Below are 57,336 nucleotides of genomic sequence, written 5' to 3' on the forward strand. Positions count from 1 at the left end.
TTGGCCCTGCAGAGGGTGCTGCCAGCCGCCTGAACATGACGCAGGCATTAAACTCTTTGGGTACCACTGTTGCCCCGATTATTGGCGGTTACCTTATTTTTGGAGCCGTTAACGAAAGCAGTGCCGGTGCCGACTCTGTTAAGTTGCCTTACCTTGGCCTGGCAGCTACCTTGCTGGTTATTGCCCTCCTGATTAAAATGGCCAAGTTGCCAAGCATCCAAAACGAAGACGAAATTAAGCCGGATGCAGGCGCACTACGCTACCGCCATCTTGTGTTGGGTATTGTTTGTATTTTTGCCTACGTAGGTGGCGAGGTTGCCATCGGTAGCACCCTGATTAACTTTTTTAGGTTGCCTGAAATTGCCGGTCTGGATGAAACAGAAGCGGGTCACTTTCTGGCTTTTTACTGGGGCGGAGCCATGGTAGGGCGTTTCTTTGGAGCTGTTGCTCTATCCAACATGCGTAATGCTGGCATGAAATACCTGATTATTGCTGGTATTGCTGCTATGGTTTTCGTATTGATGTACGCTGTTTACAGCCTCGACGAAGCCTTGATCACACTTGGGTTGATCGCGCTGAACTTTGCCGTTCTAATGATCGGTCGTTTTATCCCGAGCAGAACACTGGGTGTTTTTGCTACAACAGTTGTGGTGTTGCTGCTTATCACAAGCTTTGCGACAGGCTCTATTGCCATGTGGGCGGTAATTGCCATTGGCTTATTTAACTCCATTATGTTCCCTACTATTTTCACGCTGGCAATTAAAGACCTGGGCGTGCACACATCTCAGGGTTCCTCCCTATTGGTTATGGCTATTGTAGGGGGTGCTATCATACCACCATTGCAAGGTGCCATCGCTGATGCTACAGGTAACCTGCAGCTGTCTTTCCTGGTGCCAATGGTATGCTATCTGTATATTATGTACTATGGCTTTATAGGGTCCAAAGTAAAAGAATCGGCTGTTTAAAACGGCTGTTTCATACTTTCAAAAGGCCAGTCTGTTTGCACAGACTGGCCTTTTTTTATGCCCGAGGCAATTTATACTTTTGGGCAAGTCCGTTTCTGCTTCAGGATATTTTCATAACTTGAGCCCCGTGGGTTAACTCTTACAACTACCACACAATGCAGCCGCGCCACCCTAAAGCGTTTATTCCGAACAGAATGAAACACTACCTACCATGTATGCTTTTGGTGTTTTCACTGCTACGCACCCTACCAGCCATTGCGCAGCAAAGTGTGCAGCGGCCTGCGCAACGGCCAAAGATCGGGTTGGTGCTAAGTGGCGGTGGGGCAAAAGGAATGGCGCATATCGGTTTCCTGAAAGTGATGGAGGAAGCTGGTATCCGGCCGGATTTTATTACCGGCACAAGTATGGGCAGCCTAGTTGGTGCCCTCTACGCGCTTGGTTATACCCCTGATCAGATTGAGAAAATTGCCCTAGGCCAGGACTGGGAAATGGTATTGAGTAACCAAGTGCAGCTTAGCCAGATTGCCATTGAGGAAAAGGCGTACTACGGGCGCTACATGCTGGAGCTCCCCGTCAACAAGCTCAAGATCAGCTTCCCCAGCGGTTTAATTGAAGGCCAGGCACTGAACAACCTGCTAATCCGCTTATCGCGCGGGGCACACGGCATTCAGGATTTCAATAAACTGCCAACACCTTTCGCCTGCGTAGCCACCAACCTCAGCACAGGCAAGAAAGTAGTACTCCGTAGCGGTTTCCTTCCCGAGGCCTTGCGCGCAAGTATGGCCATCCCTACTGTTTTTACGCCGGTAAAGCTGGATAGCAGCATGCTCGTGGATGGCGGCTTGGTGCAGAACTTTCCGGTGCAGGAAGCGCTTGATATGGGCGCTGATTTTATAATTGGCGTAAATGTAGGCGGCGGCCTGGAACCGGAGCAAAACCTTAAGTCCATGCTGGATGTGCTGGTGCAGGCCACGTTTTTTACTAGTGCCTCTAACTCGGAAGCAGAGAAAAAGAAAACCGACCTTCTGGTGGATGTGCTGCCAGCGCTGCAAGGCTATACTACCGGCAGCTTTTCAGAGACGAAGCAGATCATTGAGATTGGGGAAGAGGTTGCCCGCCAGTATGAGGACAGCTTAAGAACATTGGCCCACTACTTCCGATCCTTTAAAGAGCCCATGCACCGGCCAGCCTATCATAATCTCCAGGATTCCGTTAAGATCGGCCAAGTTATTATTAGCGGTACTAGCTCGTTGCCGGAGCGCATCATCCGGAGGCGCTTGCGAGTCGATGAAAACGCTAGTACAACTATCAGCCGCATCGAGGACCACATCGAGATTCTTTATGGCACTGGCCACTTCAACAAAATATCGTATGCCCTTTTGCCCACCGGTAATAGTAGCTATCACCTGCAGCTAAATGTAGAGGAGGCCTCCGAGGCAGCCCTCAAAACGGCTATTTACTACGATTCTGAGAACCGGGCCGGTGCCACCATTAACTACACGCACCGTAACTTTTTGTGGGAAGGCTCCCGGTTTGTGGCCGAAGTGGATTTAGGTCAGAACATCCGGAGCGACATTAATTACCTGAAGTATACGGGCTATAGAAACCAGGTAGCGATGAAGCTGGCAAGCCAATACTATAAAAACGATTTCTCCCTGTTTGATGACCACGGAAATAAGATAGCTATACTACAGCAGAACACAAACATTGGCCTGTTAGGCTGGCAAACCACTACCAATAACACCTGGACGCTGGGCCAACAGTTAAAGTATAAATCCGGCCGCTTGTACCCGCAGGTGGCAGGCCAAATCACCCTAGACTCTGTTGACATTGACATAAACTGGCTGGAGCAGCTGAAAACGCGCAATTGGCAAATCGCCACTTTCTTTAAGCTCAACACCCTAAATCGTCAGGTTTACCCCACCCGCGGCTGGAAAGCCGAGGCAGCAGGCGCCTTTGTATTTGGCAATAACTTTTCTGTACGCGCGCAGGAGGACCATCCGGAACTTGAGAGTATGTTTGGGAAGGCCACTTATGATCCATACCTCAAAATAGCGTTAGGGGCAGACGGTGTAGTGCCTCTGCGGCCAAATCTGGGCCTGATGCTACGGCAAGGCCTGCTGCTTTATACTAGCAACGACTTGCCCGTTGGCGAAGAAACCATGCTCGGAGGCTACACTACGCCTTTGCATAACATGATATCTTACCGCGCGGCCGAGCCTTTTGCCTACTCCACCGACAACCTCTTTTATGCTGGGCTGGGCCTGCAAATGGAGCTGCGCAAAAAGCTATACGCACAAGCTACAACCACCTTGATTAATACCAGCTTGCTACACGGTTCCAGAAACTTGAGGGGGAAATCCACACGCATTGGGTACGGCACCACGTTTGGTTACCTTACCCCCTTTGGGCCGGTTACCCTTGGCGCTGCCTACGAACACGGCTCCGGATTGCGCGGCTTTCTTAGCCTTGGCTTCCGGGTGCCGTGGTGAGAATGAGCACATAAAATTTATACCCCTCCGGACAATTGTCCTTTCAGGCACGCAAAGAACTGTCTTACCTTTGTGGCATGCAAGATTATCTTTTCTCTGACTACAGGGCTAGGTTAGTTACCTACATCGCCAACCATCAGGAACAACTGCAACAGCAGTATATGCTGCAACTGGCAGAGGCCGGGCAGCAGCATGTATTGTTACACCAGGATGCCCGCACCCAACAAGTATACCTTGTTGCCTCTGGGTTGGTAAAAGTAACCCGCACCACATCATCGGGGCAGGCTTTTACGCTTGGCGTGTTTGACAGGGGCCAACCCTTAGGCGAGTTGGAAGTAATGATGGGCATCCCGAATTTCTGCACTGTACAGGCACTCACGCACTGCACGCTTTATTGTATACCTGCAAAGGCTTTCTTGCAGATGCTGGCACAGGAACCTGCATTTAACATCCTTATGCATCAGGCCACCGCATCCATGCTGCTTAATACAACACACAAGGCCTCCATACTTGGTACTAACCGCTTGCTTTACACTTTGCTTATTGTGCTGCGCGAGTTATCCATGCTAAACGAACTAAAGCTATCAAAAAGCCTGCTTGCCGAGTTTCTGGGCACTTCTGTTCGTAACCTGAACCGCCTGCTGGCCCAGCTCGAAGCCGAAAAAATCCTGCAGCTACGTAATGCATCCATTGGGCAAATAAACTTGCCTCTTCTAATTAAACGCATCCAGATTTATGAAACCACTATACACTAAGCAGCCATTCCCGGTAGAGGGCTGGGAACGGGAAGAGCATTTCCATTTTTTCAGGAACTTCACACAACCGTTTTTTAACATAAGCACCGAAATCGATATTACTGCACTTTACAAGTATTGCAAGCGCGAGAAGCTGTCGGTTTTTCTGGCCTACCTGCATACGACCACAGCCGCGGCACGAGCCACCGAAAACTTCCTGCTCCGCCTGGATGGGGAAGGAATTTCGAAGTATGATGCCGTAGACATTTCGAGCACTATACTTAAACCGAATAATACGATCTCTTTCGTGCACCTGCCCCACCACCCGGATTTGCATACTTTCTGCGCCAGCGCCGCCGAGGTGATTACCAAGGCCAAAGCGAACCCAAAACTGCTGTACGGCTATAACGGTCCGGATCTTTTACACAGTACCACCTTGCCCTGGTTTAAACTTAACAGCATGGAGCACGCCTATACCGTAAATCCGCAAGACTCAGTGCCGAAATTAGCTTTTGGCAAAATTGAGAAGCATCAGCATAAGGTAATGCTTCCCATTAACATTAGCCTTCACCATGCCCTGGCCGATGGCTACCACGTGCACCTGTTCCTCGAAAACTATAAGGCCCTGCTAAATGAGTTGCCGAAAGAGCATCTTAACTAAAAAAATCTGGCAAATAAATGCCACCCGCATCTTTATCGGTATACTTCCGGCCTGAATCTTTAATAAGGTTCAGGCTTTTTTATTGACTAAGCTTAACTCGCTCACTAAGCACATGGCACAACTCATCTGCCATTTTCTTAACATTCCCTCAATTAATTTGCCATTTATACTAAAAGATATTGTTTTTATTTATTATTTATCAATATATTAGACACTTAATTATAACGTATGCATTAAAACTTATACCTTATTAACATTTTCATTATGGCAAAAGCATTTTCCCGCATCCCCATGTTGCTCCTGCTGCTGGTCGTGGCAGCCACCTTTATAATTCCGTCTGTGCCGCAGGCCGCCGAAGCTACCGAGATCAATGCAGCCGACACAGCCTGGATGCTTACAGCCACTGCCCTTGTATTAATCATGACACCCGGGTTGGCTTTCTTTTATGGCGGAATGGTGCGGAAGAAGAACGTGCTGTCTACCATGCTGCAGAGCTTTATTTGCATGGCAATCGTTACTGTGCTTTGGGTAGTATGTGGCTTTAGCCTGGCTTTTGGAGAGTCCATTGGGGGCGTAATTGGTAACCCGCTAACCTTTTTTATGATGGATGGAGTGATAGACGGAGTGCCCTGGCCTGCCGCGCCAACTATCCCGCTGCTGCTCTTTGCCATGTTCCAGCTTAAGTTTGCCATTATCACACCCGCCCTGATCACCGGCGCTTTTGCCGAGCGAATTCGGTTCATTTCCTACGTTTTGTTTATCGTGCTTTTTGTAATCTGCATTTATACGCCGCTGGCGCACGCTACCTGGCACCCCGATGGATTGCTGTTTAACCTGGGGGTACTGGATTTTGCAGGTGGCACGGTGGTACATATGTCGGCGGGGTGGGCGGCGCTGGCCTCTGCCCTTTACCTAAAGCGCCGGTATGAGGTTAGCCATGCGCCTGCCCATACTTCCTATGTGCTACTTGGCACTGGCCTGCTGTGGTTTGGCTGGTTTGGGTTTAATGCAGGTTCGGCCATGGGGGCAAGCTCGCTGGCGGTGGTTGCACTGGCCACCACCACCACTGCATCGGCCTCTGCGGCACTTGCCTGGATCTTTTTTGACGCCCTCCGCGGACGTAAGCCATCTGCCATGGGTACTTGCATAGGCGCGGTGGTAGGCTTAGTAGCAATTACACCGGCTGCCGGTTTCGTTACTATCCCTCACTCGCTAGCTATTGGTGTGTTGGCGGCAATCGTCAGCAACCTGGTGGTGGAGTGGCGTACACGCTCCAGCGTAGATGATACCCTGGATGTTTTCCCTTGCCATGGTGTAGGCGGTATGGTTGGTATGCTGCTAACCGGAGTATTTGCCAGCCAGGCAGTAAACCCGGCCATCGAATTGGGCAACGGGCTAATCTTTGGCGAGTATAAGCTCTTCTTGGTGCACCTGGCAACGCTGGTCGGCGTTTCGTTATTTGCCTTCGGCGGATCATGGATATTACTGCGCATCACCGACCTGGTTACCCCGCTACGTGTATCCCGCGAGGAGGAGCAACTTGGCCTTGACCTAAGCCAGCATGACGAACGGCTAGACCACCCTGAGCTCGAGCAGCAGCAACATAAAGGCCAAATGATATTCTCTTAAAGTCTCATAGTTTCCGTTTATAGTCTGATGAACCCCACAGCTAGCTTCTTCTCCGGAGGCTGCTCGTGGGGTTTGTCTTTATTTTTATACTTTTATAGCTGGTAAGGCTATAAAAACCTGCCAGCTAACTATGGACTATACCACGCAGGCAAATATACAGCAGCTTTTCCCCCAGTTCGAGGAACCACTGCTGCAGGAACTTATTCAGGAGAGCACGATTAGGGGCTTTAACGAGGGAGAGCAAATTATCCGGACTGGACAATACATGCGTTCTTCCCTCCTGTTATTAAGCGGGCTCATGAAGATTTACCGCGAAGACGAGGAAGGCAATGAGTTTATGATGTATTACCTGGAGCCCGGCAATGCCTGCGCCATGTCTATGATGTGCACCGCCCGCAATGAGAAAAGCCAAGTTATGGCCAAAGCTGTGCAGGCCGCAGAAGCCATACTTGTGCCACAGCACCTCACCGAGCAATGGCTTGGCAAATATAAAAGCTGGCACAACTTCGTGATTGGGTCTTACCGCCAGCGCTTCGAGGAGCTGCTGCTTACATTGGATAGCATTGCCTTTAAAGCCATGGATGAGCGGCTGGTGTTTTACCTGCGTCGCCACCTCCAGAATCAAGGCTCGGAAGTGCGCCTTTCGCACCAGCAAATCGCTGATGACTTAAACAGCTCCCGAGAAGTTATCTCGCGCCTGCTTAAAAAACTGGAGCAGCGCCAGGCCCTTACCTTACACCGCAGCCACCTCGAGATCCTGAACCTGGATGCACTGTAATTCCCTCGGAAAACCATACTTGCTTGTGTGACTGATGTCACTTACATCGCGCAGCAGAAGCCATACTTTTGCATCGGATTAAACAAACAACTATGGAAATACTTGGATACCTGGCTGCCATACTCATCGGGTTATCACTCGGCTTAACGGGTAGCGGCGGCTCTATACTTACCGTGCCTATTCTAGTGTACCTGATGCGTTTCAGCCCGGTCATCTCCACGGCATACTCACTTTTTGTGGTAGGGCTTACCAGCATGGTGGGAAGCTTTAAGTTTTACCGAAAGGGGCTTGTAAACTTTAAAACTGCCTTCGTTTTTGGAGCACCATCCCTGCTGGCTGTGCTTCTTACCCGTCGCTTCGTGGTGCCTGCCATCCCGGAGCATATCATCACGCTGTTTGGGTTGCATATTACCAAAGGCATCCTTTTGATGGTAATTTTTGCGATTTTGATGGTGTTTGCCTCCTTCAGCATGATTCGCAAAAGTAAGTACAGCCCTGCACAAGAAGATAACGGCTCCCAGGACATTAAATACATTCCTGTGCTGCTTCAAGGCGTTGCGGTAGGGTTTGTTTCCGGCTTAGTGGGTGCTGGCGGCGGTTTCCTTATTATTCCGGCACTGGTACTATTTACCGGCCTGGATATGAAAATGGCAGTAGGCACATCGCTTTTCATAATTGCGGCAAACTCCCTGCTGGGCTTCGTAGGCGACATTTTCACTTACGATATCAATTGGGGATTCTTAATCACCTTTTCTGCCTTATCAGTTTTCGGTATCTTTATCGGCTCAGCCCTCTCTACCCGCATTCAGGGGGAAAAGCTTAAAACCGGTTTCGGCTGGTTTGTGCTGGCTATGGGTGTTTACATACTTATCAGGGAAATATTTCTGCAGTAAAACCACCGGTGACAAAGGTCACTGTAGCATGTGGTATTTATGCTGATATTTGTACTGTTGAACAAAATTACGCAAGACTATGATAGTTGAACAAATCTATACAGGTTGCCTGGCACAGGGCGCCTACTACATCGAAAGCAAAGGCGAAGCTGTTATCATCGATCCGCTACGCGAGATAAAGCCATACTTAGAGAAAGCTAAGCGCAGTGATGCTAAGATAAAATATGTGCTGGAGACGCATTTTCACGCTGATTTTGTATCCGGGCACTTGGATTTGGCAAAGGCCACCGGCGCCGAAATCGTTTTTGGCCCTAACGCGAAGCCTTCTTTTGATGCGCATATAGCCACAGATGGCCAGGAACTGCATGTAGGCGATGTCACGATAAAAGTGTTGCATACTCCAGGCCATACCATGGAGTCCACTACGTATCTTTTAAAAGATGAGCAAGGGAAAGACTACGCCATATTTACCGGCGATACACTGTTTATTGGTGACGTTGGCCGCCCGGACCTGGCTGTAAAGTCCGACATGACAGAAGAGCAACTTGCCGAGCACCTATTCGAATCCCTACGAAACAAAATCATGACGCTTGCTGATGATATCATTGTATATCCGGCACACGGCGCAGGCTCGGCTTGCGGCAAAAACATGAGCAAGGAAACCAGCGATACGCTAGGCAACCAGAAGCAAAACAACTACGCGCTTCGGGCTGATATGTCGAAAGAAGAGTTTGTGAAGGAAGTGACAGAGGGCTTGCTGCCACCGCCAGGCTATTTCCCGTTTAATGTGCAGATGAACAAGCAAGGCTACGAAAGCATAGACAACGTGATGCGCCAGGGACTGCAGGCACTTTCGCCGGACGCTTTTGAGGCAGCCGCCAACGAAACCACTGTTCTGATGCTTGATACCCGCAAACCCCAGGATTTTGCCAGTAGCTTTATTCCTAATGCGATCAACATAGGCATTGATGGAGGTTTCGCCCCATGGGTGGGCGCTCTTATCCCTGATATTAAACAACCAATTTTGTTCATAGCTGATGAAGGACGCGAGGAGGAAGTGGTAACGCGTTTGGCGCGTGTAGGATTTGATAACGCTATTGGTTACCTGAAAGGTGGCATCAGTGCCTGGAAAGCTGCAGGTAAGGAGATAGACACAATTACTTCTATTTCGGCTACAGAATTATCCCAGCGCTTTAAGCAAGATGAGGACATCACGATCGTGGATGTGCGCAAGCCAGGTGAATTTCAGGCCGAACACCTGGAAACAGCCTCTTCCAAGCCACTTGACTTCCTGAATGAGCACTTGGCAGAGCTGCCGAAGGATAAGACCATGCATATCCACTGCGCAGGTGGGTATCGCTCCATGATCGCCGCTTCAATCCTCAAGGCCCGTGGCTTCGATAACGTAGTAGATGTGCAGGGTGGCTACAAGGCTATCTCAGAAACAGACATGCCACGCACTAATTTTGTTTGCCCAAGCACACTTTAGTAAGTATACACATTGCTAAGTAAACCTGTAACTGCCTTCACGAATTGTGGAGGCAGTTACGGGTTTTGTGCTTACAAGTGCTTAGCCTTTCTTTCTGGAATCGCTTTGCTCCTGTACTTTATCCAGGGTTTTACGCTTATCTGTTTTGAGTTGCTTAAAGTAGCTAGGCGTTAAACCCGTTACTTTTTTAAACTGGTTAGATAGGTGCGCCACGCTACTATAACCCAGTTCAAAAGCTATTTCTTTCAGGCTGAGCTCATTATAAACAAGCAGTTCCTTTACACGCTCAATGCGCTGCAAAATCAGATACTTCTCAATAGTAATACCCTCTAACGACGAGAATAGTGAGCTAATGTGCTGGTAATCCATTCCTAATTTTTGCGCGATATACTCTGAGGTATTTATGCTAAGCTCCTGCTCACCTTTATGATGCACCAGGTCGATGATTGTAAGCTTAACTTTCTCGATGAGCTGCGTTTTACGGTCGTCCAGCAGCTCAAAACCATTTAATTGTAACGCTTCCCTTATCTGCTCCAGGTCAATTTGTGTATTTACGGAGGCTATTTCTACCTCTCCCAAGCTATTGTTGAGCACTGTATAGCCTAGTTTCTGTAATTCTTCCGCTACAACCTTCTTGCAACGGTCGCATACCATGTTTTTTATATTCAGTTTCAGCGTGGTCATTAAATGTGATGGTATTCAATTTAGGTTAACATAAACAGGTTCGGCTGGTTTAAAAAGCAGGGCTAATGCTTTTACTAGTCAATCAGTTTAGTTTTTACCTACAGTTTAGAGTATACATTATATGTAATATATAACATTTATAATTATTTTTGAGGCTGATTCTAATATTTATGAAATTACAATACCAGGACTTCTTATCTATAGAGATTATCACAGAGGAATCCCTGATGCATATTAGCTGGCTCAGAAGCTTGAGTAGCGCAGAATACAGAGCAGGGTTAAATCATATGCAGACGTTACTACCTGTGCATAGCATAAAATGGGTCTTATCAGATTCTCAGAAGCTAAACAATGTTACGATTGAGGATCAGCAATGGCTAAAAAATGAGATTTTCCCTAAGATGATAGAAGATGGCATAACAAAGGTTGCCCGTGTGGTGAAGGAGGATATTTTCACTTACATCTCCTTTGAGAACCTGGTAGAAACTGCTTATAATGAAAACGCTTTTGAGGTAAAGATCGCACAGTTCAGCTCTGTTTCAAGCGCATTGGCATGGCTAAGGCTCCCGGAATAAGCTAATCCTCTATCAGCACTCCCAGTTTGCCCATACGGTAATCTCGCATTGCTTGTAACACCTCTGTTTCAGTGTTCATCACAAAAGGACCATTGGCAGCTACAGGCTCGTTTATGGGCTCTCCAGCCATAAGTATTGCCCGAGTATCTTCTTCAGCTTTAAATCTTACACTTTCGCCATCGCTGTTAAACACCACTTGGTGCAACCCGTCCACCTGTCCAAAGCCGTCCAGCCGTATCTGTCCGTCAAGTAAATACAAGAATGCATTGTAAGTGCCTGGCAAGGGCAAAGTATAAGTTGCCCCAGCTTTAAGCGTAAGCCTCAGCGCCAACACTGGCGATTTAGTTAGCACAGGCCCTACAGCCTCCCCATACTCACCTGCAACAACCTGAATGCTAACGCCGTCTGCATCCACCACAGGTGTCTGTTCGCTTTGTAGCGCGAAATATTCTGGCTGGTCCATTTTGTAAGCGGCAGGTGTATTTACCCAAAGCTGTACGATTTCCTGCACGCCTCCCCGCTCCATAATATCTTTAGGAGGCCGCTCGCTATGTATGATTCCACGGCCTGCATTCATCCACTGAGAGCCCCCTTCGTAAACGACACTGTTATTGCCTCTCGAATCGCGGTGGTGCACCCCACCTTTATATACAAAAGTTACCGGTGAAAAGCCTCTGTGGGGATGCGGTGCAACGCCAGTTTTTTGAGGCAACACCCCCTTAGGCATTTCCGCCACATGATGATGCAACAGCAGGAAAGGATCTATCTGCGCTATTTGCTGCGTAGGAAAGGTTTGCCGCACCGGCATACCCCCCATATCTACCAATTCAGCATATAGTATACGATCTACAGTTCGGTTTTTCATATCCTGATAGTCTTAAACATAAACAGTTGCTAAGCAGGTATGTTTACGGCGCTTCAGTAGCTAGGGTGGTAAAATCCATATCCACAAAAAAGGCAACCTAACGTATAGTTGCCCTGCCTTCCTTTTGAAAGTGCATTTATTTGGAAGAAAGCCCCTTAATGTATAAGTCCGTTTAAAACAGCATACTTAATTAAGGCAGCGGTGTTCTTAGTATGCGTTTTCTCGAGCAGGTTCTGCCGATGGGTCTCAATGGTGCGCTTGCTTGTGAAAAGCTTTTCAGCAATATCTGCGTTAGTATAGCCTTCGGAAATCAGGTTAAGTACTTCTTTCTCTCGTTTAGAAAGCTCTTTATGCGCACTTTGCTTCGGTTCGGAGCCATTGCTTTCCTCCATACTTAGGTTTACCTTGCGCAGCAGATCAAGCGTGATGTTAGAGCTGATGTAAGGCGTGCCACTCGCCACCAGTTTAATGGCCAGGTGCAGCTCTTCTTTACCTGCATTCTTTAGGATATAGCCATAAGCACCCAGTTCCATCATTTGGTGCACGTAGCGCTCATGGTCCAGCATCGAAAGCACTAATACCTTTAGGGCAGGAAACTTTTGGCGCATGATTCGCAGGGCCTCAATACCATCCATATCAGGCATGTTTATATCAAGGAGAATCACATCAGCTGGTGTATGGTCCAGCATTTCTACCAGCTCACGGCCATTTGCGGCTTCCCCAACGATATTCACATGGTCTTGTTGCTCTTGTAATAAGGCCTTAACACCATCGCGTATCAGTTTGTGGTCATCAGCGAGTATAAGTCTAACCATCGATGTCTATCAAAGTTTGTCTCATTCAGAGTAATACTACTTGCATAATTGCACCGGAAATATACGCTTGCCATGCTCTCAGCAGGTACACTGGGCCACGATAATCTTTAAAAAGAAATAGCTTCACCTTATCAAACTTAGGATAGAAGAGTAAAGTATAAATAGCACTTTACACTCTATTTCCAGCCGTATGCAATATATATCTCATCAAATATATAACTATAACGGCTCTTGGGAACAGGTTTTACTAAAAATAAGTATTAAATCAGTTACATTTACGTATTTTACACCTGAGCTATACTGATTACACGACTTAAATTTGTTAAACCTTAAGATGGGAGGCTAAAACAGTTCTTATCTACATACATCTTAGTTTAGCCTGGTAGATTACCAGACCAACTTAAACCTCTGAAGTAAAGAAATATACTGTTAAGATATGAATTTACTTACGTATACAGAGGATGGAAGCAAAGAATGGGTCCGATCAGCAGAGAGGCTTTGATGCAACAGCTGAAGAGCATGCGCAAGGCGTAATATTGCGCATTAGTGGGGAGCTCGATGCTAATACCGCCATCGCCGCCGACGATAGCCTGAACCATGCGATGGCAAAGCCTGTACGTTTCCTGCTTATTGATTGCCGCTCTTTGCGCTATGTTTCTTCAGCGGGGCTAGGGGTTTTTCTATCGGCTTTTTATGCATGCCAGCAGAAAGAAATAAACATGGTCTTCTTCGGGCTTCAGCCAAAAATTAAAAATGTGTTTTCCATACTTGGTCTCGAGCGCATTATGCATTGCGTTGACACTGAAAAAGAAGCGTTGCAAAGCGTTCACAAGACTAGTTAGGGGATTTAGGTACCAGATTATGAAAACAAATAACCATGATTGTTCAGCACACCTTAGAAAACAATATCTGCCGAATTACGCTCCAGGGAATACTATTAGCATCGGAGCTTCCTAAGCTTAAGCGCATTTTCAAATCGGCGATACAACAACACGTATGCGAGGTATGGATTAACTGTGCAGAAATCATTGATGTTGAACTGCCCGTGCTCATAAACCTTACCTTATACCAGCACATATTGCAGGAAAACCGCATTGCTCTTCTATTTACAAACCTAACGCCATACCTACACAATCTCCTTGTTAAAAACCACCTGGATGTTGCTGTGTCTATTGCGGAATCTGGCACAACGGCCCAAGTTGGAAAAGTAATTGAACTATAGCGGCAGCTTTAACCGTATCCTGGTCCCCTGTATTGTATTCACCTCAATCCTTAACTTCCCACCCATAAGCTTTAGGCGTTTTTTTATACTTCGGAGGCCTATACCTTTCTCTTTTTTCAGCATAGTTTTATCTAACCCTTTACCGTTATCGCTTACCTGTAAATATAAGCTGCTTTTGGCCTCGCATACCTCTATTCTAACATGTGTGGCTTCGGAATGCTTCAAGCTGTTATTGATCAATTCTTGAATCATGCGGTAGGCAGCTATTTCTATCTCCGGGTCAAATCGCGCGCTGGCGTCATAAACAGCTAAAGCGATGGAAACATGTGCCTTCGATAGTTTTTGGCAGAGCTCACGCAGCGTTACTTCCAACCCAAAATCCTGAAGTATAGAAGGCATCAACTCAAAGGCTATTGTACGCGTCTCTTGAATGGCCTCCTCCAGCAGTGCCTTTACATGCGTGCTGGGTGTATTGGTGCTGTCTAGCTGCTCAAAGTGTAGTTTAATGCCATACAGTAACTGCCCCAGGCCATTGTGCAACGCTTCGGCAATGCGCTTGCGCTCTTCTTCCTGCGTTTGCAGGGCCACCTGCAAGTGCTGCTTTTGTTGGGCTAGCCTATGCTTTATCGTGATCTCCTTCAACTCTATACTCTCCGTGACATCGTGCAGGAAAATGATGCCACCGGACTGTACTTTGTCTGAATTAAACGTCGGGACGAGGTTAAGGTCATAAAACCCCAGTTGCCTCTTAAATGGCATTGTCTTAAGTTGCCCAGCCTTTCCGTTCAACAGCCTTTGGATGAATTTATCTACCTTACAATTACCAGCCTCCGGAAACACTTCATAAATAGGCTTCCCCAGGGCAAGAGTGCGTTGCATGCCTGAGTAATTCTCCATTTTTTTATTCCAGGCGGTAATTTTCCCGGAGGCATCTAGGGCACAGATACAGTCTATGGAGTTCTCAATAATACGCTCTAGCAGCTCATGCTCATGCGATAATTGCTCTTGTGCTTCCTTCCGCTCAAGTGCTTCGCGCTGCAGATCGGCATTTGTTTTATGAAGCATTAGAGCGAGCTGGCGGTATTCCGAAATATCGATAAAAGACAGCATTACGCCATCATCCAATTTTGAAATCAATAAATCATACCACGCATCAAGGTGCTCGTGGTTATAGTATACACTTTGGCTATATGTCTTGTTCTCCTCAACGGCCTGCACCATCAGGTCAAACATCCCGGTTATTTTTACACCCGGGAAAATTCTCAAAAGCTCGTTGTTTAATAGCTGTGAGGCATTTAGCGCGAGTATGGTTTCAGCACGTTTGTTTACAAGCACCCATTTAAAATTAACAATGCGTTGTTGCTCGTCGCGCACAGCAATAAGCGCAGTAATTCCCAGCTTTGTATTATCAAATACATGGTTCAGCATTTGCTCCTTAAGGGCTAGGATCGTAAGGTCATGGCCAATAGAGCTGACCGCCTCAACCTCACCAGCTGAATTAAACTCAGGCTGGAGTGTACAATAGAAGCAACGCAAGCCTTCTGCCGTGGGTAGGTAAATAAAGCAGCTGCGCCCTACTCCCGTGTTGAACACCTCCTTTAGCTTCATTTTGCTTTCACCGATCAGGCTATCCTCGTCACTAAGTTCTCCATACGTTCTACCGATTGCTTGCTCCCGCGAAAAGCCAAATGTAGACTCTACAGTTTTGTTTATAAACGTGTAACGAAGGTCTTTATCGAAACGAGCGATAATATCGGAAGAGTTCTCTATGAGGTTACGGTAGTTTGTCTCGTTTTTTTGCAACGCCTCCTCAACTTGCTTGCGCGCTATCACTTCTTGCTTTAGTCGCGTATTTAGCTCCTGCAATTCATGGTTTTTGAGCGATAACTGTTTATCAAGTGCGCGCGCCCCTTCGGAGTTTTGCTCCGTTGATGAAGCTTTTGCACTTGGTTTTAAGTTGTTCCTTTTCATGAGATGCGCGGCATGTAAGTAGCAATAGATATACGTAATAAGTACTAATTACAGATTTTTCAGCATAATTATGAGCAAATATGATAAAACGATCATATGAAAGCAAAAGCACCAACCATTCTGGTTAGTGCTTTTACAATTAGGCTCTACTAGTCAGTGGTTTGAGTTTTTAATAATTTCTATTGCGTTGGTTATTGTACCTTTCGTGTGGGCGGCCATACCTGCCTGCTGTCGCATCGTAGTTATGGGGGTGCTCTTGGCGCCTGTGTGCATTGCTATCATGGATAGATGGACTACCATGGCCGCCACCATAACCTGAGGATGAAGTATAGTTTTCTGAATTGCCTCCTGCGCCACTCATAGCACCGTTACCGGGCGCACCTCCAAAGTCCCCGTGCGTACTGTAGTTTGAGCCTCCGTACGCAGCTCCGCTATAACCGCCTGGCCGGCCGGTGTTATAGGCTTGCTGCTGTTGCGCCCTGCGCTCGCGCTCCATGTCATCTAACCGGTTGTGGGGTTCTGAGCCAAGCCTTCTGAATTCAGGAATACCGTATCCTTGCCGTATATCTGACAGGTATGGCTCTGAAATATGCGTATTTCTGTTATAGTTTGCGTTGAGTTCATTAGCATGACGGTCATAATCTTCGAACCGATGGGCGTCGAAATCGCGGCGGTTGCGGTAATCCTGCGGGTGCTGGCGATGGCGGTAGCGGTTTTCATACTCTCGTCCAAAGTCGCCATCGCGCGTATTGCGGTCAAAATCTCTCCTGTTCTCTTCAGCACCTAAACCGCCGTGGTAGTACCTTATTTCATCATCTCGCTTGTTCATAGTTTTAAATACTTTATAATACATTAAGTCTACCTAAGTATAAACGCGGTATTGAAACATCGGTTTTTAACACTACCCTGCACAAAAAAGCCAAAGCCCGACACAAGGGTGGGCTTTGGCTTTAAGGTTTATGTTAGATTCGATTATCGTCTTCGTCCATCGTTTTCGCTGTAGCGCTGATTTAGCCACGTATAGCTTTTTGCAGATTTAGCATTACCGAAGACGCGCCGCTCACGATCCAAATCCCGGTCATTGTAGTTCGTGGCGCCATAGCCAGTTTCTCCGTAACCGCTGAAACCTTTATTGTAGCCTTTGGAGCGGCCTTTACCATCAACAGGGAGGTAGCCATAATTGTGGTCCATAAAGTCTGTATAACTCTGGCTATGTTCCTGTCCATAACTGGAATGCCCGTAGGGCGCACCTTCGCCGTAGGCGCGATCTTTTGAGTTATACGTTGCACTACCTGACTGCTCACCATGAGTTCTTTGCCCAAAAGTAGACGTGCTAAAATTTCTTCTGCTGTAATCCTTTCCGAAGCCCTGACTACCGTAGTAATCGTTGCCACGCATACTGGCATTGTCGCGGCCATAGTAGCTGAATCCGCTTTGCTTCTCAGTAGGGTTGCTCCAAGCCGAGCCGGTGTTCATGCCACTACGGTTGCTTGTGGTTTGCTCGCTCTCGTGCTTGCTTTCGTTTGGCCCGAGTAAGCGATTGCGGTCGTTGCGATAGTCCATGGTTATGAAAATAAGGTGATAGAATGTGTCTCTCCTACTTTAACGACCGGAATCAGTGCTGGTTTTGGTATTTACTCCAAATATTCTGAGTTCTACCCGCTATTATTGTCTATTGCTGTAGATGATCTTGAATCAGTCAATAAAATCCTGTTTCAACGCGTATAATATAGAATTTACCTAATCCACTTCTCCTACACTGGTTGGCAAAAACAATACTTAGTACAGATACACCTGCCGCTTGCACATCAGTAGCACTCTAGAATTTATGTTTGCCTTATCTAAAGACCAAGTATAGCAAAACACTTTACAAGGTGCCTAATGCTATAGAAACTATCGCTCAGCGGCAGTTCTAAAAATGCCTTCTCTTTCCGTTATTACTACCTATAAAAGTATAAAATTTGTTATGGAAGCTGCTAACCGGTGGCTACCTTTATCCTGAACATAGTAAAAAATCATTTTTTATACCTATGGAGAAAGTAACAACAGATATATGTATAGTAGGCGGCGGCCCTGTCGGGCTTTTTGCTGTTTTTGAAGCCGGATTGCTTAAAATGAAGTGCCATGTTGTGGATGCGCTTCCGGTAGTGGGCGGACAGCTTTCAGAAATTTACCCTAAAAAACCAATCTACGATATCCCAGGCTTCCCGGAGATTTTGGCAGGCGACCTGGTTAAAAACCTCGAAAAACAGATTGCACCATTTCACCCGACTTTTACTCTAGGCGAACGTGTTGATGGGCTGGAAAAGCTAGAGGATGGCAGTTTCATACTTCGAACATCGGCAGGTAGTGAGATAGCCTGCAAGGTAGTTGTTATAGCGGGAGGACTCGGGTCTTTTGAGCCTCGCAAACCGTCTATCGACAAATTAGAGCAGTATGAGGATAAGGGCGTGGTATACATGGTCCGCGACCCGGAGCAGTTCCGCGACAAGCATGTGCTAATTGCTGGCGGCGGCGACTCTGCCCTCGACTGGACCATCTACCTGGCTGGCATTTGCAAAGAGGTAACGCTAGTTCACAGAGGCTCCACATTCAGGGGTGCGCCTGAGTCTGCGGCCAAAGTGTTAAGCATGGCAGAAGAAGGCCAGATTAAGCTTATCCTTAAATCAAACGTCACCGAGGTTCACGGCGAGGACACGCTGGAGGCAGTAACTGTTATGGTTGACAACGCCAACCCCTATAAGGTTGATGTTGACTACTTTATTCCGCTGTTTGGCTTGGTACCCAAGCTTGGCCCGATTGAGGACTGGGGGCTAACCCTAGACAAAAATGCCATTGCCGTAAATACCCTGGATTATTCAACCAATGTGCGGGGCATATACGCTATCGGCGACATCAACACCTATCCCGGTAAGCTAAAACTTATACTGTGCGGCTTTCACGAAGCAGCCTTAATGGCCCAGAGCGCATACAATATCATTTACCCAGACAAGAAGTTTGTATTGAAGTATACCACCGTTAACGGAATACAGGAGATATAACCATGAAAGACGCTATAAATATATTTGTTGAGCAGGAGAATGGTGAGCGTATTGAACTAGAAGCTCCTTTAGACATGAACTTGTCGGTAATGGAAGTGCTTAAAGCAAATGAGTTTCCGGTGCAAGCCGTTTGCGGTGGCATGGCTATTTGTGCTACTTGCCACGTAGAGGTGCTGCAAGGCGAAGACTTACCTGAGATGAGTGACGATGAGGCCTATATGCTGGAGTCTTTGCCACACGCAACAGACAGTAGCCGGCTTTCCTGCCAACTGCGCATCGAACCTGAATTAGATGGGCTTGTAGTACGTATCATGCCCGAAGCCTGATTTCAGAGCGTTTCAACAAAAAAGGTGCTGCCCAGGCAGCACCTTTTTTGTTGAAGCCAGAACCGTTGGAGTAGATTATTTAGCAGTTGGCAACGAAGAGTTCAAGATACCACGGTTGCCTGCCCAAAACCACAACCCGATAAGTATAAGCTCGGCCACTCCATCTAATAAGTATACTTCCCGAATTTTTCCGCTGAATACATAAAAGAAATCAACCAAGGCCATAACCAAGGCACCACCCACGCCCAGCCATTTCAGATCTGGTGTAATGCGTTTCTTGGTCCCAGCTATAAACAACACAAGCCCCACTACAATCATCAGTAAGCTAAGGCACCGAACAAGCCATAATTCTTCTTTCGGTCCGGTAACCCAGATAAAGCTATCCATGTGCACGAGTGGCCACATCGCCCCGATGCCCCAATACGCTCCATGGATTCTAGCTACAGCTCCTGCACGGTTCATAATTCTACAAGATTGATATACCTTATAGTATACGCTGTTAAAAAACTTGGTCTGATGGAAACGGGTAAATCAAGCAGAAATTTGGATACAACCTGCTATTGAAGAAGTTAACACAAAATAAAGACGTGATAAAATCGCTCCAGCACCCAGATGAGCGACATTACCACGTCTGCATCAAGGCCAAGTGCAATTCAATCGTCAGCTTTACATAGCTATAAGCTAAACCAACCTAAAGCCACCTGTCATGCATCTTTAGCCCTGCATAACCCTATTTACGCGCTTAAACCCAAAAAGCATGATTAATTAAATTTTATTTTGATTTTTACAAACAAATACGTGTTTAAACACACGAAGCTAAGTATATCTACTGAGTGAACTGTGAATATTTAAAAAATCTATATAATGCCATTTTATTTGAAATACGATACCAACCCGTTATATTTGATTTTAAATATATACTCTAATCACAAGACTTATTTATGAAAACAAACTTTCGCAACTTGCTTGCCACCGCATTTCTTACAGTAGCAAGCTATGGCGCCTTTGCGCAAACGTCTGCGGGCTCAATAGAGCTTTCCGGCTCACTTGGCTTTTCAAGTGATAATATTGATAATGGGAGTCAAAATAACAATGAAACTAAAATAAGCAGCTTTTCTATCGGCCCATCAGTAGGCTATTTCTTTGCTGATAATCTGGCGGCAGGTATAAGCCTGTCTTATGGATATAATAATTATAATGCTTCATCACTTGTCTATACCGGCTCAGGGTATATGGAAGTCGATCAAACAAATAAAACAAACTCCTATAGTATAGCCCCATACATTAAAAAGTATTATACGCTGAGTGATAAAGTTGCAGTTTCTGTTAGTGGCAGTGTAGGTTTTAGTAAATCTAAGTATACAACTGATTATGATTCGTATTACTTGGACCAAGAGTATACAACGAACGGCCTAAGAGTTGGGGTCTCGCCGGGCATCACCTTCTTTCCAACACCCAAAATAGGCATAAGCGCCTCATTCGGTTCACTGGCTTATAGCCGCAGCAAAACAGAACATAAGTCTGAGAATATGCAGCCTGACACAAAGCAATCTAGTTTTGGCTTAAATCTGGACAGCAATACCTTTTTCTTTGGCTTCGGATATTACATTAACCGATAACGTTAGCTCCCATAAAACATAAGCGCCTGAGCAGGATAATTGCTCAGGCGCTTATGTTTTATGGCTTTCGTGATAAAGTTACCAACCACTGGCCAGCACATCTGCAATATGCATTGTTTTAATGGGCTTGTTCTGCTTCTGAATGTATGCTTCCAGGTGCATCAGGCAGCTGCTGTCGGTAGACACGATAAAATCGGCGCCGGTAGCTATGGCATTATCCACTTTCTGCTCTGCCATGGCCGTTGAGATAGCCTCGAACTTAACGGCAAAGGTACCGCCAAAGCCGCAGCAGGTCTCGCTGTCTTCCATCTCCACCAATTCCAGCCCTGCCACGTTGTTCAGGAGCTCGCGTGGGCCAGCCTTAATGCCGCACTCGCGCAGGGCGCTGCAAGAATCGTGGTAGGTATACTTGCCGGGCAGTTTCGCATCTTTTATTTGGGTTATGCCCATCACATCCGTCAGGAACTCCGTGAGCTCATACACTTTTTTCTGCATGGCTCTATACTTCACCAACTTCGATGACTTCACGAAAATATCCTGATACGCATTCCGTACCATGCCTACACACGAGGCAGATGGCGCCACAATGTAATGAGAGGTTTCGTTCGAGAAATCATCCAGGAACTTATCGGCCACCTCGCGGGCTTCGTTAAAAAAACCAGCGTTAAATGCAGGCTGCCCGCAGCAAGTCTGGTTAGGGTTATAGCGTACCTCGCAACCTACTTTCTCAAGCACCTTCACCATATTCATGGCTGTATCCGGGAACAGCTGATCCACGAAACACGGTATAAAAATATCTACAATTGTTCTGCTTGCCATAGTTTATAAAAACACTGCCTCTGATGCAGCCATCGCAGCTTGCAGGGCGGTTTTGTTGAGGTTCAAATTTACGCCTTTATTTTCGAAGAAATCCACCAAATTTTCAGTTGGCATATTTCCAACCAACTCGTCTTTGGCCATGGGGCAGCCACCATAGCCGCGCAAGGCACCATCATAGCGCTGGCAACCGGCTGCGTAGGCTGCTTCCACTTTTTCTTTCCAGGTAGTTGGCGTAGTATGCAGGTGCGCCCCAAACTCTATGTGCTCAAACGCAGGAATTAGGTGGCTAAACAAGTATGAAATATTCTCGGGGCTGGCAACACCTATGGTATCTGAAAGCGACACGACCTTTACCTGTAGCTTATCCAGCTCCTGCACAAAACGGATGACTGTTTCTACATCCCAGGAATCTTTGTACGGGTTGCCGAAGCCCATGGAAATATAAGTAACCAAGGTCTTGCCCGTTCGAACGCAAATGTCCTGAATCTCGGCCAGTTGCTGCATGGCCTCCGCTATACTTTTATTTGTGTTTCGCTGCTGAAACGTTTCCGATACCGAAAGCGGAAAGCCCAGGTAATCTATCTGGCTGTGTTGCGCAGCATCCTCGGCTCCACGGGTATTTGCGATAATCGCCAGCAGCTTCGACGAGGAGGCACTTAGATCCAGTTGGTCAAGCACGGCTGCTGTATCGCGCATTTGCGGGATAGCTTTAGGCGATACAAAACTCCCAAAATCTATTGTGTCAAACCCGACTTGTAGCAAGTGGTTGATGTACGTTGCCTTTGCATCAGTTGGGATAAATGCGGAGATGCCTTGCATAGCATCACGAGGGCACTCGATTATTTTCATAAGTAAAACGTCTGTTTAAGGTTGGCTTCAAACCGGCTTCTCAAAGATACGTTTCTCTGGTAAGCGAACGAAGAAAATGCGTACCATACTTTGATATAGTAACTGCTATTAGTAGCTTATAAACATAAACTAACCGGTTGCCGTCGCTTGAGGTTTTTAGAAATAGCCATCTGCACGTTACTTTTTTCTTTCCCAGCGTGTGCTCACGATAGTATGGCTCTAATGCATAACCCGTACTTTAGCAGGTACCGCCAGCTAGCGTTACCCGCTTATACTTACAAAAAGAAAACAGCATTTGGCGCATACCTGCTCCTAACAGGCTATTACCCATCCTCTACAGGATTTTGCCAACTAAGCTACGCGAACAGCTCATTAGTTAAAAGATTAACGTATATATACCTATGGATCACTTTGCAGGGCGCACCGCTGCGGAGGCTGCTCCAGACGAGAATCAGACTGCTAAACTAAGAAGCTATGTCCTTTACTCCTCACTACATCCAAACAGCGCCCTCACCAGTACAAGCCGAGGAAAAGCGAATGCTGGAGCTGGTTCAGAAACAGCGATTGTTTTTTGATACCGGCACCACCCTGGACATTGATTTCAGGAGGCAGCGGCTCAGGCAATTGCAGCAGTCCATCCGCCAGCATGAGCAAGACCTCTTCGATGCCATGTATACCGATTTCCATAAACCAAAGGTAGAGGCTTACAGCACTGAAGTTGGTTATGTAGAGTTAGAGCTGAAAGACGCGCTGAAAAACCTTAACAAATGGGCCAAACCCCGACGCGTTAAAGAATCAGTCATAAACTTCCCGTCGCGGAGCTACATTCATGCTGAGCCCTATGGACTTACCTTAATTATTGGCCCCTGGAATTATCCTTTTCAACTCCTTATTAACCCGCTGATTGGCGCTATTGCCGCAGGAAATTGCGCCATCTTGAAACCATCGGAGCTAACCCCTGCCACCTCAGCCGTAATTTCCCGGATGATCCGGCAGAATTTTGACGACGAGTATGTTGCTGCTGTGGAGGGAGGCGTAGCCACTACTGAAGAACTGCTACGGCAACGCTTTGATTACATTTTCTTTACCGGAAGCACCAAAGTAGGTAAAGTGGTGATGAAAGCCGCAGCCGAACACCTGACACCGGTAACGCTTGAGCTTGGCGGTAAAAGCCCGGCCATAGTAGCAGAAGACGCTGACCTTAGCCTGGCCGCGCGACGCATAACCTGGGGCAAGTTCATAAACGCGGGCCAAACCTGCGTGGCACCGGATTATGTGCTTGTTCAGGAGCAGGTTAAAGAGGAGCTCATCCAGCTTATCAGGCAGTGTATCACTGAGTTTTACGGCCCTGAACCAGAGCAAAGCCCAGATTACGCGCACATCGTGAACGATGCGCATTTTAACAGGCTAACTGCTTTTTTAAAGAGTGGGCTAATACGGGCTGGCGGGCAAACTAACAGCGCGAATCGCTACATCAGCCCAACTATTCTAGATCAGGTAAACTGGCAGCACCCGGTAATGCAGGAAGAGATTTTTGGCCCTATCCTGCCTGTTATATCCATTCAGAGTATTGATGAAGCGATTCAGACAGTGAAAGCGCATGAAAAGCCGCTTGCCTTGTACTTGTTTTCATCCAGTAAAGAAAAGCAGGCCCGGGTGCTAAAGCATGCCCATTTTGGCGGAGGCTGCATTAACGACACAATATCTCATTTAATAAACCCCCACCTGCCCTTTGGCGGCGTTGGTGGGAGTGGCATGGGCAGCTACCATGGCCACAATACGTTTAACCTCTTCTCGCATCAGAAAAGTGTGCTGCACCGCGGCACGTGGCTCGACCTGCCGCAACGCTACCCACCATACCATAACCGACTGCCTTTGCTGCGCAAGCTGTTTCGGTGGTTATAGATTTAAGCTCCCGATGCCCTGCTGCTTAACCTCGTCGTGTCTGTCTGCGTTTGAGTAATGGGCACACTGTAAATCTGTCCTCACACAACAAACACCCTGACTATGGAAAATCTGATTGCATACTTAAATGAGTCGCTGGTGCCGCTCGAGGAGAAGGTAAAAGCGTATTTGCAGGTTGAGCAAGACATCCGGCACCTGGAAGTTGAGATCCTAACTCACAGGAAAAACAACGCAGCAGAGGCATCTGCCAAAGAAGAAGACTTAAACGGGCTGCTGCAGAAGTATAACAAACTGCGCGAAGAAGTGGTGCAAATGCTGCCAGAGCAAAACAAGTTTATAGAAATAAACCTAGGCTATGGGCCAAGTATGGTCGGCTACTTTACCGTAGACCATGAAACACATCAAACCCTACCTGAGCCCGTATTGCGCGTAGTTCACTAAACTTCTCATATAAAAACCGCTAAAACCGATACTTATTGATGGGATTACTCCTTCTATACCTTGCCATTGCCTTATGCTTTTCATTTCTGTGCTCTTTACTGGAAGCTTCGCTGCTTAGCATCACGCCATCCCATGCTTCTATTTTAAGCAAAGAAAAGCCTCCGCTCGGCAAAGACCTGCAGCACTTTAAAGATAACATTGACAGGCCGCTGGCCGCCATACTTACCCTGAATACTTTTGCGCACACTATCGGGGCTGCAGGTGTGGGCGCACAGGCCCAGCTTATCTGGGGCGATGAATACCTGACTGCAGTGTCTGTTGTGCTGACGATATTTATACTTATCTTTACAGAGATTATTCCGAAAACCCTTGGGGCAAACTACTGGAAACAGTTAACGCCATTTACGGTACGCACCCTAAAAATCCTAATCTATTCTCCACTTTACCCTATCATCTTGTTTTCGCAGTTTATAACCAAGCGGCTGAAAACTGAAAAGGGACGCAGCGTGCTTAGCCGTGCCGATTTTACAGCCATGGCTGAGCTTGGCATAAAGGAAGGGATTTTCAAAAAGGGTGAATCCCAGATCATCCAAAACATACTTCGGTTCAACAACATACTTGTGCGCCATATCATGACGCCGCGCACCGTTATCGTAAGCGCTTCCGGAAACATGACCATGACCGATTTCTTCCGGGATTTTCCGGATTTGCGCTTCTCCCGGATCCCGATCTACTCCGAAAACCTGGATGATGTGCAGGGGTATATCCTGAAGGAGGAGGTCTTGTACAAGATCATTAATGGCGAAGGAGACCAACCCTTAAAATCGGTGCTGCGCAAAATACAGGTAGTACCCGAGCACATGCCCATTCCAACATTGTTTAACCGCTTGCTGGAACAGCAGGAGCAGATAGCTTTAGTTGTGGATGAGTATGGAGGCACCGCCGGCCTGATAAGTATGGAGGACATTATTGAAACGCTGCTTGGGATGGAGATTATTGATGAACTTGACCAGGTGGCAGACCTGCAACACTGGGCGCGCCAAAACTGGGAAAAGCGTGCCCGGCGCTTGGGTTACACCCCTGAGAGAGAGCAGTAGTAAGATAGCATGAACCATACTTTAAAGTTGAGCTTATTTAACGTAGGCAACTAAACCACTGACCAGGAACATGACTGAGAAAATCTGCGCGACAGGATAAAGGATAACTTATTCCGTTGCGAGTGGTTTTGAAAGTATACACTTTTGCACCCATACTTGCGCTGCTCATGAAAATACTGCTTACAGGAGCCAATGGCTACATCGGGAAACGGCTTTTGCCATTGCTTATAGAGCAGCAGCACGAAGTTGTGTGCATGGTCCGTGATCCGCGCCGTTTTGATGTGCCCGAAACCCTGAAAGAGAAAGTGCAGGTGGTAAAAGGTGATTTGCTTAAACCTGACGGCTTACACCAGCTCCCCGATGACATTGAAGTGGCGTACTACCTGGTGCACTCCATGGGCTCCAGCCGCGATGACTTTTCGAAGGCAGAGAAAAAGGCGGCAGAGAACTTTGTGGCTTACCTTAATACCACCACAGCCAGGCAAACTGTATACCTCAGTGGCATCTCCAATGATAAGCAGCTTTCAAAACACCTGGCCTCGCGCAGGTTCGTGGAAGATGTGCTCGATACAGCCCGCGCGGAGTTAACCGTGCTCCGCGCCGCAATAATTATCGGGTCGGGCAGCGCCTCCTTTGAGATTATCCGCGACCTTATAGAAAAGCTGCCGGTGATGGTAACGCCCAAATGGCTTGATTCTAAGTGCCAGCCCATTGCCATTAGGGATGTGCTCTTTTACCTAACCGAAGTGCTTGGCCGGGAGGATTGTTTTGGCAAACGTTTCGAAATTGGCGGCCCAGATGTACTGACTTACAGAGAGATGCTGCTTCGGCTGGCTGACATAAGGAAGCTAAAACGCTACATCATAACATTGCCTATACTTTCGCCTCGCCTCTCATCCTACTGGTTATACTTTGTTACAAGCACCAACTATGCCCTGGCACGCAGCCTAGTAGATAGCCTCCGCAACGATGCCTACGTGCAGGATGATCGGATAAAAGCGGTGATTCCGCACCAGTGCATCTCCTATGAGAAGGCGGTTAGCCTGGCATTCAGCAAAATAGAGCAGAACTCGGTTATCTCCAGTTGGAAGGATTCGCTGGTAAGCGGAACCATGAGCCTGAACTATATGGATTTCATCCAGATACCAGAGCATGGCGTGCTTACCGACAAGCAGCGCTTAAGGTTTGACCGCGACCCTGCCGAAGTACTGGAGAACATCTGGAGCATTGGCGGAAACCGTGGCTGGTATAAAACCGATTTCCTGTGGCGCATCCGTGGCCTGATGGATAAAATGGTTGGCGGTGTTGGCCTGCGCCGTGGCCGCAGGAGCCCCAACGAGGTAAGGGCCGGCGACACCATAGACTTCTGGCGTGTGCTGGTGGCCGACAGACAAAACAAAAGGCTACTGCTTTATGCCGAGATGAAACTGCCGGGCGAGGCCTGGCTCCAGTTTAAAATCTGTGAAGAGCCCGACGGAAACTATCTTGAGCAGCTTGCTGCCTACCGCCCCGATGGCTTGCTGGGCCGCCTGTACTGGTATGCCGTTTTACCCTTCCACTTTATCATTTTCGGGGGTATGGTGCAGAACATCGTAAGCTACTCACATGCGCAGGATAGAAGGAATAAGAATGGTTAAAAAACATTCAATAGAATATCCAAACTATAGCTTTTAAAGTATAAAACTTAATATACGCCCCATAGTATAAACAATATCTTTTGCAGGCTATATAGTTGCACCAACCTTCGGGCTTTTAACAAGTGCTAGATTTATTTCTTGCCCTCTAAAATATAGTTAACTTTGCTTGCCAATAACGACACTAACTTAATGGAGGCCATTAAAGAAACTAACTTCTCCTTTGCCGGGCAAACCGGCTTTTATAAAGGCAAAGTGCGCGATGTTTATTATTTCGAGGACAAGATAGCAGTTGTTGCCACAGACCGTATTTCCGCTTTTGATGTGGTGCTTCCGCGCGCCATACCATACAAAGGACAGGTGCTGAACCAAATTGCCAGCCTTAACCTTAAAGCCACTTCTGATATTGTTCCTAATTGGGTGCTGAGTACTCCGGACCCGAACGTAACCATTGGTCACCGCTGTGAGCCATACAAGGTAGAAATGGTAATACGCGGTTACCTTGCGGGCCATGCCTGGCGCGAGTACAAAGCGGGCAAGCGTGTGGTGTGTGGCGTAGCGCTTCCGGATGGACTGAAGGAAAACGACAAGTTGCCTGCTCCCATTATCACGCCCACCACGAAAGCCGATGAGGGCCACGATGAAGACATTTCCCGCGAAGAAATTTTAGCGAAAGGACTTGTTTCAGAACAAGATTACCTTATTTTAGAGTCTTATACGCGGGCGCTTTTCGAAAGAGGCACGGAACTGGCCAGGCAGCGCGGCCTGATATTGGTGGATACCAAGTATGAATTTGGCAAGTATAACGGTGAAGTATACCTGATCGACGAAATTCATACGCCGGACTCTTCCCGATATTTTTATACTGAGGGCTACGCAGATCGCCAGCAAAATGGAGAACCGCAACGCCAACTGTCTAAAGAATTTGTTAGGCAATGGCTCATTGAGAACGGTTTTCAGGGTAAAGAAGGGCAACAAGTGCCGGAAATGACAGATGAAGTCGTAAATGGGATTTCGGAGCGCTATATAGAGCTGTATGAGGTATTTACGGGCCAAAAATTTGGACGTGAGGACTATAAAAACGTGCTGCAACGCATTGAGCAACACGTAAGTGACAATATTTTTACAGCCAAAAATTAAGTTTGTTAAAGTAGATTTTGGTACATTCGCATTTAAATCCTTTACTGGTAGACTATGAAGTACACGATTGATAAGAAAGAAAATTACACGATTATCACGATAGATGAAAAGAAGTTGGATACTTCAATCGCACCGGACCTTAAGTCTGAGTTCGTGAAATTGAATGCCGAGGGGATCAATAACCTGATTCTTGACCTGAACGAAGTTAAATACACTGACTCATCCGGGCTTAGCTCAATCCTGATCGCTAACCGCCTTTGCAACTCATCAAGCGGCTTACTAATCCTTACAGGCTTGCAGGACCACGTGATGAAGCTCATCACGATCTCTAAGCTGGAGTCGGTGCTGAACATCCTGCCTACGGTGGAAGAGGCTATTGACCGCGTTTTTCTGCACGAGATTGAGCAGGACCTGACAAACAAAGAAGACTAAGCATACCAGCCTGTAGTGGATTTCGAACTCAGGATATTGGGTAGTTCGTCGGCCACACCTTCGGCAAACAGGCATCATACCGCCCAAGTTCTTACAATTGGCAATCAGTACCATCTGATTGATTGCGGAGAAGGTACGCAAATGCAGCTGATGCTTTACAAGATAAAGCATCAGCGCATTTGCAGTATCTACATCAGCCACCTCCACGGCGACCATTACTTTGGCTTGGCAGGCCTGCTATCTACCATGCACCTGCAGGGGCGCCACATGCCATTGCACCTCTTTGGCCCTCCCGGCCTCCTTGAAATCCTTAGCTTACAATTCAAGTACTCTGGCACCAACCTCTGTTTTAAACTCATTTTTCATGAGTTAGATACTGCTTGCTACAGGAAGATTTTTGAGGATAAAGCTATTACAGTACACAGCATACCTATGGAACACAGAGTACCCTGCTGTGGATTCTTGTTCCGCGAAAAGCTAAAGCCGCGCCCACTTATAAAAGATAAGCTACCTGACTTTTTGCGCCCACCACAGTTAGTGCGCCTGAAGTGGGGCGAGGATATAAAGGACGAACAGGGAAACGTATTAGTGCATAACAGCGATGTTACACTTGATCCCAAACCAAGCCGCAGCTATGCTTACTGCTCCGATAGCCGGTATAAACCGGACCTGCTCCCCTACCTTAGCCACGTAGACCTGATGTATCACGAAGCCACTTTTATGGATGACCTTCGTGAGCGGGCAGAATACACCTACCATAGCACAGCCCGACAGGCAGCACAGCTTGCCTTGGCCGCAAAAGTGCGTCATTTGGTTATTGGCCATTTTTCGGTGCGCTACAAGGATCTCAGCCCGTTGCTAGCGGAAGCGCAGGAGGTTTTCCCGGCCACAGACTTAGCCAATGAAGGCAGCGTATTTTGTGTGCAGGACCAACCTGCTTTACCGGCCACCTGATAATTTCAGCATTGTTTTACGCCTCAACCTTGCAGTTGCTCTAAAGTAATCTGCTTATACTTTAATCTGTTCTCATTTTTGCATATTTTAGTAGCTTCAAACTTGTGTGCTCTCTGTAAGCCTAACAAGTCCACTAAACTTTATACCTCTAATAATGGCCAGAAAGAAATTCCCTATAGCGTTCATCATTCTGATTGCAATCGTTGTGCTGCTAGGGCTTATGCAGTTCGTTAAAATTGATAAGGCAAACCCGCCCGTAGAACCGTCAAAGGATTTCGTTATGCTAACGAACCCGCCAAAAGATGTTGCGCTTATACTTAAAGAGTCATGCTACGACTGCCATTCCAACGCCACTACCTATCCTTGGTACGCTGACGTTGCACCTGTCTCATGGTGGCTTAAAGACCACATCGATGATGGACGCAAGCACCTTAACTTTTCGGTATGGGCAGAATATACTCCTAAAAAAGCGGAGCATAAACTGGAGGAAAGTATAGAAATGGTGGAGGAAGGCGAAATGCCGATGACTTCGTACACGCTGATGCACGCCGAAAGCAAACTGACCAAAACCGAGAAGGAGAAACTGTTGGGCTGGCTAAAGTCTGTCAAAAACAGCTATTCCGGCATTTAAGGCAAAATTCTTAATTCACCACAATCATTAAAAGCAAGCCTGGCAAAAGTATACTGTCAGGCTTGCTTGTTTAATACAACTCCAAGAGCCGAACGCCTATGCTAACCCCAGCGCAGCACCGCTACGAGAAAAAAAGGACGCAACTATTCCTGGTCTTGAGCGGCATTTTTATCTCCAATGCCCTGCTGGCGGAGCTTATCGGGGTGAAGATTTTTTCGGCGGAGGCACTGTTCGGTTTACCGGGTGCCCAAATCCCGTTGCTGGGCGGCACCAAGCTGGACTTTAACCTGACTGCGGGCGTTATCATCTGGCCCGTGGTTTTTATCACCACCGATATCATTAATGAGTACTTCGGAAAAGATGGTGTGAAGAAAGTGAGCATACTTACCGTGCTGCTTATACTTTACGCCTTTGTGGTGATAAGCGCAGTAACCGGCCTCCCTCCCGCCCAGTTTTGGCTCGACGTGAACAGCTCCGATATGCAAGGCAATGCATTTGATATAGACTACGCTTACAACAGCGTGTACCGCCAGGGTTTAGGTATAATTATTGGTTCGGTGGCGGCTTTCCTTCTCTCGCAGTTCCTGGATGCCACGGTTTTCCATTGGCTCCGGCGTTTTACCGGCAGCAAAAAAATCTGGCTGCGTGCCACCGGCTCAACCTTAGTGTCGCAACTAATCGACTCTTTTGTGGTTTTGTTTATCGCGTTTTATGCCTTTGGCAACTGGTCGCTGAACCAAATCCTGTCGGTTGCCCTGATCAACTACATCTACAAGTTTTGCATTGCCATACTTCTAACCCCGCTGCTGTACGTGGCGCACTACCTGATAGACCGCTACCTGGGCGCAAAAGAATCCGCTGAGCTCATACTTGAGGCGGCTAAGGAAAGCGAGGCTTAAAATTATACTTCCTCAAGATCAACGCGTTACAAGTTAACTCAATTTTTCTCTTGCTTGGCTCAAAGTATTTACCATATCTTTGCACCCTTGCAAAATAGAAAATGCCTGCACATTTAGCACATACACAGATTTTCATCACAGGCTACGAGCTACACGACCTGTAACAGCTCCCCAATCTCATTTGGGGCTGCATCGGCCCCTCCATTACTATTTTTTTGGTTGATTGATTTTTAGACTGGAGGGACATTTATGTTCAGAGGAGTCGCCTTGGTTTTTTGTGGCGCGTGTAGTTTTGGTGTGCTTTCTACTTTTGTAAAGCTGGCATATAAGGAAGGTTATAACTTGGGTGAAGTAACGGGCACCCAGGTTTTTTTTGGGTTGATTATCCTTTGGACAATCGTGTTGTTGCGAAAGCTGCTTGGCGGCAAAAGCAACAACACATCGTTCAGGGAGAAACTCAAACTGGTTGCCATGGGCACCAGTACCGGCCTTGTCAGCATTTTTTACTACAAATGCGTCCAGACTGTTCCGGCATCCATCGCCATCCTGCTGCTGATGCAGTTCACCTGGATGAGCCTGCTGTTCGACGCGATTATCAAGCGGAAACTCCCTACAATCACACAGGTTAGCATGGTATTCCTGATACTGCTGGGCACAGCCCTGGCAGGCAGGCTTTTCGCCGGCAACATCCCTGACTTTGATTTAGCTGGCGTTGGATTCGGGCTGTTGGCAGCGCTTTGCTATACGTTCTTTTTGATGATAAACGGAGGTGTGGGCAACAACCTGCACCCAAGCTTAAAAAGCGCACTGATGCTTACCGGGGCCTGCATAATGGTGTTCAGCATTTTCCCGCCCGTGTTTGTAGTAAGCGGCGCACTGTTAGGCGGCAACTTGCTGAAATGGGGTTTGCTCCTGGCGTTGTTTGGCACGGTGCTGCCTCCTTTGCTGTACGCTTACGGCATTCCAAAAACCGGCCTTGGCCTGAGCGCCATACTTAGCGCCGCCGAGCTGCCGGTAGCAGTACTAATGTCTAGCTTGGTGCTGCACGAGGAAGTATGGGCGATGCAATGGCTAGGCGTAGCAGTTATACTTAGCGCCATTGTTTTGTCTAATATCAGCTCAGTTAAAAAGAAGCATAAACACACTGCTGCGGTAGCGGCATAAGCATAAAAATAGTATTGGTTGATTGATAGGATGGTTAGGTTTTGCCTTGTGCAGATGCCTGGCCATTTCTGTTTTAAAGGCACGATAACCTGTAAACTTCTAAACCTGCGCCGGCGCACCCGATATACTATAGTATGCACAATAGCAGCCGTTTAAGCTTTTTTTAGTTCCGGCCTTAGCGCACCCTGCAAAACTTATACTTCCGGCTTTGCGGCAATTTCGCTTAATTTGTAACCGAAACAAGAAATCCATACGCTATGGCACGATACCTTACAGGAATCCAGAGCACGGGCCGTCCGCACCTGGGCAACCTGCTTGGCGCAATTATACCTGCTATCAAGTTCTCCGAAACCTCTGACCAGGAGGCGCTATACTTTATCGCAGACATGCACTCGCTTACCACCATCCGCGATGCTGAGACACTTCGGCACAATACCTACTCGGTGGCTGCGGCCTGGCTTGCGTTTGGCTTCGATACCGACAAGCACGTATTCTACCGCCAGTCGGATGTGCCTATGGTAACTGAGCTAACCTGGTACCTGAACTGTTTCACGCCTTTCCCGATGCTGGCCAATGCGCACTCCTTTAAGGATAAATCATCGCGCAGAGGGCTTTCAGACGTAAATGCCGGCCTGTTTACCTACCCGGTGCTGATGGCAGCGGATATTCTGATGTACGATGCCAACTTCGTGCCCGTAGGAAAGGACCAGATCCAGCACCTTGAGATTACCCGCGATATTGCCAGCTCGTTTAACCACCACTTCGGCGATACGTTTGTGTTGCCAGAGGCTAAAACCGATGAAACCGTGATGACCGTACCAGGGCTGAATGGCGAGAAGATGAGCAAATCGTATGGCAACATCATCGATATTTTTGAGGCCGATAAGCCGCTGCGCAAAACCATCATGAGCATTGTTACGGATAGCAAGGCGCTTGAAGAGCCCAAAGACCCGAACGGTGACACGGTATTCCAGCTTTACAGCCTGCTGGCCTCCCCGGAGGAGATTGAAACGATGCGCCATAATTACGAAGCAGGCGGTTATGGCTACGGCCATGCCAAGCAGGCGCTCTATGAGCTCATCATCCAGAAGTATGCCAAGGAGCGCGAGCTGTTTAACTACTACATGAACAACCTGCCCGAGCTTGATAAAAAGCTGCTGGAAGGCGCTGCTAAAGCCAAAGCCATTGCGCAGCCGGTGTTAGAGCGTGTGCGCAAGAAACTGGGATACTAAGTATAAAGCAATCTTTAAAACAAGTTTGCAGATAACAGAAAGGGTAGCTGAGCGATCGGTTACCCTTTTTTTGGTGTTTATACTTTAAACTTAGGCTTTTAAGTTTAACATATCATACATTATATATATCTTAAGTTCTCATTCTAAAACATGCTAAACACCTGACTTTAAAAACTATGGCAAATGCGGTGGCAACGAATATGCGCGCGGCGAAAGTCGGCACGGAGCGTTATCTTTCCTTGGATGTGCTACGGGGCTTAACCGTGGCGCTAATGGTAATCGTAAACACACCCGGAAGCTGGGGCTCCATTTATGCGCCGCTGCGCCACGCTCCGTGGCACGGCTTTACGGTAACCGACCTTGTTTTCCCGACGTTCCTGTTTGCCGTGGGCAATGCCATGAGTTTCAGCATGCGTAAGTTTGCGCTGCAGCCAAACAGCGAGTTTCTTCAGAAGGTGTTTAAGCGTACTGCCCTCATTTTCATGATTGGCGTGCTGCTGCGTTGCTTTCCGTTTGTGGCGCATGCCGAGGGCGGCGGCCTGGAGTTGATCGATTTCTCTACGGTGCGGATTATGGGCGTGCTGCAGCGCATTGCGCTTTGCTACCTTATCGGCTCACTGGTGGTGCATTACCTCAAAATCAGAGGTTCCATACTTTTCAGTGTGCTGGTGCTGTTAGGGTACTGGGCAGCTTTATACTTCTTTGGCACGCAGCCTGATCCATATAGTCTGGAAGGCAACGCAGCCCTAAAGTTCGACCTGCTGTTCTTCTCCCCCGAGATTCTCTACAAAGGCTACGGCATCCCCTTCGACCCCGAAGGCTTGCTAAGCACCATTCCGGCAGCCGTGAATGTGGTGGCTGGCTACCTGGCAGGTGTATACATTCAGAAAAGCGGCAACAACCTGAGCACAGTGCTTAAACTGGGGGCTGCCGGCGTTGTTACCATTATCCTTGCCCTGCTCTGGAATACCGTCTTCCCTATCAACAAAGCCCTCTGGACGAGCTCCTACGTGCTGCACAGCATCGGCCTGGACCTGCTTATACTTGGTGCGCTGATGCTTGTTATAGAGGTGGCAAACTATAAGCGCTGGACCTACTTTTTCGAGGTGTTCGGCAAGAATCCGTTGTTTATCTTCTGCATGTCCATTCTCATCATTAAAATGCTTAGCTTTATTAAGGTTGACGAAGAAACGCGCCTGAGCACCTGGGTATACCAAAACGGCTTCCTGAGCTGGAGCGAGGGCGAGTTTGCCTCCCTTATGTTCGCCCTGACCTATATGCTGGTGCACTGGCTGATGGGTTACTGGATGGATCGCAACCGCATATACATCAAAGTATAAAAGTGATCGCATCACAACTGAGAGTCTGCCACCTTTGCCGGGGCAGGCTCTCAGTTTTTTAGAGGGAAAGGCAGCGCAACGAGCATAAAAAAAGCACCTACTACTGCAAAGGCAGCTGCAAGTGCATCTTCGGTACCGAAAGCGGCTCTTTTACTGATCTTCTTCCTCCAGGATGATCAGGTCAGCGGAAGCGCGGTTCAGCGCAATCGGAATGTTATTGATCACTGCCGTGCGGATCAGCGTCTGGATGTCGTGCTCGTGTCCGTGCGGTGTTTCAGCATCAATAAAGAAAATCACCTTGTGCACCTCGCCCTGTAGTATTTTGGCAGCCAGCAAAATGTCTCCGCCGCTTGGCCCGTGGCCAAAACCCTGCACATCCAGCTCCAGCATATCGTTCAGCAACTTGGAGGTATTGGTTGTGCCGATCAGGTCATAGTTTTTCAGTACTTCGAGGTGTACTTTTGCCCAATTCAGCAAGTCGTTCTTTCGGCTGTTATGGGCGATTAACGCAATGGTAGTTCTCATGAGCGTATGTTTAATTTTAAGCTCTCTCTGTGAGGGCCTCTCCCAAAGATAATATTTTTTTGCAGAATTGAGCGGCAGGAAATTTTAAGAGATTTACTGTTTGCCATCCTTCAAAAAGTATACCCAAAGTAGTACTTTTCTTTTGCCATAATGGCAAAAGAACACTCTTAAAAGGTGCATTTTAGCATATTTTTCGTTATCTTTGTTCTGAATGTTATGTACATCTCTTTCATGACGGCAGTTCCTGCCTGCTTTTAGGCTCATTAAATAATTATTTGCAAATAGAGCCACCTGCCTGTATATCATTCAGGAACACACCTTGAGCCGCACCAGCGTAAGCGGCCTAGCACCATAATCCCGCATCAAGCTTCCCGAAAGAGATGGCATGCATTTGTGGCAACTGCCGCGTTTAAAATGCCTCTAAGCCGTGAACCTGCGTATATACTAAGGCACGGCTTCTTTTAGAGGCTTATTTATTCACTTAAAATCGACACTATGGGTAGATCTCAAAACACTTTCATGAAAAAGCAACGCGAGAAGAAAAAGCAAAAGAAAAAAGAGGAAAAAATGCAGCGTAAGGTTGAGCGCCAGGAAAACTCTACCGGCGGCAGCCTGGCTGAAATGATTGCTTACGTAGATGAGTTCGGCAACATTACTGATACTCCGCCTGAGGAACAAAAAGAAACTTCTCCCGATGAAGACCAAGAAAAAGCTTAGTTCACAGCTGAAATATCGCACAAGGCAGGCCTAGGATGTTACTCCAGCCTGCCTTTTTTATTACCCCATATTATACTTCGTGGCATAAAGTATAACCATGTGCAGGTGCAGCACAAAAAATAAATTCTGTGGATCAGTTCACTAAACAAAAAGCGCCTACTTGTACCATAAAGGCAAAAGCAGGCGCCAGAAGTATAGAACCGTTGCCGGTCTAACTAAGCTTTCTATTATTCAGCTGTCCAGAGAACACGCTCCTGATCAGAGAGAATCAGCAGCACGCGCGGCGGGTTGGCAACCAACACTAAGCGCATCTCCACCCCCGGAAAAGAGTCAGACTCTACCCAAACACCCTCAGTCTCTTCGTGGTCTTCCAGTTCTTTACCGTCCAGCGAGCTGGCAAGGTAAGCCGTTGGCAACAGGATGTCCGCATCAGACTTGATTTTACCGTGCACATCTTCCAGCACGTCCTCCAGCTCATCGCCGTACTCCTCGTTAAAATCGTCTTCCAGGTCGTGCAGCTCTTCTTCTATGTCATCGTAGCGCGCGTCGTTGTAGTCGAGCGCGTTTAACTCTTGCTTCTTCTCCAGGATCGCCACAATGGACTCGTTCAGGGCTTTTGCATTCATGTCGTCTCGTTTTTTTACAAAGTTGAGAACATGCCGTAGCAATTGCAAGTATTCGGAATGATAATTTAACGGCAGGCCAAAGGGTTTTGATACTATCTTAAAAGGTGTATTTTTACACAAATAAGACCTAAAAAACTAATCAAAACTATGGTAACTGATATTTTGCCACTAAACGGCACCGATTATATTGAGTTTTATGTGGGCAATGCCAAACAGGCTGCCCATTTCTACCAAACGGCCTTTGGTTTTAAGCTGGTCGCCTATGCTGGTCCCGAAACCGGCATCCGCGACCGCGCCTCGTATGTGCTGCAGCAGGAGAAGGTCCGCTTCATGTTCACCACCTCGCTCAACCCAGATTCTGATATTGCCAAACATGTCCACCTGCACGGCGATGGCGTGAAAGTGCTAGCCCTGTGGGTTGATGATGCCGAGGAAGCCTACCGCGGCACGGTGCAGCGCGGCGCCACACCCGCCCAAGAGCCAACTACACTTACCGATGAACATGGCGAAGTGAAAGTGGCTTCCATCAAAACATATGGTGAGACAGTGCATACCTTTGTAGAGCGCAAAAACTATAATGGCGTGTTTATGCCGGGCTTCGTGCCAAGGCAAAGTATACTTGAGATAGAACCCGTTGGCTTAAAGTATGTAGACCATTGCGTGGGCAACGTGGAACTTGGCCGCATGAACGAGTGGGTGAAGTTCTACGAAGATGTGATGGGCTTTAAGCTGCTGCTCACTTTTGATGACAAGGATATCAGCACTGAGTATACCGCGCTCATGTCAAAAGTAGTGTCCAACGGAAACGGCTACATCAAATTCCCGATAAACGAGCCAGCGGCCGGCAAGAAGAAATCGCAGATAGACGAGTACCTGGAGTTTTATAAAGGCGCCGGCGTGCAGCACATCGCCATCGCCACCAACGATATCCTGTACACGGTAAGCGAACTGCGCAGCCGCGGTGTGGAGTTCCTGTACGTGCCGGAAACATACTACGACGACCTGTTTGAGCGCATCGGAAAGATTGACGAAGACATGGACGAGCTAAAGAAGCTCAACATCTTAGTAGACCGCGACGATGAGGGTTACCTGCTCCAGATCTTCACCAAACCCGTGGAGGACCGCCCAACCGTGTTTTATGAGATCATCCAGCGCAAAGGGGCAAAATCTTTTGGCAAAGGCAATTTTAAGGCCTTGTTCGAGGCAATTGAGCGCGAACAGGAGCTGCGTGGCAACCTTTAGGTGCTAAAATAAGTATAGCCGCGTGTAAATGTGGCTAAAATACCTTTATTTTGATATTACTATATTTCACACCAGTTCTTGAGTTTTGCCGTAGGTAAAGCAGGAACTGGTGTGATTTTTTGTCGTGGTGCATGCTGGCGCTATACATGTTAGCCGGTTTAAGGCTAAAGCAACAAAATTATCAGCTTTCAAAAAGACTATGATCGAGACATCCATAAAACAAAAGATTGACCAGTGGTTGGCTGGCAACTACGATGAAGTAACTAAGAATGAAATTACCGGCATGCTGGAGCGCGAAGAGCACGAGGCCCTGTCGGATGCGTTTTACCGTGACCTAGAGTTTGGTACCGGCGGCTTGCGTGGCATTATGGGCGCAGGCAGCAACCGCATGAACCGCTATACTTTGGGCATGGCTACACAAGGCCTTTGCAACTACCTGAAACAGAACTTCCCCGATCAGGAGATAAAGGTTGCCATTGCCCACGACAGCCGCAACAACTCACCAGAGTTTGCCCGCATATCTGCTGACATTTTCTCGGCCAACGGCATTACGGTTTACTTATTCGAGGCCCTCCGCCCTACTCCGCAGCTATCTTATGCCATCCGCCATTTGGGTTGCCAGAGCGGCGTGGTTGTTACGGCATCGCATAACCCGAAAGAATATAACGGCTATAAAGTATACTGGAACGATGGCGCGCAGGTAACTGCCCCGCACGATAAAAACATCATTGGCGAGGTAAACAAGATCACGTCTATAGACGAGGTTAAGTTTAACGCAGATGCCTCTAAAATACACATGCTAGGCAAGGAGCTGGACGAGGCATACATGGATGAGGTGCTGAAACTTTCTGTATCCAAGGATGCTATTAAACGCCAGCATGACCTAAAGATAGTTTATACACCACTACACGGCACCGGCATTACGCTGGTACCGGAAGTGCTTACGCGCTTTGGCTTTACAAATGTGCATGTGGTTGAGGAGCAGTCTGAGCCGAACGGCAACTTCCCGACAGTAGTTTACCCGAACCCGGAGGAGCAGGAAGCCATGACCCTGGCCCTGAACAAAGCCGCCGAAATTGATGCTGACCTGGTGCTTGCCACCGACCCTGATTCTGACCGTGTAGGCATCGCCGTTAAAAACCCGCATGGCGAGTTTGTGCTGCTAAACGGTAACCAAACGGGTGCCCTGCTGATCAATTATCTGCTGGATGCTTGGCAAAAAGCCGGCAAACTTACAGGCAAAGAGTTTATCGTAAAAACCATTGTAACCACCGAGCTTATCAAGGAGATTGCCGATAGCTACAACGTTACCATGTATGAGACCCTGACAGGCTTTAAGTACATTGCCGAGGTGATCCGTGAGAAAGAAGGCCAGGAAGTATACATTGGCGGCGGCGAGGAAAGCTACGGCTACATGATCGGGGATTTTGTGCGCGACAAAGATGGCATCTCGGCCTGCGCCCTGATTGCTGAAATGGCTGCTGTGGCAAAAGATAAGGGCCAGAGTCTGTTCGAGATGATGGTGGAGATGTACACCAAGTATAACTTCTACAAGGAAGAGCTTATCTCCATCACTAAAAAAGGCCAGCGCGGCGCTGAGGAAATTCAGCAAATGATGGCTGAGATGCGCAGCAACCCGCCTAAGCAGATCGCTGGTTCAGACGTGGTAGAGGTTCGGGATTACAAGATGAGCACGCGCAAGCTGATCATGACCGGAGAAGAGCATAAGCTGACGCTGGAAAGCTCTAACGTGCTGCAATACCTGACGGAGGATGGCAGTAAAATATCGGCACGCCCATCCGGCACCGAACCAAAAATCAAGTTCTACTTTAGCGTTAAAGAACCGCTTGCCTCCTCAGTAGCATATGAGGAAACCGAGCAGAAACTGAAGCAGAAGATCGAGCAAATTCAGAAAGACTTAAAGCTGAAATAAAGACTTTCCGTTAGAGCATACTTGAATGGCTAAATTGTAGAACGTATACTTCTGCATTTAGCCATTTCGCTTTTTAGGCAGTATTACCTTGCTTTTTCAGCGGCTCGCTGTTTACTTTAGCTTCAGCTTGCGCGCAAACTTCAAAGTATATCGAACTGCTATACTTTCGCATGCGCCATGCATTTTCCTTTCTTTAAAATACCGCATAAAGTATGAATGAATCATTTCAATCTATAAAACAGCTCATTGAAAGCCGCCGCACCACCAAGCCTCCGCTCATGAACGGCCAGCAAATACCCGATGAGCAGATAGAGCAACTGCTTGAACTGGCGGACTGGGCACCCACCCACGGCCACACCGAGCCTTGGCGCTTTGTAGTATATGCCGGTGAGGCAGCCCAAAATTTTTGCCAGCAGCACGCCGCGCTGTATACTCAAAATATGCCCGAGGATAAGTTTATGGCCGATAAGTATGAAAAGCTGCTGCATATGGGCGACCAAGCCTCACACGTGCTGGTTGCCTACATGCACCGCGGCGACCTGCCTAAAATCCCGGAGCTGGAAGAAATTGCCGCTACATCCTGCGCCATCCAAAACCTGCTATTGGGAGCCACGGCTTTAGGAATTGCAAGCTATTGGGGCTCTGGCGGCATGGCCTACCACCCTGCCATGAAAGCACACCTGAAGCTCCGTGATGAAGATGTGGTGCTTGGTATTTTATACTTAGGCTATTCTGAGAAAACGCCTCGCGAAGGCAAAAGGCTGGTGCCAGTCTCCGAAAAAGTGCGCTGGGCCAGGTAAACACAAAACGCTCTCCACTTTCATACTATAGCTAAATCCCTATATTTGTAGAGCAACCATTTTGCCCAAATCTCGAAGAACGAATAAACGAAATCATAACCATACTTCATGAAGACGATAGACGAGTATAATTTTGCCGGTAAAAAAGCCGTAGTACGCGTAGATTTTAACGTGCCCCTGGATGAGAACCACCGCATCACGGACGATACCCGCATCAGGGCCGCAGTGCCTACCATCCAGAAGATCCTGAGCGATGGCGGAGCAGTTATTCTGATGTCGCACTTGGGCCGCCCGAAAGCTGGGCCAGAGGAGAAGTTTTCGCTGCGCCACCTTGTCTCCCGCCTAGAGCAAGAGTTCCGTACCAACGTGAAGTTCGCGCCTGACTGCGTGGGCCCAGAAGCGGCACAGCTGGCACATGAGCTGCAGCCCGGAGAGATTTTGCTGCTGGAGAACCTGCGTTTCCATAAGGCCGAGGAGAAAGGTGATGCCGACTTCGCCAAAGAGCTGGCCACGCTGGGCGATGTATACGTGAACGATGCCTTCGGAACGGCACACCGCGAGCATGCATCCACTGCAGTTATTGCACGCTACTTCCCGAACGATAAAATGATGGGCTACGTGATGCAAGCCGAACTGGAAAACGCGCGCCGCGTGCTCGAGAACGCCGAGCGCCCCTACACTGCCATCATGGGCGGTGCCAAGATCTCAGACAAGATCCTGATCATCGAAAAACTGCTTGACAGAGTGGATAACCTGCTGATTGGCGGCGGCATGTCTTATACTTTCGTGAAGGCTGACGGCGGCGAGATCGGTTCGTCTTTGGTGGAAGAAGATAAGCTGGACCTCGCTCGCAAGCTTATCAAAATGGCTAAGGAAAAAAACGTAAATATCATGATCCCGGTTGATTCTATCGTGGCCGACCAGTTCAGCAACGATGCCAACGTGGACACTGCCCTGAGCCACCACATCAAGCCGCTTTGGATGGGACTGGACATCGGACCAGAGGCCCGTGAGCAGTACGCCGATGTTATCCGCAACTCTAAAACCATACTTTGGAACGGCCCGATGGGCGTGTTCGAGATGTCTAACTTCTCGGTAGGCACAGAGGCAGTGGCAGAGGCTGTGGTAGAGGCAACGGCTAAAGGCGCTTACTCGCTCATTGGCGGCGGCGACTCTGCGGCAGCGGTAAACCAACTGGGCTATGCCAGCCGCGTATCCTACGTTTCTACCGGCGGAGGCGCGCTTTTAGAGTATATGGAAGGCAAAACCCTGCCGGGCGTAGCCGCCATCGAGCGCACTGATTACTAGTTTTTCAGAAGTGAGTTGATAGAAAAAGTATGAGTACAGACCAGATTTCCTATAAAACAGCCGAAGAGGCCCTGTGCGTGATAAAATCAGGGCACCGGGTGTTTATACAAGGCAGCGCAGCCACACCGCAATTTTTGGTGCGTAAGCTGGCAGAGCGGGCCGATGAGCTGCGCAATGTAGAACTGGTAAGCATAACCACCTACGGCGACATGCCGCTGGTGGAGGAAAAGTATAAAGACTCTTTTTTTATCAACTCACTTTTTGTTTCGGCCAACGTACGCGAGGCCGTTAACAGTGGTCGCGGCGATTACGTGCCTATTTTCCTGAGTGAGATCCCGCGCCTGTTCCGGTCCGGTAGCTTCCCGATAGATGTGGCTATTGTGCATGTGTCGCCACCCGACAGGCATGGCTACTGCTCTTTGGGCGTTTCCGTGGATGTAACCCGCGAGGCCATACTTAGCGCCCGCTACGTAATTGCGCAGGTAAACCCGCAAATGCCACGCACCCACGGCGACGGCCTGATCCATGTGAATAAGCTGAACGTGCTGGTTGAGGTGGACGAGCCTTTGCCAGAGGTAGACTACAGCCTGCGCATCACGAGTAGAGAGCAAACTATAGCTAGGTTCATTGCTGAAATGGTAGAGGACGGAGCGACTTTGCAAATGGGTATTGGTGCGATTCCGGATGCAGTCCTGGGCAGTCTAACGAACCACAAAGGATTAGGTGTGCATACCGAGATGCTTTCCAATGGCATTATGCCGCTGGTGGAGAAAGGCGTTATCACTAACGAGCACAAGTACCGGCACCCTGGCCGCATTGCCACGGGCTTTATAGTCGGCAACCGCAAACTCTACGACTTCGTGGACGATAACCCGCTCATACTTATGCAGCGCACCGACTACGTGAACGACGTTACCATCATTCGCTCAAACCCAAAAGTTACTGCCATTAACAGCGCTATTGAGATCGACCTAACCGGCCAGGTAGTTTCGGACACGATTGGTTTGCAGCAGTATTCAGGGATAGGCGGGCAAATGGATTTCATACGTGGGGCGGCGCTGTCGCCGGGAGGCAAACCAATTATTGCGCTACCTTCTGTTACCAACTCAGGAATTTCCCGCATTACGCCTCTGATTAAAGAAGGTGCTGCCGTAACTACCACCAGGGCGCACGTGCACTACGTGGTAACCGAATATGGCGTAGCTTACTTATACGGCAAGAACCTGCGGCAACGCGCCAAAGCCTTGATCCAGATTGCCCACCCCGACCACCGCGAACGGCTGGAACAGGAGGCATTTAAGCGTTACGGTTATCTGTAATAAGTGAGTTCATACTTTATAAAAAGCAGAAAGCCCCTCCGAAATGGAGGGGCTTTCTGCTTTTTATTTTTCAGTAAGTCTAATCCTGCTCTTCTAACTGAAAGATTTGCTCAACGGGTATCCCAAAAATTGAGGCCATCTTTAAGGCAAGAACCGTAGAAGGCACAAACTTTTTATGCTCAATGGCATAAATTGTTTGCCTGGTTACACCCAGCTTTTCCGCCAGGTCAGATTGAGACATGTTGTGCCGGGCACGTTCCACCTTTATGCAGTTAATCATTCTTAAGGTATACTATTAAGCGTAAGGCATGCTGTTCTTCCTGATATAGTATAACAGACTGTAGCAGAGCACTTGTAGGTTTATCAAATACGATGGGTGAATTTTAAAATCAGGAAAAATGATATAGCTAAGTATAACAACTGCCATCGAGACAACAAAAGTAGTTTTAATAGCCTCCAGGCGCAGGCGTTGCAGTAACTCATCGTAAACCCTATCCTGAGAGAGCGCATATACAGCTAACCCTAGAATACCAAGTATATCGAGCAGGTAAATAGTATGTTTAGATAGCAAGGCATACGTTTCATAAGTATAAAACTGAGCATCTACAAAACCAGCAATGACTGATGGAATGCTAGCCAGGATAAAAACTACCATCCCTGGAATTCTAAAATAGTGCGGAAGAAGTTGTGTTTTCATATATAGTAATTTTAGTTCCTAGCAAACGTAAACAAAAGATAGCTAAATGCAAAGTATAGTTTACATTTTAGAATTTATACTTTACTCTATACTATACTTGACGCTTAGTGCAACAGGTATCCAATTTCCTATAACTTTTAGGCTTGATAGTATAAGTTGTCATCAATAACTATGTAAAAAAAAGCCCCTCCAATTCGGAGGGGCTGTCTCTTAGCTATTGGTTGGGTTCAGGATATTGTCAATCCTAACGATGGCATCATCCACATGATACCTGGTCAGGTCGTTTGCATAGCGGTTACGGGCGCTTTTAAGCTGCTTTTGCAACTGCACCAGTTCACCTCTTACAATAGACCGAATATCAGATTGATTGAGTTCTACAGGTGTGCCATAGCGGCTGTTGCGTGTTGGCTGCTTCTGGTTCAGGAGGTAGTCCATGCGGTCGAGGTACGCTTTCTGAAGGTTTCTGCGGTAAATGTCTACTTTAGAGCCGCTGTATACTTCGCTCCAGATGCCGCGCTGCAATTGGCGCACCATATCCAGTGCATTGTAGTTTACGTCATTCACCTCGTTCTCCATCAAACGGGCCATCCTATCCGGCGATAGCAGGCTGTTGAGGTGGCGCTCCTGCAGGTTACGCACGCTCTCTACATAGTTCGCGTGGTGTATGTTTCTGCTGATTTTAGATTGATGCAACCACTCCGGCGATGAAAAGGCATTTTTCAGGAGCCAATCCAAAGAAGTAGTTTGCTCTTTAGCAGGAACTGCCGTAAAGATATATCCTTGCTGGCTAGGCTTCATACGTTCTTCGCGCACACCGCCTACATTGGTAACCACGTGGCCAATGTAGCGGCTCCACACGCCCAGCAGTTCTCCATACAGCTCCTCCAGGTCGTCGTAATCGTTGGTTTGCGCAGCCGTCCAGTCGTATAGTTTTGGCGCTACTTGCTTTAGGTTTTTAAGGCCATAGGTGCTTGCTTTTATCACATCGGCGCCTATTCCTTCAGTTTGGCTTTCCGGGTCGTAGCCACCGCTACCACTTCCAAATCGGTACATAGGGTCGTTGGCCTTCGCCTCTATCCACTTGTCTAAGGTTGGCACTTCTGCTTCAGCACTGTTTGCCTCCGGCAGGTAGCGATAGCCCCAGTTTATGACATAATGATCGTAAGGGCCAAGCTGGCGCACAAAACGGATGTCTTTATCGCCGGGCTGCGCCACATAGTTATAGCGGGCATAATCCATGATGGTGGCAGCGATGCCATACTTCTGGGTAAACTCTCCGGAGCGGAGCGAATCGGTTGGGTAAGCCGAGCTGGCCTTCATGTTGTGCGGCAAGCCAAGGGCGTGGCCCACTTCATGCGTAATCACCTCTTTCATCATCTCGCCCAGGTCTTCGATAGGCGTATCCAGGGTGCGGGCGGCCGGGTTAGCAGCGCCAGTCTCCAGCAGATAGCGGTTGCGGTAAGAGCGCAGGTGGTTATGGTACCAGATTATGTCACTCTCGATGATCTCGCCGGAGCGCGGGTCTGAAACGCTTGGCCCCATGGCATTGCGCGTAGTGCTGGCCACGTAGCGGATCACGGAATAACGCACATCTTCCGGGCTGAAATCAGGGTCTTCCTCGGCAGAAGGCGGGTCTTTGGCGATAATGGCGTTCTTAAATCCGGCTGTCTCGAAGGCCTCCTGCCACTGCTCTACGCCTTCCTTAATGTATGGGCGAAGCTTTTCGGGTGTGGCAGGGTCCAGGTAATAAACGATCGGGTTTACCGGCTCCACCAGTTCGCCGCGCTTGTAAGCCTCAATATCCTTCGGCACCAGCTTCCAGCGGCGTATGTATGATTTCTGATCGGCTTTAAGCGCCTCAGAGCCATAATCATACTGGTTGATGTTGAAATAACCCACACGGTAATCGTTAATGCGGGGCTGCATCGGGGTTTTTGGCAGCAACACCATCGACTGGTTCATCATCAAACTAATTGACCCTGTTGCTGAGTTGGATGGCGGCTCTGCGGCATCGTAAGTAAAGTCCTGCTTCACCTCAATGTTTAACGGGAAGCTTTTGGCGCTATGTATAAAGCTGCGGCTATCGTCCAGCTTGCTAACTTTATACTCTTTGCGCATATCCGCATCCAGGCCGCTAAATGCTTTCACATCGCTGGTCAGGAATTTGGTTACGTCGATTACATAGCCTGAGGAGTCCTTGGACAGGGCTGCAATATCAAAGGCATAAATAGTAGGCTGATAATTATTGGCACGCACTGATAGGCTAATCGGCAGCGAGTCTGCAGCGTATGCATTGTAAGACTTGGTTTTAAGAACGATCTTGTTCTCAAACTTCTGCCACTCTACCATTTGCTCGTTCACCGAAGACCCTGCGTTTACATAACCGCCGCCTAGCCCGGAAGGCAGGTTGGCAAAACGGCTGATCCACAGAAAATCGCGCTGCAGCAGCGAGTCCGGGATTTCATAGTAAAACTTGTCTCCTACTTTGTGGATGGTGAATACACCTTCGTCTGTAACGGCACTTTTGGTAATAACATCGCTGTAGCTTTTAATGTCGGTGCCGGAGGCTGCTTTGGAACGGGATGTGCTTGCAGTGCTTTCTTGCGTTGCAGGTTTGCTGCTGGAACAAGATGTTTGGGTGAGAGCCACAAGCAAGGCAAGGCTTATGGCCTGGTAAAGTTTTGGCATTTGCTTTAAGGGTTTTTAACTTTCTGAAAAGGCTTAAGGGATGTTTCATACATCAAATATCCTCTGTTAAAGATAAGTGTAAAATCAGAAAGTAGCTATACATGCCGGCAAACAAAGGGCAATAAGGTATGTGGAGCAAGATTATACTGTTTAAACATAGGTCATGCGTGAGGTTAAATACTTCATTGAAGGAATTTTCCTGCTTACAAAAACGCACATCATTCGAATGCCACGGCCCTAAAAACATTAAGCCCAGCAGCTTCATGCTACTGGGCTTAGGTTAGTATACTTTATACCAAAATCATACTTCTAGCAGCATTGCTGCTTTTATACTTTATCAGAATAAACCAGCCATACTTTTGTATACAAGATGAGGGTTTTATTGAGGAAGTATGGATTTAGGACACGGTGACTACTACCTTACCCTTGGTTTTGTGGGTTTCCACCTGCTCATGAGCCTTTGGCAAATCCTCGAAACTGAACACATGCGATACATGCGAGCGTAGCTTTTCTTCTGCCAGCAAGTCTGCCAGTTTTGCCTGGTCCTCGCCACTGGAGTGCACCAGGTAGTTTTTAGCTGTAATGTTACGCTTTCTAGCCTTTTCCTGCACTGCCTCTGTGGCACCGCCAAGTATAGAAACGATTGTGCCGCCATCCTTCAGGCAAGCCAGCGATTTGCGCACATTTTCCTCGCCCAGCGAGTCTAGCACAATGTCTACATCCGATACAACATCCTCAACCTGATACTTTTTATAATCAACTTCTTCGTCGGTGCCCAAGTTTTTCAGGAACTCGTGGTTCGCCTCCGAGGCTGTCCCGATCACGGTGGCATTAAAGTATCTGGCTATCTGCACAGCATAGTGCCCTACCCCACCTGCAGCGGCATGTATCAGTACACGTTGCCCTGCCTTAATGCCAGCCTCGTTTACCAGTACCTGCCAGGCGGTAAGTGCTGCGAGCGTAGCAGCAGCTGCATCGTGGTGCGATACATTGGCCGGCTTGTGGGCAAGGTGCTTCTCGGGCGCGGCTACATATTCGGCGTAGGCTTTGCCATGACCCGGGAAGTTTACCATGCCAAACACTTCATCTCCGGGTTTAAAGTATTCAACGCCTTCGCCAACCTCCACTACTACCCCTGAAATATCCCAACCTAGAATAACAGGTGGATTTTCCTTAAGCTGCTCATATAGCGCTTTTCCCTCACGGGTTTTGGTATCGACCGGGTTAATGCTGATGGCCCTTACTTTTATAAGAACCTCCCCTTGCTGCATGCCTGGCTTATCTATATCCTGCAGTGTCAGGTTACTGGCTGGCCCTGCTTCGTTTAACACAAATGCTTTCATAGTCCTGGTTTTATGTTGATGCATATTTTCCATTCTTATAAAACCTACCCAAAATTAAAAAGTTATTGGCTTCACGAAGTATAGAGAGGGCTGCGCCAAAACCTTAAAGGTTATAAACCCAACCTATCGCGCTTGTTTAGGTAGGCAAGCACCTGCTCAACGGTATTTAAGTCGCCGATACCCTGGTATTTATGGATACGCTCCATCTCGCCAGCTATCAGTCCTGCACGCGTAGCCTCTACTTTCCCCTGCGAGTGCGTGGCCTCCTCTGCCCATGCTAGCGGTTGACCAGGTTGGCTGTATAAGTATAGCGCTGGGTAATGCCGGTGGGCAGCAGTAACTGCCGCCATAAAAGCCCGTGGCTGCTGAAAGGGAGAGGCAGCAACAAATATACGCCGATAGCCCTGTGATTTGGCATGATGCACCATAGCCGTAGCTTCCTTAAGCGTATGGAGTTTATCTGTGCCGGATGGTACGGGTATAGCCTCTAACTTACCGGCTGGTATGCCGAGTTGCTGCAATTGGGCGTTCCAAGCCTCGAAGCCGGGATAGCCACTCATAGGTGGTGTGTTCAGGAACATCACTCTTGGTACCTGGTTGGTCTTAACCAAAAGCTTTGCTGTTGCAAAGACGGAAGCTTGGTTGTCTTCTGTTTGGCCGAACAGGAAAAGCGCGTCTGCAGGTTCGGAGGGCAGCGTGTCGGCAAGGGCACGGATTATTAACTCTTCTAACATGCCACCATATACGTACAAAGCCAACGCCGGTGCGCCAGTTTTACGGCAGAATGCTTACTTTTGCATTATGGCAGAAAAACAGAAAAATAACCCCTTGCACGGTATTACCCTGCAAATGATGCTTGAGCATCTGGTAGAGGTTTATGGTTGGGAGCACCTTAGCCATAAGATCAACATCAACTGTTTCAAGAGCAACCCAAGTATAAAGTCCAGCCTTACCTTTCTTCGTCGTACGCCCTGGGCCCGCGAAAAAGTAGAAAGTTTATACTTGTACACGCTTCGGCGCATTGGTTAAGTTCACCGATTTATGAGCTTTTAAGAGTTAAAATAAATTTATACTTTACAGTTGTTTTCAGCATGAAAGTGTAAGGAGGCGGAAGAGTAACTAGCTGCTTCCTCAAGGTCTGAAGGTATAAATCAATCTACAATCCTCTTGAAAACGAACTGGATACGCGTCTTTCTCCTTTACCTCTTAGCCTTCACGGCTACGTTTACATTCCTGAAACTTTGGGATTATTGGGAGTGTCTGCTACTAGGCAAGCCTACCGATCTCGCAGCAGCCCTCACCGCAATTGATTTCTCTCAGATCTACGCTATTGCGTTGCCAGTATCCCTGATGCTAGGTATGTCAAAGTATAAAAAGCTTACTAAATCAGCCCGCGGATAAAGAAGACTTCCTCTTCCTATGCTTGGAGTAAATTTGTATATTAGATCTTAATAGTCTGATAATCCGTCTGCATGGCCACTATTCCGCTTACATCCAAAACTGAAAACAAATCGGAGATCAATATTGATATTCACCAGCAGCATGTTGTAAAAACAAAGTACAAAAAATTATATTTTGCCATATCTGTCGCTTTAATACTAGCTTACATAGCCCTCCTCATCTATGACTTTGAATGGTCGAGTGTGCTTATGTTTATTGTGCTATCTATAAATAACTACCAGTTGCTGATGTACATCTTTGGCAAAGACCCATTTAACCTGCATGGCAAGAGCTACCTAAAATTTAACAACCAAGGGTTTATATATAAACCCTTGCGTAAAGCACCTCGGGAAATACTGTGGCAGGATGTTTCCGGAATCACGCTACACTTGTTCGAGGCAGAATTTCATCTTACAAACGGCGGTACTAGCGCCATCAATTTAGAGGATTTGAGCGATGACAACCTGAAGCTGGTGAAGGAATGGTTGGTTTGGAAAAAGCTTGAAATAGGTAACTAACCCCTCACCTCTAATTTCCCACTGTCTTGATACCGCAACTTACCTAAGTCAAGTAGCTCTCGGATCAGCTCCGTGACAGACTCTGCGTGCCGCGGCTCAAAATGCTGGAGCAATTCTTTTGGCATGCTGGGATTTTCCTGTACCAACTGCAAAACTTCGGAGCGCAGCGCGGTGCGGTCGTCCTGCGCCTTTTCTTTTTTCCGTGCCGCAAGGCAGTAATCACAGATGCGGCAACGACTATCTGTTATTTCCCCGAAGTACTCTAAAAGCAACTGGGTGCGGCAACGGGTAGTAGTATGTACATACCGGCCCATTTCCTTTGCTTGAGACATGGCTCGCTCACGCAGGGAATTTAGCTTCTTTGTATTTAGGATTAGGCTTTCGGCAGCCTCGCGGGGAGCTGTAAACACTAGTTGCGGGGAATCGTGCTGCGGTTCGTAGCTGAGCACTCCCAGCTTGTGCAAATAAGTAAGCTTGCGCCGAAGATCCTGCTCAGGGATTTTCAGCAGTTCCGCCATCTTGCCTTCCCGAATCTTTACATAATTTATGAAGGCCTCCCCCCCATGCATCCGAAGTATGAGTTGTATGAGTTTATCATGCTCCGGGTTCTTTAACTGAAAGCTGTACAGCTCAGTATTCTCAAGCAGAAGCATCAACCGCGATGGCATGTAATAGCTTTCGTTTAGCTGTACGTACCCTTCAGACTCCAGCCTTTTTATGGCATGGTGCGCCTCCAACGCCGAGAGCTTATACTGCTTGGCAAACTCTGCAAGATCAAAATCGAAACTACTGAGCAAGCCACTGCCTACCGCCAGCTGATAGTAATTTGCCAAACACTGATACACCCTTCTGATATAATCAACTGCCGGGTGTGCCTCAGCCACTTTGCGTTGGAGTTCGGCTGCATCATTGGGGCCACAAAGTATGGTGGCGTATGCATACTTTTCATCGCGTCCAGCCCGACCTGCTTCCTGGTAATATGCCTCCAAACTTTCGGGCAAATCCAGGTGCACTACTAAACGCACATCCGGTTTATCGATACCCATTCCAAAGGCATTAGTGGCGACAATCACCCGTACCTTATCTTCCAGCCACAGTTGCTGTACCTTGCTGCGCTCCTCAAACTTTAACCCGGCGTGGTAAGCACCAGCTGTAATGCCGCGGCTTTTCAAGAACTTTGCAAGCTCCACGGTTTGCCTGCGGCTACGCACATACACGATGCTTTGGCCCTGCATGCGCTGCAGCACCTCAAGCAGCCGCTGCACCTTGTCTTCTGTGGCTAGGCAGGAATACGACAGGTTAGAACGCGCAAAACTCTTCTGGAAAACGTTCGGACTCTTAAAATTTAGCTTATCCTGAATGTCAACTTTTACCTGCTCTGTTGCCGTGGCGGTGAGTGCAATCACAGGCACGTTGGGTAGTTCCTTCCGAAGCGCGGTAAGCTGCAAGTATGGCGGCCTGAAGTCATAGCCCCACTGCGAGATACAATGCGCTTCGTCTACGGCCAGCAAACTCACCTTCATGCGCTTTACCCGTTCCTTAAACAAATCGGTAAGCAAGCGCTCCGGCGATAAGTATAAAAACTTCACTGCGCCATAAACACAATTGTCGAAAGCAATGTCAATCTCCTTGCGACTCATGCCAGAATATACCGCCACTGCTGATATACCACGTTTTTTAAGGTTCTCTACCTGGTCTTTCATCAGCGCAATAAGCGGGGTTATTACCAGACAAGTACCCTCCATAGCTAGGCCCGGCACCTGAAAACAAACTGACTTGCCTCCACCTGTTGGTAAAAGGGCCAACGTATCCTGGCCAGCAAGCACAGTGCGCACAATGTCCTCCTGCAACGGCCTAAAGCTGTTGTAGCCCCAATAGGTTTTAAGAATGTGATGGACGTCTTGCATGAGTAACTACACTTATCAGCACAAAAGTAAAGCATGATGCACAGAAAGCATTGCCACTTATACTATCTTTCTGCCACCAGACGTATAAAAAAAGCCCACCTCGGTGGAGATGGGCCGTAATATGATGAAGTGTAAATTGTTAAGCTGCTGCAGATTGTCCGTCTTCTCGCTCTTCTATTACTTTTTTAAGCTTATCAATGGCCTGCGAAGCGCGTTCCTCGTCAAAGCGGTTAATATTCAGGAGCATCTTCGTTTTCTCCTGCCGCGTGATAGTTGGGTTGTTCAGCAAGCGAATTATTTCTTCTTTTTGCTTGGCAGAGGCGTACCTGACGCTCGCTGCCTGCTCAGCTGGCTCTTCAGAAACCGATTTTTCCGCAGTGGTAGCAGTAGATGATTTCATCGTTGCTTTTTTCTCTGTTGGCACTGCTGGCTTGGCGGTTTGCTCGTTGCCGCTATAGTCCATCTCCTCGGCAGGGGTTGGCTCGTAACCGGCAGCCCGAATAATCCATGCCAAGATATTACGGTATGCTTTACCAATGGCACGGGTTTGGGCCATTGAGGCAATAGCAAACTCCTGATAGTACTTCTTGCCCTGCTCGCGGTTAGAGCATATTGCAAATCCTGCCCCTACAACCTGCTGGCTGCGCAGGTCTAACAAATTAACCTTAGCCTGATACTTTATCTCATCATCGGTGCTGATGTTCACCACGTGCTCCATCACTGGCAAAATACCCAACCGAGAGCCAGCATATTGCCAGCCTTCAACATTTACATACTCCTTACCCTGGATATTCTGATATAACCTGTTCTCTTTAATAAACTTTGCAAGGTCAACGGCCAGGTGAAGCGTTTCGTCAGATTTAGCGATATCATAGCTTTCAACCTTCGGTTTCTTCTGTACCTTTGTCTCTTTATTTGGTTGATTCATACTTATTTAGCTTTCATAGTTATGTTACATATATTAAACAGAACTGTGTAGCAAAAAGTGCAAAATATTCAAAAAAATACACATTTTAACTAACTGATAGCCAGATAGTTAAAATGTAATTTCGCATTTTTTAAACATTGCTGAATTTGCTCAGCTCAAAAGCTAAAAGTTGAACAAATAGAATAATGTGTACGATAGCAGTATTTAAAGAGTTGAGGCTGCATTTTTCAACCGTAATTACCTTATCAAGTACGCGGGCTAAAGGGAAGTATGGTTTATCTTAGTCAATCACGATCTGGCCATCCTTCATGACAAGGGTTCGGTCGGCCATACCTGCCAGCTGCTCGTTATGGGTTACGATTACAAAAGTTTGATTAAACTCATCGCGCAACCTAAAAAAGATATCGTGCAGTTCCTGCGCATTTTTAGAATCAAGGTTGCCGCTTGGCTCATCAGCAAATATTATTTTGGGGGAGTTGATTAGCGCCCGCGCCACTGCTGTGCGCTGCTGCTCCCCGCCAGACATTTCAGACGGTTTATGATCGAGCCGGTGGGAAAGGCCAAGCATTTGCAGCAGTTCCTCCGCACGTTGGCGCACTTCTTTCTCGGTACGCCCCGCCAAAAAACCAGGCAGGCAAACGTTCTCCAAAGCTGTAAACTCAGGCAACAGGTTATGGAACTGGAAGATGAAGCCGATGTGGCGGTTACGAAACTTGGCCATATCCGTGGCGTTTAGCCGTGCAATGTTGTTGCCATCAAAGAAAACCTCGCCGGAGTCTGCTGTATCCAGGGTGCCTAAAATGTGCAGCAACGTACTTTTTCCGGCCCCGGATGCTCCCACGATAGATACTACTTCACCGGCGGCAATCATTAAATCAATGCCTTTCAGTACCTCCAGCGAGCCGTATTTTTTATGAATGTTTGTTACCTGTAGCAAATCTTTGAGATGATGGTTTTAAATATGCTGATCCAATAATCAATCCAAAGCTACAAAACAAAAAGGTATACTCGGTGCAGCAAGTATAAATTCTGAGAAAGCCGTACTTTGATTCAATCTTTTTGAAAGATCATCTAGCTTACTTTTTCCTCTGAGGCGTCCAATGGTTTTTTCTCAATCAAATCTTTAATGTACAGCTCGTTGATAACGACCATTAAAACAGCTAGCAACGGTGCTGCCAGAAACAAACCCAGCCCTCCTTCCAGAATCCCTAAAATCACCTGAAAAAACAGCAACAATGCCGGCGGCAGATCCACGGTTTTCTGGAAGATAAGAGGCGTTATTGCATAACTCTCTATGAATTGAATACCGCCGTAAATCAAAAGAGCATACATGACCACCTGCGGCCCCGCTGTTAAACCAACTAAGCCAATGGGTACAGCCGCAATCCAGGGGCCGATGTTTGGGACAAACGCAAATAGAAACGATATAAAGGCCATAGGCATGCCAAACAGGTTAAAAGCAATGGCTGTGCTTATGCCAATTATCGCCATTGCCAACAACATGGCTAACAACCACTTCTGCAGCGTATCATAGCATTTACCCAGCACTTCCATGATACGGGAACGGTACCTGACTGCGAAGAGCTTTGTAAAACCAACAGTGTATACCTTAGGGCTTATGGCAAAAAATATGGCTGTTACTATTACAATCAGGAAATCAGCAAGTATACTTAGCGTAACAGAGAATATCTGAGAAATATTGGATAGCAAAGATTTCTTCTCGGGCAGCACGTTGCTAACATCATCTGGCACGCTTTGCAGCACAGTCTGCCCTAACCCAAAGGTTGCGAGCCAATCCTGCACCCGCGCAATAGCCTCCGGAGCGGTATCGCGCATTTCTTGAATTTGTCTGCTAACCGTTGGTGCCAGGAAGTAAAAAGAGGCCACCAGAAAACCAAAAACCAGTACCACTGCCAGTAACACACTCAGGCCCCAGCCGGACCGAAGTACGCGTACAAGCCAATCGGCGATGCTACAAAACAGCGTTGCCAGCAAAATAGCTGCAAACACCAGCAGAAAAAAGTGGCCGTGCGTGCCAAGCATATAAAATGCGGCTCCGACCAGCAGTACTATGGCAGCGGTGATTACCACCCTTTTTGAATAAGTATATATGTCAAGCATCCGTATTATCTAGTAAAGTGACTTAAATCTTGTATAAACCTAATTCAACTTACTGCTTCGGGTGCTAACCCGTTACCTTTTGGATAATAATCGGGGCAGGCAGCACGCTATCGCAGGAAATATTTTAAAAACGCTTTACTTGAATTTAAGGCGATAAAAGTTTACTTTCGTGCGTCCATTAAAACTGAAAGCATGAACATACACGAATATCAGGCTAAAGAAATTTTAAAGAGCTACGGAGTACGTATCCAGGAAGGTATCGTGGCCGACACGCCAGACCAGGCAGTAAAAGCTGCCATGAAACTTACCGAGGAAACCGGTACAGGCTGGCACGTTATCAAGGCGCAGATCCATGCGGGTGGCCGTGGTAAAGGTGGCGGTGTGAAACTGGCTAAAAACCTGGACCAAGTAAAAGAAATAGCTGACCAGATTCTAGGCATGACCCTGGTTACGCACCAGACAGGCCCTGAAGGTAAGCTTGTGCAAAAGGTACTGGTAGCCCAGGACGTATACTACCCAGGCGATTCTGAGCCGAAGGAGTATTACCTGAGCATCCTGCTGGACCGCGCAAAAGGTCAGAACGTAATCATGGCCTCTACCGAAGGCGGTATGGACATTGAGGAGGTTGCTGAGAAATCTCCGGAAAAGATCATCAAAGAGTGGATTGACCCGGCTGTAGGCTTACAAGGCTTCCAGGCCCGTAAAATAGCATTTGCATTTGGCTTAGAAGGCGAGGCATTTAAGGAGATGGTTAAGTTTGTAACCAACCTTTACAAAGCATACGTGGAGACTGACTCTTCTATGTTTGAGATCAACCCGGTGCTTAAGACGTCAGACAACAAGATCCTGGCTGTGGACGCCAAAGTTGACCTGGATGACAATGCCCTGTATCGCCACAAAGACCTGGCCGCCCTCCGCGACCTGTCTGAAGAGGATCCGTTGGAAGTTGAGGCAAGCGAATCTCACCTAAACTATGTGAAGCTGGATGGTAACGTTGGATGTATGGTAAACGGCGCCGGCCTTGCTATGGCAACTATGGATATCATTAAGCTTTCTGGCGGTGAGCCTGCTAACTTCCTTGACGTAGGGGGTGGGGCAAACGCACAGACTGTTGAAGCAGGTTTCCGCATCATCCTGAAGGACCCGAACGTGAAAGCTATCCTGATCAACATCTTTGGCGGTATTGTTCGTTGCGATAGAGTAGCAAATGGTGTAGTTGAGGCTTACAAAAACATCGGCGACATTAAAGTGCCTATCATTGTTCGCTTACAAGGTACAAATGCAGAAGAAGGTGCACGCATCATTGATGAGTCTGGCCTGAAAGTATACTCTGCCGTGGTACTAAAAGAAGCCGCTGAAAAAGTGAAGCAGGTTTTAGCACAAGCTTAATACTGCTTCTGCTTTAAGTATAAAACCAAAGAAGGCTGCCGAAATCGGCAGCCTTCTTTGGTTTTATACTTAAAGCTTAAATAAGCTACCCTATACTACTTCTAGTTCCACCTCCACGTTACCGCGCGTGCCAATAGAATACGGGCAAATCTGATGTGCCTCGTCAACCATCTGTCTGGCTTTTTCCTGATCCACTCCTTTCAGGTCAACGGCAAGTTTTACGCTTAGAGCATAACCCCCATCGTCGCGCTTGTTAAGATCTACATGCGCGGTGACAGTTGACTCCGGATTAAGCCTTTCGTGATGTTGGCTGGCCACCACCAGCAACGCGCTCTGGAAACATGCCGAATAGCCTGCAGCAAACAGCTGCTCTGGATTGGTGCTTCCTCCCTGCCCTCCTAAACCTTCAGGCAATGCAAGTTTCATGTCAATAATTCCATCATCCGATTTAATTTGCCCACGGCGGCCTCCTGTTGCAGTTACTACTGCAGTATACAGTTTCTCCATAGTTATCAGTTATTTATGTGCTCTACCTTTTA

The 57,336-nt window shown here is 47.7% G+C and carries 57 protein-coding genes (1 of these 57 running past the window's edge); 36 read left to right on the top strand and 21 right to left on the bottom strand.

Annotated elements, in window-relative coordinates; translation table 11 throughout:
- The 8 genes from D1627_RS00685 to D1627_RS00720 all read left to right on the top strand — a co-directional run.
- Positions 1-965 carry the 3' portion of a sugar MFS transporter gene (locus D1627_RS00685; RefSeq protein ID WP_119430303.1) on the top strand. It extends 454 nt beyond the left edge of the window, so the window shows 965 of its 1,419 coding nt (coding positions 455-1,419); its start codon lies beyond the left edge, outside the window; its stop codon occupies positions 963-965.
- A gap of 194 nt (positions 966-1,159) precedes the next feature.
- Positions 1,160-3,457 carry a patatin-like phospholipase family protein gene (locus tag D1627_RS00690; RefSeq protein ID WP_158607125.1) on the top strand — a complete coding sequence of 766 codons (2,298 nt, stop codon included), beginning with the start codon at positions 1,160-1,162 and terminating at the stop codon, positions 3,455-3,457.
- A 77-nt stretch (positions 3,458-3,534) separates the two neighbouring features.
- Positions 3,535-4,212: a Crp/Fnr family transcriptional regulator gene (locus D1627_RS00695; RefSeq protein WP_147383152.1), complete on the top strand. Its 678-nt coding sequence runs from the start codon at positions 3,535-3,537 to the stop codon at positions 4,210-4,212.
- Entirely contained in the window at positions 4,193-4,852 is a 660-nt protein-coding gene (locus D1627_RS00700; protein ID WP_119430306.1) for a CatA-like O-acetyltransferase, read from the top strand. Before D1627_RS00695 ends, D1627_RS00700 begins: the two co-directional genes overlap by 20 nt.
- A gap of 264 nt (positions 4,853-5,116) precedes the next feature.
- Positions 5,117-6,481, top strand: coding sequence for an ammonium transporter (locus D1627_RS00705; protein ID WP_119430307.1), 1,365 nt, complete (start codon positions 5,117-5,119; stop codon positions 6,479-6,481).
- 130 nt (positions 6,482-6,611) lie between these two features.
- Positions 6,612-7,259, top strand: coding sequence for a Crp/Fnr family transcriptional regulator (locus D1627_RS00710; RefSeq protein ID WP_119430308.1), 648 nt, complete (start codon positions 6,612-6,614; stop codon positions 7,257-7,259).
- A 92-nt stretch (positions 7,260-7,351) separates the two neighbouring features.
- A complete protein-coding gene (locus tag D1627_RS00715; RefSeq protein ID WP_119430309.1) occupies positions 7,352-8,152 on the top strand; it encodes a sulfite exporter TauE/SafE family protein in 801 nt (266 codons plus the stop codon).
- Positions 8,153-8,231: 79 nt separating this feature from the next.
- Positions 8,232-9,641, top strand: coding sequence for an MBL fold metallo-hydrolase (locus D1627_RS00720; RefSeq protein ID WP_119430310.1), 1,410 nt, complete (start codon positions 8,232-8,234; stop codon positions 9,639-9,641).
- 81 nt (positions 9,642-9,722) lie between these two features.
- Here D1627_RS00720 and D1627_RS00725 read toward each other — a convergent pair whose 3' ends face one another.
- The gene (locus D1627_RS00725) at positions 9,723-10,325 is read right to left on the bottom strand and encodes an AraC family transcriptional regulator (protein WP_119430311.1); all 603 of its coding nucleotides are present in this window, start codon (positions 10,323-10,325) and stop codon (positions 9,723-9,725) included.
- Positions 10,326-10,612: 287 nt separating this feature from the next.
- Here D1627_RS00725 and D1627_RS00730 point away from each other — a divergent pair, with 287 nt between their 5' ends.
- Positions 10,613-10,900, top strand: coding sequence for a M26 family metallopeptidase (locus tag D1627_RS00730; RefSeq protein WP_147383154.1), 288 nt, complete (start codon positions 10,613-10,615; stop codon positions 10,898-10,900).
- Between the two features lies 1 nt (position 10,901).
- On the opposite strand, the gene D1627_RS00735 is transcribed toward D1627_RS00730, so the two are convergent.
- Positions 10,902-11,765: a pirin family protein gene (locus D1627_RS00735; protein ID WP_119430313.1), complete on the bottom strand. Its 864-nt coding sequence runs from the start codon at positions 11,763-11,765 to the stop codon at positions 10,902-10,904.
- Between the two features lie 155 nt (positions 11,766-11,920).
- Positions 11,921-12,580, bottom strand: a complete 660-nt coding sequence (locus tag D1627_RS00740; RefSeq protein WP_119430314.1) for a response regulator — start codon at positions 12,578-12,580, stop codon at positions 11,921-11,923.
- A gap of 461 nt (positions 12,581-13,041) precedes the next feature.
- Between D1627_RS00740 and D1627_RS00745 the strand changes: the two genes are divergently transcribed.
- Positions 13,042-13,422: an STAS domain-containing protein gene (locus D1627_RS00745; RefSeq protein ID WP_119430315.1), complete on the top strand. Its 381-nt coding sequence runs from the start codon at positions 13,042-13,044 to the stop codon at positions 13,420-13,422.
- A 35-nt stretch (positions 13,423-13,457) separates the two neighbouring features.
- On the top strand, positions 13,458-13,802 hold the full coding sequence (locus D1627_RS00750; protein ID WP_119430316.1) for a hypothetical protein: 345 nt from the start codon (positions 13,458-13,460) through the stop codon (positions 13,800-13,802).
- Here the strand turns inward: D1627_RS00750 and D1627_RS00755 are convergent.
- The 3 genes from D1627_RS00755 to D1627_RS00765 all read right to left on the bottom strand — a co-directional run bounded on the left by D1627_RS00755 (position 13,797) and on the right by D1627_RS00765 (position 17,336).
- Positions 13,797-15,773, bottom strand: coding sequence for a PAS domain-containing protein (locus tag D1627_RS00755; protein WP_119430317.1), 1,977 nt, complete (start codon positions 15,771-15,773; stop codon positions 13,797-13,799). The two genes, D1627_RS00750 and D1627_RS00755, sit on opposite strands and share 6 nt — an antisense overlap.
- A 169-nt stretch (positions 15,774-15,942) precedes the next feature.
- The gene (locus tag D1627_RS00760; protein WP_147383156.1) at positions 15,943-16,602 is read right to left on the bottom strand and encodes a hypothetical protein; all 660 of its coding nucleotides are present in this window, start codon (positions 16,600-16,602) and stop codon (positions 15,943-15,945) included.
- A 143-nt stretch (positions 16,603-16,745) separates the two neighbouring features.
- On the bottom strand, positions 16,746-17,336 hold the full coding sequence (locus D1627_RS00765; protein ID WP_119430319.1) for a hypothetical protein: 591 nt from the start codon (positions 17,334-17,336) through the stop codon (positions 16,746-16,748).
- Between the two features lie 467 nt (positions 17,337-17,803).
- On the opposite strand from D1627_RS00765, the gene D1627_RS00770 reads away from it, so the two are divergent.
- A complete protein-coding gene (locus D1627_RS00770) occupies positions 17,804-18,814 on the top strand; it encodes an NAD(P)/FAD-dependent oxidoreductase (RefSeq protein WP_119430320.1) in 1,011 nt (336 codons plus the stop codon).
- Between the two features lie 2 nt (positions 18,815-18,816).
- Positions 18,817-19,140 carry a 2Fe-2S iron-sulfur cluster-binding protein gene (locus D1627_RS00775; RefSeq protein ID WP_119430321.1) on the top strand — a complete coding sequence of 108 codons (324 nt, stop codon included), beginning with the start codon at positions 18,817-18,819 and terminating at the stop codon, positions 19,138-19,140.
- Positions 19,141-19,215: 75 nt separating this feature from the next.
- Here D1627_RS00775 and D1627_RS00780 read toward each other — a convergent pair whose 3' ends face one another.
- The gene (locus D1627_RS00780; protein ID WP_119430322.1) at positions 19,216-19,602 is read right to left on the bottom strand and encodes a hypothetical protein; all 387 of its coding nucleotides are present in this window, start codon (positions 19,600-19,602) and stop codon (positions 19,216-19,218) included.
- Positions 19,603-20,081: 479 nt separating this feature from the next.
- Here D1627_RS00780 and D1627_RS00785 point away from each other — a divergent pair, with 479 nt between their 5' ends.
- Positions 20,082-20,759 carry an outer membrane beta-barrel protein gene (locus D1627_RS00785; RefSeq protein WP_119430323.1) on the top strand — a complete coding sequence of 226 codons (678 nt, stop codon included), beginning with the start codon at positions 20,082-20,084 and terminating at the stop codon, positions 20,757-20,759.
- Between the two features lie 78 nt (positions 20,760-20,837).
- On the opposite strand, the gene D1627_RS00790 is transcribed toward D1627_RS00785, so the two are convergent.
- Together D1627_RS00790 and D1627_RS00795 are read right to left on the bottom strand one after the other, a co-directional pair.
- A complete protein-coding gene (locus D1627_RS00790) occupies positions 20,838-21,578 on the bottom strand; it encodes a (Fe-S)-binding protein (protein WP_119430324.1) in 741 nt (246 codons plus the stop codon).
- A gap of 3 nt (positions 21,579-21,581) precedes the next feature.
- On the bottom strand, positions 21,582-22,427 hold the full coding sequence (locus D1627_RS00795; protein WP_119430325.1) for a hydroxymethylglutaryl-CoA lyase: 846 nt from the start codon (positions 22,425-22,427) through the stop codon (positions 21,582-21,584).
- A 474-nt stretch (positions 22,428-22,901) separates the two neighbouring features.
- Here D1627_RS00795 and D1627_RS00800 point away from each other — a divergent pair, with 474 nt between their 5' ends.
- The 12 genes from D1627_RS00800 (at position 22,902) to D1627_RS00855 (ending at position 35,296) form a co-directional block, all read left to right on the top strand.
- A complete protein-coding gene (locus D1627_RS00800; protein WP_199688349.1) occupies positions 22,902-24,332 on the top strand; it encodes an aldehyde dehydrogenase in 1,431 nt (476 codons plus the stop codon).
- A gap of 102 nt (positions 24,333-24,434) precedes the next feature.
- Complete coding sequence (locus D1627_RS00805; RefSeq protein WP_119430326.1) at positions 24,435-24,773, top strand: hypothetical protein; 339 nt, start codon at positions 24,435-24,437, stop codon at positions 24,771-24,773.
- A gap of 38 nt (positions 24,774-24,811) precedes the next feature.
- Positions 24,812-25,870 carry a CNNM domain-containing protein gene (locus D1627_RS00810; protein WP_119430327.1) on the top strand — a complete coding sequence of 353 codons (1,059 nt, stop codon included), beginning with the start codon at positions 24,812-24,814 and terminating at the stop codon, positions 25,868-25,870.
- A gap of 167 nt (positions 25,871-26,037) precedes the next feature.
- Positions 26,038-27,507, top strand: a complete 1,470-nt coding sequence (locus D1627_RS00815; RefSeq protein ID WP_119430328.1) for an SDR family oxidoreductase — start codon at positions 26,038-26,040, stop codon at positions 27,505-27,507.
- Positions 27,508-27,696: 189 nt separating this feature from the next.
- Entirely contained in the window at positions 27,697-28,644 is a 948-nt protein-coding gene (locus D1627_RS00820) for a phosphoribosylaminoimidazolesuccinocarboxamide synthase (protein ID WP_119430329.1), read from the top strand.
- Between the two features lie 54 nt (positions 28,645-28,698).
- On the top strand, positions 28,699-29,076 hold the full coding sequence (locus tag D1627_RS00825; RefSeq protein WP_119430330.1) for an STAS domain-containing protein: 378 nt from the start codon (positions 28,699-28,701) through the stop codon (positions 29,074-29,076).
- Positions 29,077-29,091: 15 nt separating this feature from the next.
- The gene (locus D1627_RS00830; RefSeq protein WP_119430331.1) at positions 29,092-30,030 is read left to right on the top strand and encodes a ribonuclease Z; all 939 of its coding nucleotides are present in this window, start codon (positions 29,092-29,094) and stop codon (positions 30,028-30,030) included.
- A gap of 154 nt (positions 30,031-30,184) precedes the next feature.
- A complete protein-coding gene (locus D1627_RS00835; RefSeq protein WP_119430332.1) occupies positions 30,185-30,661 on the top strand; it encodes a heme-binding domain-containing protein in 477 nt (158 codons plus the stop codon).
- A gap of 98 nt (positions 30,662-30,759) precedes the next feature.
- Positions 30,760-31,560 carry a queuosine precursor transporter gene (locus D1627_RS00840; protein WP_119430333.1) on the top strand — a complete coding sequence of 267 codons (801 nt, stop codon included), beginning with the start codon at positions 30,760-30,762 and terminating at the stop codon, positions 31,558-31,560.
- Between the two features lie 249 nt (positions 31,561-31,809).
- Positions 31,810-32,724, top strand: coding sequence for an EamA family transporter (locus D1627_RS00845; RefSeq protein ID WP_119430334.1), 915 nt, complete (start codon positions 31,810-31,812; stop codon positions 32,722-32,724).
- 257 nt (positions 32,725-32,981) lie between these two features.
- A complete protein-coding gene (trpS, locus tag D1627_RS00850; RefSeq protein ID WP_119430335.1) occupies positions 32,982-33,956 on the top strand; it encodes a tryptophan--tRNA ligase in 975 nt (324 codons plus the stop codon).
- A gap of 176 nt (positions 33,957-34,132) precedes the next feature.
- Positions 34,133-35,296 carry an acyltransferase family protein gene (locus D1627_RS00855; RefSeq protein ID WP_233555459.1) on the top strand — a complete coding sequence of 388 codons (1,164 nt, stop codon included), beginning with the start codon at positions 34,133-34,135 and terminating at the stop codon, positions 35,294-35,296.
- A 150-nt stretch (positions 35,297-35,446) separates the two neighbouring features.
- Here D1627_RS00855 and D1627_RS00860 read toward each other — a convergent pair whose 3' ends face one another.
- Entirely contained in the window at positions 35,447-35,821 is a 375-nt protein-coding gene (locus D1627_RS00860) for a methylglyoxal synthase (protein ID WP_119430336.1), read from the bottom strand.
- 519 nt (positions 35,822-36,340) lie between these two features.
- Here D1627_RS00860 and D1627_RS00865 point away from each other — a divergent pair.
- Positions 36,341-36,538, top strand: a complete 198-nt coding sequence (locus D1627_RS00865) for a cold-shock protein (protein WP_233555460.1) — start codon at positions 36,341-36,343, stop codon at positions 36,536-36,538.
- Between the two features lie 227 nt (positions 36,539-36,765).
- Here D1627_RS00865 and D1627_RS00870 read toward each other — a convergent pair whose 3' ends face one another.
- Positions 36,766-37,164, bottom strand: a complete 399-nt coding sequence (locus D1627_RS00870) for a hypothetical protein (protein ID WP_119430338.1) — start codon at positions 37,162-37,164, stop codon at positions 36,766-36,768.
- 147 nt (positions 37,165-37,311) lie between these two features.
- On the opposite strand from D1627_RS00870, the gene hppD reads away from it, so the two are divergent.
- From hppD to D1627_RS00895, 5 genes are all read left to right on the top strand, one after another.
- Positions 37,312-38,406 carry a 4-hydroxyphenylpyruvate dioxygenase gene (gene hppD / locus D1627_RS00875; RefSeq protein ID WP_119430339.1) on the top strand — a complete coding sequence of 365 codons (1,095 nt, stop codon included), beginning with the start codon at positions 37,312-37,314 and terminating at the stop codon, positions 38,404-38,406.
- Positions 38,407-38,605: 199 nt separating this feature from the next.
- Positions 38,606-40,339, top strand: a complete 1,734-nt coding sequence (locus D1627_RS00880) for a phospho-sugar mutase (RefSeq protein WP_119430340.1) — start codon at positions 38,606-38,608, stop codon at positions 40,337-40,339.
- A 212-nt stretch (positions 40,340-40,551) separates the two neighbouring features.
- Positions 40,552-41,139, top strand: coding sequence for a nitroreductase family protein (locus tag D1627_RS00885; protein ID WP_119430341.1), 588 nt, complete (start codon positions 40,552-40,554; stop codon positions 41,137-41,139).
- Positions 41,140-41,247: 108 nt separating this feature from the next.
- A complete protein-coding gene (locus tag D1627_RS00890) occupies positions 41,248-42,447 on the top strand; it encodes a phosphoglycerate kinase (RefSeq protein WP_119430342.1) in 1,200 nt (399 codons plus the stop codon).
- A 29-nt stretch (positions 42,448-42,476) separates the two neighbouring features.
- Complete coding sequence (locus tag D1627_RS00895) at positions 42,477-43,766, top strand: acetyl-CoA hydrolase/transferase family protein (protein WP_119430343.1); 1,290 nt, start codon at positions 42,477-42,479, stop codon at positions 43,764-43,766.
- A 79-nt stretch (positions 43,767-43,845) separates the two neighbouring features.
- Here D1627_RS00895 and D1627_RS00900 read toward each other — a convergent pair whose 3' ends face one another.
- The 5 genes from D1627_RS00900 to D1627_RS00925 form a co-directional block, all read right to left on the bottom strand.
- Positions 43,846-44,046, bottom strand: coding sequence for a helix-turn-helix transcriptional regulator (locus D1627_RS00900; protein ID WP_119430344.1), 201 nt, complete (start codon positions 44,044-44,046; stop codon positions 43,846-43,848).
- A 15-nt stretch (positions 44,047-44,061) separates the two neighbouring features.
- Positions 44,062-44,463, bottom strand: coding sequence for a hypothetical protein (locus tag D1627_RS00905; protein ID WP_147383157.1), 402 nt, complete (start codon positions 44,461-44,463; stop codon positions 44,062-44,064).
- Between the two features lie 210 nt (positions 44,464-44,673).
- The gene (locus D1627_RS00910; RefSeq protein ID WP_119430346.1) at positions 44,674-47,151 is read right to left on the bottom strand and encodes a zinc-dependent metalloprotease; all 2,478 of its coding nucleotides are present in this window, start codon (positions 47,149-47,151) and stop codon (positions 44,674-44,676) included.
- Positions 47,152-47,549: 398 nt separating this feature from the next.
- Positions 47,550-48,494 (bottom strand): NADP-dependent oxidoreductase, encoded by a 945-nt coding sequence (locus tag D1627_RS00920; RefSeq protein WP_119431057.1) that lies wholly within the window; start codon positions 48,492-48,494, stop codon positions 47,550-47,552.
- A 110-nt stretch (positions 48,495-48,604) separates the two neighbouring features.
- The gene (locus D1627_RS00925) at positions 48,605-49,228 is read right to left on the bottom strand and encodes a YdcF family protein (RefSeq protein ID WP_119430348.1); all 624 of its coding nucleotides are present in this window, start codon (positions 49,226-49,228) and stop codon (positions 48,605-48,607) included.
- Between D1627_RS00925 and D1627_RS00930 the strand changes: the two genes are divergently transcribed.
- From D1627_RS00930 to D1627_RS00940, 3 genes are all read left to right on the top strand, one after another.
- A complete protein-coding gene (locus tag D1627_RS00930; RefSeq protein WP_394342569.1) occupies positions 49,227-49,523 on the top strand; it encodes a VF530 family protein in 297 nt (98 codons plus the stop codon). The genes D1627_RS00925 and D1627_RS00930 overlap by 2 nt on opposite strands.
- Before the next feature lie 138 nt (positions 49,524-49,661).
- The gene (locus D1627_RS00935) at positions 49,662-49,895 is read left to right on the top strand and encodes a hypothetical protein (RefSeq protein ID WP_119430349.1); all 234 of its coding nucleotides are present in this window, start codon (positions 49,662-49,664) and stop codon (positions 49,893-49,895) included.
- A gap of 71 nt (positions 49,896-49,966) precedes the next feature.
- The gene (locus D1627_RS00940) at positions 49,967-50,452 is read left to right on the top strand and encodes a hypothetical protein (RefSeq protein WP_119430350.1); all 486 of its coding nucleotides are present in this window, start codon (positions 49,967-49,969) and stop codon (positions 50,450-50,452) included.
- Here the strand turns inward: D1627_RS00940 and D1627_RS00945 are convergent.
- From D1627_RS00945 to D1627_RS00960, 4 genes are all read right to left on the bottom strand, one after another.
- Positions 50,449-52,359 carry a RecQ family ATP-dependent DNA helicase gene (locus D1627_RS00945; RefSeq protein WP_119430351.1) on the bottom strand — a complete coding sequence of 637 codons (1,911 nt, stop codon included), beginning with the start codon at positions 52,357-52,359 and terminating at the stop codon, positions 50,449-50,451. The two genes, D1627_RS00940 and D1627_RS00945, sit on opposite strands and share 4 nt — an antisense overlap.
- Before the next feature lie 139 nt (positions 52,360-52,498).
- Positions 52,499-53,287, bottom strand: a complete 789-nt coding sequence (locus D1627_RS00950; protein WP_119430352.1) for a hypothetical protein — start codon at positions 53,285-53,287, stop codon at positions 52,499-52,501.
- 280 nt (positions 53,288-53,567) lie between these two features.
- Complete coding sequence (locus tag D1627_RS00955) at positions 53,568-54,224, bottom strand: ABC transporter ATP-binding protein (protein WP_119430353.1); 657 nt, start codon at positions 54,222-54,224, stop codon at positions 53,568-53,570.
- A gap of 134 nt (positions 54,225-54,358) precedes the next feature.
- Complete coding sequence (locus tag D1627_RS00960; protein ID WP_119430354.1) at positions 54,359-55,408, bottom strand: AI-2E family transporter; 1,050 nt, start codon at positions 55,406-55,408, stop codon at positions 54,359-54,361.
- A 192-nt stretch (positions 55,409-55,600) separates the two neighbouring features.
- On the opposite strand from D1627_RS00960, the gene sucC reads away from it, so the two are divergent.
- The gene (gene sucC / locus D1627_RS00965) at positions 55,601-56,797 is read left to right on the top strand and encodes an ADP-forming succinate--CoA ligase subunit beta (protein ID WP_119430355.1); all 1,197 of its coding nucleotides are present in this window, start codon (positions 55,601-55,603) and stop codon (positions 56,795-56,797) included.
- A gap of 90 nt (positions 56,798-56,887) precedes the next feature.
- Here sucC and D1627_RS00970 read toward each other — a convergent pair whose 3' ends face one another.
- A complete protein-coding gene (locus tag D1627_RS00970; protein ID WP_119430356.1) occupies positions 56,888-57,304 on the bottom strand; it encodes an organic hydroperoxide resistance protein in 417 nt (138 codons plus the stop codon).
- Positions 57,305-57,336: the final 32 nt, after the last annotated feature.

This window comes from Pontibacter oryzae (assembly GCF_003576375.1).
GTDB lineage: Bacteria > Bacteroidota > Bacteroidia > Cytophagales > Hymenobacteraceae > Pontibacter > Pontibacter oryzae.

Excerpts from the sequence above, each read along its gene's own strand:
- D1627_RS00690 (WP_158607125.1), top strand. The coding sequence starts at position 1,160 with ATGAAACACTACCTACCATGTATGCTTTTGGTGTTTTCACTGCTACGC.
- D1627_RS00695 (WP_147383152.1), top strand. The coding sequence starts at position 3,535 with ATGCAAGATTATCTTTTCTCTGACTACAGGGCTAGGTTAGTTACCTAC.
- D1627_RS00700 (WP_119430306.1), top strand. The coding sequence starts at position 4,193 with ATGAAACCACTATACACTAAGCAGCCATTCCCGGTAGAGGGCTGGGAA.
- D1627_RS00705 (WP_119430307.1), top strand. The coding sequence starts at position 5,117 with ATGGCAAAAGCATTTTCCCGCATCCCCATGTTGCTCCTGCTGCTGGTC.
- D1627_RS00710 (WP_119430308.1), top strand. The coding sequence starts at position 6,612 with ATGGACTATACCACGCAGGCAAATATACAGCAGCTTTTCCCCCAGTTC.
- D1627_RS00715 (WP_119430309.1), top strand. The coding sequence starts at position 7,352 with ATGGAAATACTTGGATACCTGGCTGCCATACTCATCGGGTTATCACTC.
- D1627_RS00720 (WP_119430310.1), top strand. The coding sequence starts at position 8,232 with ATGATAGTTGAACAAATCTATACAGGTTGCCTGGCACAGGGCGCCTAC.
- D1627_RS00725 (WP_119430311.1), bottom strand. The coding sequence starts at position 10,325 with ATGACCACGCTGAAACTGAATATAAAAAACATGGTATGCGACCGTTGC.
- D1627_RS00730 (WP_147383154.1), top strand. The coding sequence starts at position 10,613 with ATGCAGACGTTACTACCTGTGCATAGCATAAAATGGGTCTTATCAGAT.
- D1627_RS00735 (WP_119430313.1), bottom strand. The coding sequence starts at position 11,765 with ATGAAAAACCGAACTGTAGATCGTATACTATATGCTGAATTGGTAGAT.
- D1627_RS00740 (WP_119430314.1), bottom strand. The coding sequence starts at position 12,580 with ATGGTTAGACTTATACTCGCTGATGACCACAAACTGATACGCGATGGT.
- D1627_RS00745 (WP_119430315.1), top strand. The coding sequence starts at position 13,042 with ATGGAAGCAAAGAATGGGTCCGATCAGCAGAGAGGCTTTGATGCAACA.
- D1627_RS00750 (WP_119430316.1), top strand. The coding sequence starts at position 13,458 with ATGATTGTTCAGCACACCTTAGAAAACAATATCTGCCGAATTACGCTC.
- D1627_RS00755 (WP_119430317.1), bottom strand. The coding sequence starts at position 15,773 with ATGAAAAGGAACAACTTAAAACCAAGTGCAAAAGCTTCATCAACGGAG.
- D1627_RS00760 (WP_147383156.1), bottom strand. The coding sequence starts at position 16,602 with ATGAACAAGCGAGATGATGAAATAAGGTACTACCACGGCGGTTTAGGT.
- D1627_RS00765 (WP_119430319.1), bottom strand. The coding sequence starts at position 17,336 with ATGGACTATCGCAACGACCGCAATCGCTTACTCGGGCCAAACGAAAGC.
- D1627_RS00770 (WP_119430320.1), top strand. The coding sequence starts at position 17,804 with ATGGAGAAAGTAACAACAGATATATGTATAGTAGGCGGCGGCCCTGTC.
- D1627_RS00775 (WP_119430321.1), top strand. The coding sequence starts at position 18,817 with ATGAAAGACGCTATAAATATATTTGTTGAGCAGGAGAATGGTGAGCGT.
- D1627_RS00780 (WP_119430322.1), bottom strand. The coding sequence starts at position 19,602 with ATGAACCGTGCAGGAGCTGTAGCTAGAATCCATGGAGCGTATTGGGGC.
- D1627_RS00785 (WP_119430323.1), top strand. The coding sequence starts at position 20,082 with ATGAAAACAAACTTTCGCAACTTGCTTGCCACCGCATTTCTTACAGTA.
- D1627_RS00790 (WP_119430324.1), bottom strand. The coding sequence starts at position 21,578 with ATGGCAAGCAGAACAATTGTAGATATTTTTATACCGTGTTTCGTGGAT.
- D1627_RS00795 (WP_119430325.1), bottom strand. The coding sequence starts at position 22,427 with ATGAAAATAATCGAGTGCCCTCGTGATGCTATGCAAGGCATCTCCGCA.
- D1627_RS00800 (WP_199688349.1), top strand. The coding sequence starts at position 22,902 with ATGTCCTTTACTCCTCACTACATCCAAACAGCGCCCTCACCAGTACAA.
- D1627_RS00805 (WP_119430326.1), top strand. The coding sequence starts at position 24,435 with ATGGAAAATCTGATTGCATACTTAAATGAGTCGCTGGTGCCGCTCGAG.
- D1627_RS00810 (WP_119430327.1), top strand. The coding sequence starts at position 24,812 with ATGGGATTACTCCTTCTATACCTTGCCATTGCCTTATGCTTTTCATTT.
- D1627_RS00815 (WP_119430328.1), top strand. The coding sequence starts at position 26,038 with ATGAAAATACTGCTTACAGGAGCCAATGGCTACATCGGGAAACGGCTT.
- D1627_RS00820 (WP_119430329.1), top strand. The coding sequence starts at position 27,697 with ATGGAGGCCATTAAAGAAACTAACTTCTCCTTTGCCGGGCAAACCGGC.
- D1627_RS00825 (WP_119430330.1), top strand. The coding sequence starts at position 28,699 with ATGAAGTACACGATTGATAAGAAAGAAAATTACACGATTATCACGATA.
- D1627_RS00835 (WP_119430332.1), top strand. The coding sequence starts at position 30,185 with ATGGCCAGAAAGAAATTCCCTATAGCGTTCATCATTCTGATTGCAATC.
- D1627_RS00840 (WP_119430333.1), top strand. The coding sequence starts at position 30,760 with ATGCTAACCCCAGCGCAGCACCGCTACGAGAAAAAAAGGACGCAACTA.
- D1627_RS00845 (WP_119430334.1), top strand. The coding sequence starts at position 31,810 with ATGTTCAGAGGAGTCGCCTTGGTTTTTTGTGGCGCGTGTAGTTTTGGT.
- trpS (WP_119430335.1), top strand. The coding sequence starts at position 32,982 with ATGGCACGATACCTTACAGGAATCCAGAGCACGGGCCGTCCGCACCTG.
- D1627_RS00855 (WP_233555459.1), top strand. The coding sequence starts at position 34,133 with ATGGCAAATGCGGTGGCAACGAATATGCGCGCGGCGAAAGTCGGCACG.
- D1627_RS00860 (WP_119430336.1), bottom strand. The coding sequence starts at position 35,821 with ATGAGAACTACCATTGCGTTAATCGCCCATAACAGCCGAAAGAACGAC.
- D1627_RS00865 (WP_233555460.1), top strand. The coding sequence starts at position 36,341 with ATGAAAAAGCAACGCGAGAAGAAAAAGCAAAAGAAAAAAGAGGAAAAA.
- D1627_RS00870 (WP_119430338.1), bottom strand. The coding sequence starts at position 37,164 with ATGAATGCAAAAGCCCTGAACGAGTCCATTGTGGCGATCCTGGAGAAG.
- hppD (WP_119430339.1), top strand. The coding sequence starts at position 37,312 with ATGGTAACTGATATTTTGCCACTAAACGGCACCGATTATATTGAGTTT.
- D1627_RS00880 (WP_119430340.1), top strand. The coding sequence starts at position 38,606 with ATGATCGAGACATCCATAAAACAAAAGATTGACCAGTGGTTGGCTGGC.
- D1627_RS00885 (WP_119430341.1), top strand. The coding sequence starts at position 40,552 with ATGAATGAATCATTTCAATCTATAAAACAGCTCATTGAAAGCCGCCGC.
- D1627_RS00890 (WP_119430342.1), top strand. The coding sequence starts at position 41,248 with ATGAAGACGATAGACGAGTATAATTTTGCCGGTAAAAAAGCCGTAGTA.
- D1627_RS00895 (WP_119430343.1), top strand. The coding sequence starts at position 42,477 with ATGAGTACAGACCAGATTTCCTATAAAACAGCCGAAGAGGCCCTGTGC.
- D1627_RS00900 (WP_119430344.1), bottom strand. The coding sequence starts at position 44,046 with ATGATTAACTGCATAAAGGTGGAACGTGCCCGGCACAACATGTCTCAA.
- D1627_RS00905 (WP_147383157.1), bottom strand. The coding sequence starts at position 44,463 with ATGAAAACACAACTTCTTCCGCACTATTTTAGAATTCCAGGGATGGTA.
- D1627_RS00910 (WP_119430346.1), bottom strand. The coding sequence starts at position 47,151 with ATGCCAAAACTTTACCAGGCCATAAGCCTTGCCTTGCTTGTGGCTCTC.
- D1627_RS00920 (WP_119431057.1), bottom strand. The coding sequence starts at position 48,494 with ATGAAAGCATTTGTGTTAAACGAAGCAGGGCCAGCCAGTAACCTGACA.
- D1627_RS00930 (WP_394342569.1), top strand. The coding sequence starts at position 49,227 with ATGCCACCATATACGTACAAAGCCAACGCCGGTGCGCCAGTTTTACGG.
- D1627_RS00925 (WP_119430348.1), bottom strand. The coding sequence starts at position 49,228 with ATGTTAGAAGAGTTAATAATCCGTGCCCTTGCCGACACGCTGCCCTCC.
- D1627_RS00940 (WP_119430350.1), top strand. The coding sequence starts at position 49,967 with ATGGCCACTATTCCGCTTACATCCAAAACTGAAAACAAATCGGAGATC.
- D1627_RS00945 (WP_119430351.1), bottom strand. The coding sequence starts at position 52,359 with ATGCAAGACGTCCATCACATTCTTAAAACCTATTGGGGCTACAACAGC.
- D1627_RS00950 (WP_119430352.1), bottom strand. The coding sequence starts at position 53,287 with ATGAATCAACCAAATAAAGAGACAAAGGTACAGAAGAAACCGAAGGTT.
- D1627_RS00960 (WP_119430354.1), bottom strand. The coding sequence starts at position 55,408 with ATGCTTGACATATATACTTATTCAAAAAGGGTGGTAATCACCGCTGCC.
- sucC (WP_119430355.1), top strand. The coding sequence starts at position 55,601 with ATGAACATACACGAATATCAGGCTAAAGAAATTTTAAAGAGCTACGGA.
- D1627_RS00970 (WP_119430356.1), bottom strand. The coding sequence starts at position 57,304 with ATGGAGAAACTGTATACTGCAGTAGTAACTGCAACAGGAGGCCGCCGT.